This window comes from Prochlorococcus marinus str. MIT 0917, from assembly GCF_027359575.1.
In the GTDB taxonomy this organism is placed as follows: Bacteria; Cyanobacteriota; Cyanobacteriia; order PCC-6307; family Cyanobiaceae; genus Prochlorococcus_B; species Prochlorococcus_B marinus_D.
In genome coordinates this window covers 288,358-346,028 of record NZ_CP114784.1, presented here as the reverse complement: position 1 = coordinate 346,028, position 57,671 = coordinate 288,358, and the positions used below count along the sequence as shown (strand labels likewise).

Here is a 57,671-nt window from a genome sequence, read left to right as displayed (position 1 = left end):
TAGTGACGTGTGATCTTCAGAGGTTGTTCTTACAAAACGATCATAACTAATATTTAATTTATCCCATAAATACTTATACTTTCCTGTGATTTCATCGCAATGTAGTTGGGGTTGAAGGTTTTTACTTTCTGCGGTTCGCTCTATTTTTTGACCATGCTCGTCAACACCAGTAAGAAAAAGTACTGTATTTCCACTTAGTCTTTGAAATCGAGCTAATGCATCACAAGCGATTGTTGTATATGAACTACCTAGATGAGGCTTGTCATTAACATAATATAGCGGTGTTGTAATTGTGTATTTCATTTTCATAATATATTCTAAATATTATATTGTATTTTTAAAACTCTTGCACGCTTATGATGAACGCTTATTTTGATAATGAAATTAATTCAAAATATATTATATCATCATTATTATAGACTATATTTTGAACGTTAAAGCTCTCGCCGATATTTAAGTTCTTTTTTGATTTTAGATTACATATAGTAGAAAAGTGATATTCTATAAAGTATAAATTACAAATATTTTTATATTTGTTTATCCAATTTAGTAAAATCACATTATATTCCTTAATCGAATTTTTTTTGAACCATTGAATTAGCCAATGTTTTTGATCATCTCTATATCTCATAATATTTTCTCTTCCTTGATTATTAATCTGGATAGTCATTTGTTCAACATCATCTTTAGATATAAGTTCTTTATTATTTAGATATCTATTTAGTTGGTAGTTAACCAACAAGTCAGCATATCTTCTTATCGGTGATGTGCAATGTAGATAAGATGTCAATCCTAAACTCTTGTGAGGTAAAGGTTTTATAGAATAATATGACTTACCCATCGTTCTCTTAAGTAGAAAATTGTATAAAACATTATTATCAGAATATTGAATAATATCTTTAGAAACTTTATCTATACTTTGTTGGACTCTATATGGAACAGGAATTTTATTGACCTTAGTAAAATTTGAAATTACATTTCCATACAAGATCATTGCTTCACTTATTAATTGCCTCGATAACGTTGGATCTATTATCTTGATTGTGGGATTGTTATCTTTTACAATAATCTTTCCATATGACTCTAATATTTCCATAGCACCTGAATTCTTTCTCCAACATTTTCTTCTTTGTAAAATTTCAGAGATGATACTTAAATCTTCTTCTTCTTTGGGCGCATAATCTATTAGTTCATCAGCTTCTGTATAATTTAACCTAAAGTTAACTTTAATAATACTCTGGACTATCTCTGTAGAAGCAACACTACCATCTTCATTAAAAATAACACCTAAACTTACTGATTCTCTCTTTTCATTATTACTTAGACTAAACACATCATTTATCAAAATTTCAGGAAGCATATAATAAGTATTAGTTGATAAATAAACCGTTGAATTAAGCTTCCTTGCTTTTTTATCAATTGCTGATTGATATTCAAAATATGAAGTAGGAGAAGCAATGTGTATCCATAGCTTATACTGATAAGATATTTTTTCTAATGAAATAGCATCATCTATTTCAAACGTTTGATAATCATCTATAGAATACGTTTTCAGATGTGTAAGGTCTTCCGCCGGACTATCTATATTATTTGTTTGTTTAAATGTAGATATTATATCTTTAATTTCATTATCTATTTCTTTATTGCACATTCTATTATTAATAGAATATTCACTATATAAATTTATCCTTCTGGATTAACAAATGGCAGTAAGGCAATAATTCTTGCTCTTTTAACTGCTGTGGTTAAATCTCTTTGTTGCTTAGCTGTTAATCCAGTAAGTCTTCTAGGTAAAATTTTCCCTCTATCTGTAATAAATTTCTTTAATAATTCAACGTCCTTATAATCAATAGGATCCCCGGGCTTTATAGGAGAGAGCTTTTGCTTGAATACTGAATTAGTCATTTTTAAAAAGTGTATAAAAGGAAATGATTATTTAATTTCTCTATGAATAGTCATCTTATTTAATTCAGGGCAGAATTTTTTAAGTTCAAGTCTCTCAGTAGTGTTTCTACGATTTTTTTCTGTAGTGTATCTAGATACTCCTGCAGAACGCTTTTCTGAGCTAGGAACAGATCTAGACTCCGTACATTCTAAAGTGACCACTATTCTGGTACCTTTTTTAGCCATATGAACTTAGCTCAACTTTTGTGAGTCTAGGGAACAAAGTACAATCTTACTAGGCTAAGCACCCTTTTTTATAAATTCATTTGAGAACCAATGTTTAACTCTTGTATGGGCAAATCATGAAGGTATCAGTTTCTTGGCTAAAAGATCTTGTCGAATTTAACAATGATATTGATGAATTGGCTGAAAAGCTTTCAATGACAGGATTTGAAGTTGAATCATTAGAAGACTTATCAGACCAAGCAAAGAATGTTGTTATTGGTTTTGTTGAGAAAATCACTCCGCATCCAAACGCCGAAAAGCTCAAAGTTTGTTCAGTAGATGTTGGTTTACCCAAAAAGCTAAGTATTGTTTGTGGTGCACCAAACGTAAAAGCCGGATATCACGTCCTTGTGGCGAAGGTTGGAGCCTATTTATCATCAAAATCATTAAAAATCAAATTATCTAATTTACGAGGCGTAGAAAGTGCAGGAATGATATGTTCATTGGATGAATTAGGGATTGAAAGTAGTAATGAAGGTATAGAAATTCTTGAAGAAAGTGAAACAAATATCCCTCCAATTGGTTCAAATGCTGTCGAATATCTTGGCTTGAATGACACCATAATTGAATTAGCTATTACTGCTAATAGACCTGATGGTATGTCTATGGCTGGTATAGCACGAGAAATATCAACCATAACAAATTCAAAATTAACATTACCAACTTTAAATTTCAATAAAGACTTTGAAAAATTTCAGCCACAAATAAGAGAAAAAGAAACGATAGGATCAGACTTTATTTATTCACTTACGTATATAGATAATATAGATAATACTGGAAAGATAAATAAATCTATATCTAATAAATTAAATTCATTAAGACAAAATTGTATAAACCCTGTTGTAGACATAACAAATTTTTTAATGCTTGAGCAAGGCCAGCCACTACATGCCTTTGATGCAGATCTATTAGATAATATAGTTGGTAGAATAGTTATGCCAAATGATTTTGGTATTAGAAATGGTAGAGAAGGCGAATCATTTATTGCACTCGATAAAAAAGAATATAAATTAAATGAAAATATAAAGGTAATTACATGCGGCAATTATCCAATTGCAATAGCTGGGGTTATCGGAGGAAACAACAGCTCTGTAAGTGCTAAAACCACAAGAGTTTGGTTGGAAGCGGCTGTATTTACTCCTACATCAGTTAGAAATAGTAGTAGAGAAATAGGGCTAAGAACCGAAGCAAGTAGTAGATACGAAAAGGGTATATCACCTAATATGACAACTGCGGTTTCACTAAGAGCTAGTGATATTATTTCCTTTGAATTAGGTGGTAATATTAAATCGAATCATGTCAATAATGAATTTAATAGAAAAGATATTAATGTCAATCTTAGAATAGACAAAATAAACAAGGTTCTAGGTAAATTAAGTTGCATAGGTAATAATAAATTAGATAAAAAATCTAATACATTCCGTTATCTTAATAAGGATGAAATTGAACCTCTTTTAACAAAACTTGGCTGCGTACTGTCATCAACTGCTAGTGGTTGGGATGTACAAATTCCACCTTACAGATCATCTGATTTAACTAGAGAAATCGATTTAATAGAAGAGATAGCAAGACTAATTGGATATGATAATTTTGATTCAAATATGCCCGATCCTCTTGAGCCAGGAGTACTAACACCTGCAAATTTGGTTGATAGACGTTTACGAAATTCCCTGATCCATAATGGTTTTCAAGAAGTAGTTACTTCATCACTTGTTGGTCCTGATAACACTGATGGAAATGCTGTGATAATAAAGAATCCATTACTATCAGAGACTAGTAGATTAAGAACAAATGTTTGGGATGAACATCTTAAAATTCTTCAGAGAAATATATCATTTGGAGCTGAAGGGTGTTGGATCTTTGAAATAGCAAAGACATACAAAAAAGATAAAGAAAGCTTTGTTGAAACAAATTTATTAGCAGGAGCTTTGACTGGTAATAAACGTTTTAGTAAGTGGGGCACAGCATCAAGACAAATATATTTAGATTATTTTGAAGCAAGAGGAAAACTTAAGCAATCCCTTGAAATTCTCGGAATTGAAACTATTGATAAGCAACATAGCGAAAAAGATTTCATGCATCCGGGTCGTACTTCTGAATTATTTGTTGAAGGAAAAAGTATCGGCTTCTTCGGACAAATACACCCTTCACTCTCCGAGAAGTTTGATCTAATTAAAGAAACTTACTTATTTAACCTTGATTTTGATTCATTGATCAAGGCCGCGACAAGGAAAACCAATTGGACAAGAATTTACAAGGATTATCCCACTGTTCCTTTCATGGAAAGGGATATTGCGCTTATTCATTCAAGAAAATATAGTTCCTTAGAAATAATAAATCTAATAAAGAAAACTGGTAGACCACTTTTAGAGAAAGTGGAATTGATAGACCGTTACGAGGGATCTTCTATTCCCGAGGATTCGGTTAGCCAGGCATTTAGAATAAAATATAGAGATCCTAAGAAAACCCTAGTTGAAGAAGATATAAATCCAATACACGAAAAAATAAGAACCGCTCTTAAAGAAAAAATAAACGCGGACCTCAGAAGTTAGTCTTTCAAGTCTTTTATGCGACTCAGGATAGGTCCCAGAATAAGACTAATATTGGACTGAATAGATAATAATTATTCCTGAAAGTATAAAAAAAGTTCACCGTATATCGTTGGGCGATCAGATTGATTAATTTGCTTTGAATAACTCTCGAATAAATACATTTAAACATTACCTCGTGAACAATTAGAAAATACATCGAGAAAGAATCCTATTAGTCCTAAAAAAGAATCACTACAAGACTAATAATTAGTCTCATACTAGATTTCCGAGAAAGATTGCAATGCTAATTTTGGAATAAGTTTCTAATTAATTCAAATCCTTGGCATCTCATGCTGCATAGCCGTGCATAACTGTCTATAAAGCAGTTATGCAAGCGAGAAAAGCCTTTAATAGCAGTAGAATAGAGTACACAAGCAGTCAATGGACAGAGAATGGACATAATTAGACCCTGGCTGGACCAAATCTAAGAATCTCTGCAAACTGTTTAAGCAAAAGTCCGATTTTTATGCATTTTAAAATGCAATTGATGACTCCTTATACATTTTATATATTGATTTTTATCAAAAAATAATAACTTGAATTCCCCGGTATATCTTCAAACCAATTATGGATTAATTGGTGAAAATATATTCAACACAAATCTGATCTATCAGATCTCATTAAAGTCTATATTTTAGACTCATTCCAAGACCAAAATAAGACTTGCGAGAGTCTAATGTTTGTATAAATCCTTGAGTAATTGATAAGCCTCATTTAGTTTTCTCATGGTTTCGTTTGATCCTCCAGCGTCAGGGTGATTGGAAAGAGCTTGTTCTTTATAGGCATCTCTAATAAAAGAAAGGGTTAAAGATGATCCAGCCTTTGTTGGCAAACCCAATAACTTCAGAGCACCATGAACAGTCATCGTAGACTCAAGGGTTTGGAATGAAGTTACATTATGACTACGTTTGAATTTATTAACGAATCTGCGAATGAGCGTAGGGATTCTACTTCTTAGGTTTTTAGCTGAAAAGGGATCTTCGAGCGCTCCTGCCAAAATAATCACATCATCAAAAGTTACCGAATCAATTTTCCAATCACTGCAATATGAATTAAGCATTTTACAGGCAGCATTCCAAGTAAAAGGAATATTTTCTGTACCATCGACATTTGGCCAGATATCTCTAGCAAGCCATATCATTGAAGCCTCAATGACACTTTCAGTCGGTTTTTGACCATAAAGATAGATCCAATGTTTTTCTGCAGCATCTTTCGCTTTTAAAAGATCATCAATATTAATAGTGGTTATTGAGGTATCTTCCATATTTTTAAAAGTTTTATCTTTACTCAAACTTCTCTTTAGGTTTGTAGTTTGTTTTCTAATAAACCCTGGTAATTCAATGCCTGCAGAGACAGTATCTTGTTTATTACTTTGAACATCTTTAGCTTTGACATCATTGATAACTACATTTTTTATTTCAATATTCTTATTTCCACCTATCACAAGTGCTTTTTCTTCCTGGTTACTAATATCTGTTCCATTATGAGCAGATGAAGAATCATGATTTCTATTATGATTAATATCTAGTTGTTTATTTTCAAATATATCATCATCTAAATCATTAGATAAAATAACCTCTAATAATCTCTCGAAAACTAGTCCTCTAGCCCTAAATCCCCACTCTTTACGAAGTCGATCGACACCATCAACTAGATCAATTGGTAAATCAATTGATATTCTCTTAACTTCCTTGCCTTCCCCTTCTGCCACAAGACCCTTATATCTAGTCTCATATTAATAGCCTTTTTATCTTCAAGACACTTTTAGCTTTGAATTTATATAATTAATCTCTAATTGAGAAATATATTAAAAATTTCATTATATTATCTAAAAATTAAATTATGGCCGCGTCGATCAATATTATTATGTATTATTTTTCTAATGAATAAAAAGGTAATCAGAAATGAACTTCTGCGGCTCATCAAGAAACTGGAGTGAAAGAAAAAAATTTTTTCAAGCAAAGAAATTAAATTTTTTAATTTCTGTTAAAGAATCTTATGAAAGAAAACTTGCTGCTATCACAGCATCAATATCAAAACTTGAAGAACAAATGAACTCAACAACTCCTAGTGTCGAAGGCTAAATTAACTTTAATCTACTTCTTAAATTACATCCTTTAATATTCTTTCTGGACCAAATTTAATAAGAGTATCGACATCAGATCTTTTTGTTCCAAGAAAATAACCAGCGAACCCAAGAGCATTTATACTGAATCCATTGGATCTATCAGTTTTACGTGTAATCAGTGCAATCCATTCTGGTGTTATAAGTAAATTATAAGGTTTTAAAGGTTTATTGATTAAATCAATATCACCTATTTTCATCTCTTTAGCCATAGACTTATATGAGCTAAATAAATCATTCGAGTATAAGTCTTTATTTATATTCCTTGGTCTAATTGATATACAGTGAGAAATTTCTGAATTGGTATCAATGGTATTATTTAATAAAGAGCAAAACCATTCATATCTAGGACAAATATTCTCATTAAAATGTCTTGGTAATAATTGAAAATGTCGATGAGGCTGACTAGCACCAGCTTCTTTACTACTATTAAAAAACCATAAACCAGTAGTATCATTATCAACATTTAGGATAGCTTCAAAGTCATCTTCATTTAGCCAGCCATTTTGTGGTTTCCAGCAATTAGTAATTAATAAAATATGCCCTATCTGTACTGGATATTTATTTAATATTAGTGTATGTTTATCATTTATTGGCAGTATATGTAATCTAGTATCCCAAGGAATAAATGGATTTCGTTTAGGTCCATATTCTATTAAATACTTAGGTATGGGACTTTTGAGAAAACGAAGCTCAAAATCAAAACATTTTTCACTATATTTATATTTTATAGTATTCAGAGGAATTACAGCTCCGCAGTTAACAGCTTTTTTACTAATCTCCAGAGCTTTTGACCATATAAATTCGCTCTTCACCTAAAATAGACCTTTGATAAATCATGTTTATACATTATATAATTAATAATCTATAAATTTAAAATTTAAATAAAAGCTTATCAACCAACGGCAAATCAATCATTAAAAAAGCTGAAATAATCAATCATCAATCTAGAAATCATTAAATTTAAACGTAACAAGCCAACCAGCGAATGAACGATCATTGGCATGCTCACCCTTGGTTCGAAGCATTAGGGGCGATTTTCGGGCTTTTAGAGAGCACATGATTCCTCATAAGTCCCGTTGTTTATTGCTTAAAAATTGCTTGAAAATAAATTTATCCAATTAAAAATCAAAAGGTGAAATTCATGAATTATTTTTTTTAAATCAGTAATTAGCTGTAATCCACTGCACTGCAACCGTTTTCGGATAACAGAAGAAAATTGAAATTTATCAATTTGCAAAATAGTTTCAGATTATTGGCAAATAAGGTTGACGAAAGCAGGGGGGAAAGAGGTAAAACCTCATTCAGTAATGTGTCCTCAATGGATTGGGACTTTTCTGAAGACGAAGCTTTTTTAGCTCTATGCGATGCGTTTCGCGAGAGCGGTGAAACATCTGCCATGGAATTTTTGGCAACGGGCGAGGGTGCTTTTCACTTTCAGGAATTAACTCAAAATGCTGCCGGAGAGGGCATTGATTTAAGTGACTCAGAATCAATGGCTGAGTTTCAGATGGAAGTATTAGAAACTATTGATGAAATTAATAACTAATTTTTAAATTAATTTAGAAATTGGGGACAATATTCAAATTCCAAAGTATTTAGCTACTGGATGTAAGGCAACAATAGCTGTTGTACTTTGTTCAGGATGAAGTTGCTCACTTTCATCCATAGAGATGTTAATTTTCTTAGCATCAAGCCATAACAATTGTTTTCTAGAATCTGATACTTCAGGACAAGCAGGATAGCCGAAAGAATAACGGCATCCTCGATATTTAACATCTAAAATATCCTTTATATTGCCTGGCTCATAAGATTCAAATCCACATTCAATCCTAATAACGGAATGAATATATTCAGCAAGTGCTTCTGCAAGTTGCACGGTCAAACCATGAAAAAATAGATAGTCAGAGTATGAATCTTGACTAAATAATTGGTGAGAATATTCACTAGCTCTTTCTCCCATTGTTACAGCCTGCATTGGCAAATAATCTGAAGGCTGTTTGTTATTTAAATCATTATAAAAATCTGCTATACAATATCTTTTCCCAGATCTTTGCCTAGGTAATAAAAAATCACCTAAAAGACTTTGGTGATCTTTATCATATACTTTTAAATTATTACCAACTCTTCCACAAGGAAAATATCCATACACTAATGATGGATTAATCAGCTTTTCATTGATTATTTTATTCATCCAGTAATCTAACTTCGGTTCTGCCTTCTGAAGTAAAAAATCCTTATAATCAGAAGCAGACATCTGTTTTGAACGTTTCATTTGCCATTGGCCTGCAAATAAAGCATTACGATCTAAGAATTTATAAACCATAGTTATGTCTATGTCTTTTTCTAATAAAAACTTTGGGCCTATAAAAGGCGGTTTAATAGGTTCTATTTGAGATATATCTTTTGATCTTGAGTTGTCTTCAATAGGCTTATCCTTGATTTTGTTGGTACTAATTTTATCTTCAGTATTGGTATTTTTATAATTACCAATAGTGATGCCCTCAGGAGCACCTTCTTTAAAGCCTGATAGATTATCCCAGTTATTTAATTCCTTTGCTTTCATATATGAATCCATAAATTTCAAATCTGTAAAAGCATCTTTACCATAAATAACTTTCCCTCTATAAACACTTGCACAATCTTGATTAACAAATTTTGGAGTCAGTGCTGCACCACCAAGAATAATAGGAACAGAAATGTCTTCTTCATTTAATGCTTTAAGATTATCCTTCATAAATGCTGTTGATTTAACTAGAAGTCCACTCATAGCAATGCAATCGGCGTTATGCTCTTTCTGAGCATTGATTATTGAATTGACTTCTTGCTTGATTCCTAAATTAATAACTTCATACCCGTTATTTGATAAAATTATATCGACCAGATTTTTGCCAATATCGTGAACATCACCCTTAACTGTTGCGATAATAAATTTTCCTTTTGATTGGTTAACCTCAGATTTATCCATATATTGCTCTAAATATGAAACTGCGAATTTCATTGTTTCTGCAGATTGGAGAACAAAGGGTAATTGCATTTGACCCGACCCAAATAATTCACCAACAACTTTCATGCCATCTAATAAATATTCATTAATTATTACTAAAGGTTTATATTTCTTTAATGCGAAATCAAGATTTGAGTGTAAATTAGTTTTTTCACCATCAATAATATGATTCTTTAATTTTTCTTCTATTGGTAATTTAATATCATCATTATTAGTACTTTTATTTAAAAGTGTCTTTGAATCATCGAAATAACTAGTTAAAGTTGTTAAAGGATCATATGTGCATACTTTATTTTCAAATATTCTTCTATCATAAATAAGATCCATGCAAATTTTTATCTCTTCTTCACTTATTTTGTTTAGAGGTAAAATCTTGGAAGGAGAAACAATTGCAGAATCAAGACCGGCCTTAATTGCTTCATTAAGAAAGATAGAATTAAGAACAATTCTTGCACTAGAAGATAATCCAAAACTAACATTTGAAATTCCAAGGATTAAATGAACTTCTGGATGTTTATCTTTTATTAACTTAATTGCTTTTATAGTTTCTAAACCATTCTTTCTATCTTCTTCTAATCCTGTTGAGATAGGTAATGCTAACGGATCATAAAAAAGTTCATAAGATTTTAATCCAGAATCAGTCGCATCCTTATAGGCTCTTGTTGCTATTTCTGCTTTTTTATCAGCAGATCTAGCCATTCCATCTTCGTCAATTGTACCAATTACGACCGCTGAACCGTATCGTTTAGCAAGATCAATTACTTTATAGAATCTATCTAGTCCATCCTCATAATTAGTAGAATTTAAAATACATTTTCCGCCAGCATGTTTTAGCCCACTCTCCATTTTTTCATAATCTGTTGAATCAAGCATTAAAGGCAAATTAATATTATTAACAAGTCTTTTGACTAACATAGACATATCTTCGACCCCATTTCTTCCAACAAAATCTACATTTACATCTAAAACATGAGCATTTTCCTTTAGTTGAGATTTTGCAATTCCAACAAGTCCGTCCCAATCCTCATCGTTTAGGAGTTCTCTTACTTTTTTAGATCCACTTGCATTTAATCTCTCACCTACGATCAAGAAAGAGTTATCTTGCACATATGGAATAGACTCATATATTGATGATGCAGCTGGAATTATAGATCTTTCTTTTGAAAGAGTATCCAATCTTTGTTCAGAAGATAAAAGCTCTTTAGATAAATCTGAAAGTTGCTTAATATGTTCCGGTCTGGTTCCACAACAACCTCCAATAAGTTGAACTCCTAAATCATTAATAAAATGACTAAGTTGGAACTTAAGTTCCATTGGAGTTAATCGATAATGAGCCTTGCCTCCTACATTCTCTGGAAGTCCTGCATTTGGTATACAACTTATATGAAATGGTGAATGTTGCGATAAATATTTAATATGATCTTTCATTTCTTCCGGGCCAGTTGCACAATTAAGGCCCAAAATATCAATATTAAATGGCTCCAGTATTGTTGTAATAGAAGAAATATCACTACCAATAAGCATCTGGCCGGTGGTTTCCATGGTTACCGACACCATTAATGGAATTCTCTTTCCAGAACCAATAGCTTCATTTACGCTTTGCAGAGCAGCCTTGATTTGAAGGACATCTTGGCATGTTTCAATAATAAAAAGATCAATTCCACCTTCAATTAGTGCTTTGGCTTGCTCAAGATAAGAATTTTTTAGCTCATCAAAACTGATATGGCCTAGGGTTGGTAGCTTGGTTGTTGGTCCAATAGATCCAGCTACAAATCGTGGTTTTTCCTCTGATTGATATTTATCTGCAACATTCCTTGCTATTTGTGCTGCTTTTAAATTGATCTCATAAGCTTTATTACCAATTCCATATTCATCTAGAACAATTGAAGTAGCACCAAATGTATTTGTTTCGATTACATCACAACCTGCATTTAAAAATGATTCATGTACTTTTTCGACGCTGGAGACCGATGTCAATACAAGGTTTTCATTACAACCTTCTAAAGAAGCTCCGCCATAGTCATCTGCATTAAGTTGTTGATCTTGCAGAGACGTGCCGGTAGCGCCATCAAAGACTAATATCGGTCTCTTTTCAGAGTTGAGATAGCCTAAAAAATCAGTCATAAATTATATATTTAACTTATAAAAATGAAAATCATTAATTTAAATAAGTTATATAATCTTATTTTAATCTATATGTACACGTTTAACCCAATTTTCATATTCAGGAACTAAACCTTCTGTAATTTTAGTCAACTTCGTTCTTAATGAATTCATTATTGGCATATCTTTGCTCATTGATGTAGATTCAATCATTTTTATAGGAGTAATTTTTGCCGCCGTACCTGTAAGGAATACTTCATCGGATATAAACAATTCTGTTTTATCTACTGGTCTTTCAATAACATTTAAACCATCTTTTTTTGCAAGTTCTATAACACTTGAACGAGTTATACCTTCAAGAATATCTTGATCAACACCAGGTGTAATTAATTCACCATTACGTACTATAAAGATGTTCATACCACTGGCTTCACTGATTTTTCCTTGACTATTTAATAAGAGTGCTTCATCAAATCCACTTTTTACTGCTTCAGTTTTGGCTAAGGAGCTAGTGATATAAGCTCCACTAATTTTACCTCTTAATGGAAGTGAGTTGTCTTGCTGACGAGTCCAGCTACTAACGCGACAAGTAACCCCATCAGGTGATAGATAATCACCTAGTTCTATTCCATAAATAAAGAAATTAGTTTCTATATTATGTAACCTTGGTGCAATTCCTAAGTCACTAGTATATACAAATGGTCTGATGTATACAGGTTGAGTCGGTTTGTTTTTAACAAGAAATGTTTCAAGAGACTTTAATACAAAATCCTCATCTAATTCAGTCATCAAAAATCTAGCACTTTGACATAATCTTTTTGCGTGTTTGTCTGCTCTAAATAATAAAAATGATTTACTATTATTTGGATCAGGAATAGCCCGCATTCCTCCAAAAGCTGCAGTTCCATAATGAAGTGCATGAGTAGCTATAGATAGCTTCGCCTCATTAAAAGGGATACATTGCCCTTCAAACCAAGCGAATGGAAGAAAATTATGCATTATTAGTTCCAGCTAAGATGAAAACAATCAGCATTTCAGTTTTTACTGCTCTTATTACACATAATAAATGAATGCATAGAATTTCCACCCTTCCAGGGAATGAACCTCAAGAAGAAAATACATTTATCGAACAGCCGTCAGCTCCAGTTATCTTCCTAACTAGCGCTACATCTGATATAACCTGTTTATCTACAGTATTAAAGCTCCGTGACAATAATAAGTGGAAAAATAAAATAAGAGCATTACCTATAGCTTATTTATCTTCAAATGCATCAATTGATCATTATATAACTAATACATGTAATACAGCTGAAATTATTCTTGTTAGGTTTTTAGGGTCAAGATCATACTGGTCTTATGGATTTGAACAATTAGGTTTATGGCAATTAGAGAAACCAAATAGACATCTTATAGTAGTCTCTGGAATTGAAAGTACAGCAAATGATGTTCGAGAAATTAGTAGCTTAAATCAAGAGAAAGTTAATTTAATACAAACACTTTTAAATCAAGGAGGTATAAAAAACTATAATTATATGCTTCAAACCTTAGAGAAATTAATTGATGTTGAAGAAATTAATTTAAATTCAGATTTAATTGAATATCATGATGAGTTAATAAAATGGAAATGGAAAAATAATGATAATCCATCTATTGCCGTATTTCTCTATAAATCACTTTTACAATCTGGCAATACAGAGTTAGCTGATAAAATAAATGATATATCTAATAAATACAACTTAAATGCAAAAATAATATGGATTACAAGTTTTAAATCTAAAAATATAGAGAATCAAATAATAAGTTTATTAGAAAAAGAGAACATAAAAGCAATAATAACTACAACCTCATTTTCATCAGTTGAATATAAACATGAAGATGTGAAAAAAAACTTGTGGGATAGATTAGATATACCTGTATATCAACTACTAATATCTAGCTCATCTATAACTGAGTGGAAAGAATCTACAGTAGGTCTTAACCCGATTGACTTATCAATTCAAGTTGTATTACCAGAAGTGGATGGTCGAATATGTACAATTCCAGTTGCATTTAAAAACCTTACTTATACAGATAATGAATTATCAATTGCTGTATATAAAACAGAGCCCTATGAAAAACATATTGAATGGTGCATAAAATATATCAAAAATCTAACTTATCTACAACAAACGAATAATTCAAAAAAAAAGATAGCTCTCGTGATAGCAAACTACCCAGTAAAAGACTCAAGAATTGCGAATGGAGTTGGATTAGATACACCCGAAAGCCTATTAAATATTTTGAACTGGCTTAAAGACGAGGGATATAATCTAGGAAATGAAGATATTCCTGATAATAGTAAAGAATTAATTAACCTTATATTAAGTCATAGGACCAATTCTGAAGAGACAATCTCAAATGAACCTCAATCATATTTAAATATTCAAGATTATTTAATTTATTGGAAAGAACTCGAATCTAAAGTTAAAGAAAAGATATCAAATCGATGGGGAGACCCACTTGATTCTTTTCAATTAGAAAAGTCTGGATTTCCTATTAATGGAATAAACTTTGGAAACATAACAATTTTAATTCAGTCAAATAGGGGTTATGAGAGCGATAATTTATCTGATTTACACTCGCCCGACTTACCTCCTACACATAAATATATTGCACAATATTGTTGGCTATATAATACATTTAAAGCGAATGCAATTGTACATCTGGGTAAACATGGAAGTTTGGAATGGTTACCAGGAAAAGGGGTTGGCTTAAGTCATAATTGTTTCCCATTTATTCTTTGTCCTCCTATTCCAAATATATATCCATTTATTGTAAATGATCCTGGCGAAGGCTCCCAAGCAAAAAGAAGAACACATGCAATCATTATAGACCATTTAACCCCACCACTATCTCATGCCGGTAGTTTTAATGACCTACTAATAATTGAAAATTTAATTGATGAATATTATGAATCTAAATTAATTAACGATAATAGAAATGAATTATTAGAAAAAAAGATACTAGATCTTTTAATTAAAAATTCATGGCCAGGCATTGAATCAAGTAAATTAAAAGCAGAAAAAGATAAATTAATTATACAAGATCTAATAGATAATGCAGAGAGTTATTTATGTGAAATTAAGAATTCTCAGATAAGAACTGGTCTTCATGTTTTTGGAGTTAATCAGAGTATAGACAAATTATTAGAATTAACACTCACAATTTCTAATGTACCTACAGGAAAAATTCTCGGTCTTACACAAGGTTTAGCAGAAGATTTAGGTTTTACGTTAGACCCTTGGAGTGACGAAGAGAGTAAAAACTTAAACCAAGTTGACATTGATTTATTTAAAGACTATACAGATATTAATGCAAGGAAAGTTGGTAAAGTAGTTGACTGGTTGAATGACATTGGGAAATATATAATAGAGTTTCATTGTTTTAAAATACTTAATTACAAGAATAAATCAAAAAAGAAGATAAAACTTGAAAGTAAAATTTTAAATTACCTAGATCATGAAAAACCTAATATTTTTATAAATCATTTACTAAATAATATTTTACCCAAACTATTAAATAGTTCAGCTAACGAAAAAATAAATTTTCTCGAGGCTTTAGACGGTAAAAGAATTTCTAGCGGTCCTTCTGGGGCTCCTACAAGAGGGAAATTAGAAGTTTTACCCACAGGCAAGAATTTCTTTTCGGTTGATATAAGAGCAATACCAACTGAAACAGCTTGGGACTTAGGGAAAAGAAGTGCTGAACAAATAATGGAACTTTACCTACAAGAAAATGGTGAACACCTTTCACACCTTGCTATTTCAATTTGGGGTACTTCAACAATGAGAAATGGTGGAGAAGATATTTGTCAGCTTTTTGCTCTCATGGGTTTAAGGCCAATATGGGACGGTACTTTAAGAAGAGTAGTTGACGTTGAGGTCATTCCCCTAAGTGTATTGAACAGACCAAGAGTAGACGTAACATTGAGAATTTCTGGTTTATTCAGGGATGCATTTCCACAGATAATTGAATTGATTCGAAGAGGTCAAAATCTTATTGGAAATTTAAAAGAATCCTCTTCTAATAATCCACTTGCTGAGTCATATAGAAATGGAAATACAAAATCAAGAATATATGGATCTGCCCCAGGATCATACGGAGCAGGATTACAAGAAATAATCAATAGTGGATCTTGGGAGAATCAATCAGAACTCGCTGATGCTTTTATCGAATGGAGTAAATGGAGATATGAAGGTTCAAGTGAAATCATAAAAGACAAAGATGGATTAGAAAGTAATTTATCAAAGGTAAAAGTAGTACTTCATAGTCAGGACAATAGAGAACATGACATACTTGATTCAGATGATTACTATCAATTTCAGGGTGGATTAATTTCCGCGATTAAAAAAACTACTGGAACAGATCCACAAGCCTATTTTGCAGATAATTCAAGGTATCAACGGCCAAGAATTCATAAACTCTCAAAAGAAATTGATAAAGTCGTTCGTAGCAGATTATTAAACCCTAAATGGATAGAGGGGATTAAAGAACATGGATATAAAGGAGCTTTTGAAATGTCAGCTAGCCTTGACTATTTATTCTCTTATGATGCAACTACAAACTTAGTTCCTAATTGGTGTTATCAATCTATAGTGAATAATTGGTTAATGAATAATAATACGAAAAATTTTATTAGTGAAAACAATCCTTGGGCTTTAAGAGATATCGCTGAAAGATTACTAGAAGCATCTAACAGAAAACTTTGGACAAATGCAACTATTGAAGAAATATCATCTATAAAAAAATTACTATCAGATATAGATAGTAAAATTGAAAACTATACTTCTAATAATAATTTATAAATTATTTAACGCCTAAGAAGAGATAGTCCGTGGCTATCGGTACCACAAGTTGATAATAATGAATAAGAGTTTACGCAATCAAAAATTTTATCGCATACAAATTCTGATGGGATCCAATTATGTGCTCTTTCATAGTTATACCAAGTTTCAACAGCATCAAAACCAAGTTTTGATGCTTCATTAATCAAGAGATCAAATGGAAGTTTATATCTAGCGGGATGAGCTAAAACGGCAATTCCATTAGCTTTATGAATCGAATCTACTACTGTCGAAGCTAATAATTCATTACCAATAGCAGCCTTATGATCAACATAAGGTAATAAGTATTTTGAATTATGATCAAATCCAAGACCTAAAACATGAACTAAACACCCCTTTAATAGACAAGTAATTTCTATACCAGTCCAAAGTTTAGGAAGATTTGATCTCTGCTTATATATAGAGTCGCTAATTTTGCTTAATTCAATATATGCATTAACTGAATGATGATCTGTAATTGCATAATGATCAATATTTAATTCAATTGCTTGGTAATAAATTTGTTTAGCAGTCAAACTTCCATCGCTAAATGTTGAATGCATGTGAAAGTTGATAGAATTTGGACAACTATTCTTAGTAATTGATTTAATTATGTTAATTAATTCAGTAGAATCAATATCAGACATACTAACTAAGTCAATTGTTTCCTATTTCTTCTCCATTTAGCATAAAACTGTATACTTGCAGCCATAAAGAGAATTAAGCCAAATATCAACCAACTTGCTGCACTAGTTGGAAACTGGTTTTTAAATACAACAAGCATGACAACAACTACTAATAATAGTGTCGGCAACTCATTCAAAGCACGGAGTTGCTGTCCACTATAATTATATTGATTATTAGTTAATTCGTTCATGATTTTATAGCAATAAAAATGATAAATAAGTAAAAAAGCGACAAACAATAATTTAATCTGCATCCATGTTTGTGTAAGATATACAGGCTGCATATATAATAATCCAGATGCCATAATGACAGCTAATACCATGCCAGGAGTTGTTATAATATTAGCTAGTCTTTTTTCCATTAATGTATATTGCTTATTAAATATATCCCTTATTTCTTCTTTCTCATTCTGGACTTCTACATGATATATAAATAATCTGACTAGGTAAAATAAGCCTGCAAACCAAACAACTACACCGATAATATGAAATGATTTAAACCATAAATATGTCTCTGGTGAAAAAATCATATTCTATAAAATGTTTCGTACATTCATATCACTCTATACATTACTATAATAAAGATTAACTGTCCCATTGTCGTTAATAATTTATCAATAGATTATTTATTTTCATTTGGGTGAAAATAATTTCGAATAACACCAGCAGTAGATGATCCTAAGCCTGGCGCTGATGAAAGTTCGGAAAGAGATGCCATTTGAATAGCCTCTATTGATCTAAAATGCTCCAATAATAATTTGATTCTTTGTGGTCCCAATCCGGGTATCTCATTTAATTGAGAGCGTTTCATACGTTGACTTCTTTTTTGTCTGTGAAAGGTAATTGCAAACCTATGAGCTTCATCTCTAAGTCTTCTTAACAAAAGCATTCCAGGTTGATTAGGGTCAGTGTCTAATGATTGTTTAACATTTGGAATAAATATCTCTTCTTTCTTTTTGGCTAAAGATATGAGATTTATATTTTGATCTAGATTCAACTCTTCTAAAGCCTCTAATACCGAACTTAATTGCCCTTTACCTCCATCTATTACAACTAAATCAGGCCAATCATTCATATTATCCTTGTCTAAAACACTAGATTGATTACTTGATAGTTTATTCATATCACCCCCATCATCTTTATAACGAGCCCATCTTTTAAATCTCCTAGTAATAACTTCAGCCATTGATTCGAAATCGTCACTATGTCCTAGTTTTATATTTGAACTTTTAATTTTATATTTTCTGTAATGTTGCCTAGCCGCAATACCATCAATAAATACTACCTGAGAAGCGACAGCATCACTACCTTGAATATGACTAATATCATAACATTCTATTCTTTTTGGAATTTTTACTAACTCAAGTATATTGGTTAAATCGTCAAGCTCAACTAAATTTTTATCATGAGATTGTCTAATTCTTTGCAACTCCATATTTGCATTCTTTTCTACTAATTTTATAATTTCCGCCTTCTTAGATCTTTTTGGGATTGTTATATTAACTTTTTGCTTTTTTAAGTCACTTAGCCAATCCGATATTATATCTGTATTTTGTAATTGATTTTGAACTAATATTTCTGATGGTATTTCAATCGGATCTACATTTGAGTAATGATTTTCTACAACTTTTTGAAGTATTTGAGAGGTACTGAGATTATTATTATCTGAGAAATATCCAAGTCTTCCAATTAATTTTCCTGATCGCATTTGAAAAATTTGAATAGAGGATATATTCTCTTCGGATGCCAATGCGATTATATCTCTGCATACAGATGAATCAGGAATAATCATCTTTTGAGATTCATACAATCTATCAATACCTTTTAGCTGATCTCTGACAGATCCAGCTTCTTCAAACTTCAATGACTCTGAAAAAGAATGCATCTGTTTTTCTAATAATAGTCTCAATTCTTCAGTTCTACCTTGAAATATCATTTCAACTCGTTTTAGTGTATTTTTATAATCTTCTGAACTTATTTCTTCTTGACACACGCCTGGACATCTTCCAATTGAATAGTTAAGACACGTTCTATCTTTATAAAGCGGTATTCTTCTTTGTCTAAGAGGAAACAATTTTTTTATACTAAATAGGGTCTGTCTAAGTAAATAAACATCAACGTATGGACCATAATATTTATCATTTTTCTGTCTTTCCCGTCTTTTCCTAGTTAAAAAGATTCTTGGATATTTATCACCCCAGGTTATACAAATATAGGGATATTTCTTATCATCTTTTAATAGAATATTAAAATAGGGTTGATTAGATTTTATTAAATTTGATTCTAGAGTTAAGGCTTCACTTTCGGTATCAGTAACTATCAACTCAATATCTACAACTTGCCTAACCATTAAAGAGATTCTTGGACTCAATTCATCACTGGCTCGGAAATAACTTCTAACTCTATTTCTTAACTTTTTTGACTTACCAACATATAACAATCTATCCTCACGATCTTTCATCAAATAACAACCAGGATCGTTTGGTATATCCTTCAAAAAACTCGATAGTCTTAACTTGTCCTTAATTAACGGCGTTAATTCCACCGATCATGTCTCGTTAAATTAGCCGCCATAGTTCCAACCTGTACTCGCTAAATTTAAGGCAGATCCATCTTTATTCAATACTGCACTCTTTACTTCAGCGACAAAGACTGTATGGTCGCCGTGTTCTACGCCCGAAATAACTTCACATTCAACTCCACCTATTACATCTTCGATTAAGGGCATACCAAACTCTCCATAAGTAAATTTACAAGCTTCAAATCGTCCACCTAATCCTTTTTGTGGCTTAAAGAATACAGCTGCTAGATCCTTTTGATCTTCTCTCAACACATTTAGAGAAAACATCTTAGTTCTTTGAATAATTCCATGACTAGATCCATCAGCGCGAACAGCCATTACAACTAAAGGAGGCGTAAATGAACCTTGTGTTACCCAGCTAGCAGTAAAACCATTTATTTCATCTCCTTCTCTTACTGCACATATAAATAATCCATGAGGGATTTTGCGCAAAAGAACTTTTTTGGCATCCTGATTAAGAGTCATGCGCTTTGATACGTTTATAGATATGAGATTCTATGAAAGAAATGGACATTTTTAAAGTTAAAAAACCATGAAGGCTCTTTATCCCGGTAGTTTCGATCCATTAACGTTTGGACACCTTGATCTAATTCAAAGAGGAAGTGATTTATTTGGAGAAGTTCTCATTGCAGTATTAGAAAATCCATCAAAAAAGGCAACTTTCTCGTGCGATAGAAGAATTGAGCAGATCAAAAATGCTACCAAAGATATACCAGGTTGTAGAACAATAGCTTTTAAAGGTCTAACTGTGGATTGTGCTCGTACACATAATGCTGATCTTATTTTAAGAGGCTTAAGAGCTATGAGTGATTTTGAATATGAACTACAGGTTGCTCATACAAATAGGTCTTTAAATAATCAATACGAAACAATTTTTCTCGCGACAGAAACACATCATAGCTTTTTAAGTAGTTCTGTAGTTAAAGAAGTCGCAAGATTTGGTGGTGAGATTCGTCATATGGTTCCTGAGTTTATAGCCAAAGATCTTATAGCACTAAATAATAATTAATTACAATAATTATTATTATCTACTATTGATAATATTTTCATTATATGTTTAGTCGAATTATCCATATTGTTAACTATAATACTAAAAACTTTGCCCTCTCCTAATATAATACCAGAAACTGATCTAACATTCTTAAGCCTTCCGGATTTAGCCAAAATTCTACCCTTAAGGTTTACTGGTGCATTTACATTAGCTAACGATCCCCTAACACCTAATATTGAAAATGATGAGAAGTAATAGTCAGAAAATCTATTAAGTTTCATTCTTCTCAAAAACTGTGACAAACCATAGGTAGTAACTCTATTCTTTCTTGATAAACCACTAGCATCTGCAAAAATAAAATTGTCAGATTTAAAGTTTTGATCTTTTATCCAATTCATGTATTTTAGATTAGGAAAATCATGTGACCAATCATTTAATGAATGTCTGAAAATAACTTCAGCAGTAAAATTGTGGCTCTCAGAATTAACAAGATTTAGTAAAATATATAAAGGGGCTGAATTGATAACTTTATTTGTCGAAATATACTCAATAGGATAGTTTTCATTCACGGATTTTACATAATATTTTTTAGATAAATTCTTTTTTCGTAGAGCAGTGTCTAACTCATAAATAAAATTGTCAATCGGATTATTTAAAGAATCAACACTTGCATTACTAGCTAATGAATACTTAGTAATAGGAGCCCCATATTCTTCTTTTCTATCGGCATAAGGCCAGCTAGGAGGCCACCAATTTTTTGTATTGCTACTTTTAATTATAATTGGCAATTGTAAATTAGGCTTATAATTAGTATTATTAAGATCATCAATTAACTCTTCTAAATGACTTTTATCAAAATCTGGATCACCAGATGCATCAATGTATAAGCTTCCATCACTTAGCTCTTTTAAAGATGTATTAAGAGTATAATAAGGTCCTAAGGTGTCTAAAGAGAAAGCGCTAGAAAGAATCTTCTGATTAGAGGCAGGGATTCTAGGTATTTCACCATTAATATCTACAATAAAATCCCCAGAATCATCTAAAATACTAACGCTAATATTAGAATTAAAGTTATAAGTATAATCCTCCAATCTATCTTGCAAAGGCTCACATATATTAAACTTTTCAAGACTTATAGTATTTATATCAAGCCTTTGTCTTATGTAAGAATATAATGAAAATAAAGTTCCATTAACTATATTTATTGATAATAGAAATAAGCCAATATATATATATAACTTTTTTTTCATACAGTTATAAGTTTAGGATTATTGTTTCATCATCAGGACGTTTATCAAATGAGTTAACAAAAGAATATCCGTTAGAATTTAATTTAAAAAGCTCCCAGTTATTGGGAAATTTTTTTAATAAGGCTCCCATGGATAATGGTTGAACAAAATAAAGTACTTGCCATTTTTCAGCAAACCTTTTTCTCATTTCCCTACCGACACTTCCGATTCCTACTATTGGATCTTCCAGCTTGCCATTAATCATAATTACGGATGATTTAGCATGGGAACATACTTGCTCAAACATCTCAATATCGTATGGTTGAGGGGAACAAACTAACAATAATGAATTCAACGAGTCTGTAGAGTTAATAAACTCCTTAAATGTAAAAATCTTATTAGCCAATTCAGGGTTATCTCTTTTAGCAAGAGCCGCTCCACCAGCATCGGCCCACAATAAAATATTATCGAACTTAATTTCAGATAGTTTATTAGATAAACGAAAAATTATTGGATTGATTCTTAATCCTTCAAATTTAAGGTTGATAGAAAGAAAAGATTGTTCAGAATTACTTAAAAAATAACTTTGAATTGATTCATATACATTTGATTCTGCTTCTCTAAGATCTGACGGTAGCTTATTATTCATTTGATGATCATTGTTTTTTAAATTCTAAAGATTGCAATGATTCATTTATTATATTTGAAACTGAGTTAATATCATCAATTGAAATCCATGGACCAATAGTTATTCTTAATCCAGATTCTAGAAGTGGTTTATCAACATTAATTGCTACCAGTATGGGATTAGGTCCTTGACTAGATGATGAGCAAGCACTACCACTACTTGTATAAACGCCATGTTGTGACAATAATCGAACAATTTCTCTACCTTTAATTGGAATCATTGATTTTGTATGACAAAGAAATGAAAGATTATTCGGGAGCCTTTCTTTATGAGGACCAATAAAAGTAAGTTGTTTATTCTTAACTAGATTTTTTTTTAAAAGTGAAGTCATTTTGGAAACATTATTCACAGGAAATAAAGTTTGATTAGCATTAAATTCTACATATTCATTTAGCAGATCAATTGCTGTCGAAAAACCTGCAATAAGGGGAACTGATTCAGTACCAGATCTTATAGAGCCGTTCTTAAATCCATATGAAGGATTATTCAGTAATAAATCTCGAATGTCCCTTCGCAACATTAATAATCCAATACCTTTAGGGCCTTGAAGTTTATGAGCAGATGCACTAACCATATCAACATTTAATTTACTCCAATCAATAAGACCGCTAGGGAGGACCTGTGTAGCGTCAGTATGAAAAATTATATTGCGTTTTTTACATTCCATACCTATGAGATTAATGGGCTGAATAGCCCCAATCTCACTTTGACCCCAGATTATCGAAACCAATCTTGTTGGAGGAGATAACATCTCCTCCAACAAATCTAGATCAATAATTCCATAACGATCTACAGGCCAGTATTTCACATCCCATCCATCATTAAGCAATTGATTGGCTATTATGTTAATAGAAGGGTGTTCAACGCTACTTATAATAAGTCTTCCTTTATCAAGAGTATTAGATACAACTTTAAGTGCAAGATAATTCGACTCAGTTGCTCCAGAAGTGAAAAAGATTTCATCGGAAGAAGCTTTTAATTTGTTAGCTATTGATAATCTAGATCTTTCCAAAATCTCTCTTGCAATAACTCCAACTTTATGGATACTAGATGGATTCCCCCAGCATTCAGATTGAATATCCTTTTGTTTATTAATAACATCTATATGTGGCGGAGTAGTCGCTGATGCATCAAGATAAATATTATTCATATTGAAGAGTAACTAAATATCTATCTCTCCACTAAATACTTTTAATGCAGGCCCCTGCATTAAAACTGGACCTGCTTGATTCGGCCATTCAATTTCTAATTTGCCACCTGGTAAATAAATATTAGCGTTGTTTAAAGTTTTACCTAGCTTAGATGTAATGACCAGACAAGCGCAAGCTCCTGTACCACAAGCTAGCGTTGGCCCACAACCCCTTTCCCATACTTTAACTTTAATATTTGATTTATCAATTAATTCTACAAAGTGAACATTGGTGTTATTGGGAAATGTATTGTGTTTTTCAAGGTATCTTCCCCACTCTTCAAATGGTATGTTATCAATTTTATCCACAAATAAGATCATATGAGGATTTCCCATACTAGCAGCATAAACATTTAAGATTTGTTCATTTATTGTAATCTTTCCATTAGGAACTGTTAAATTATTCATTAACAATTTTGTAGGTATATCTTCAGGAGAAAGGATAGGTTCTCCCATATTAACTTTAATATTTTCATTATCAGAGATAGATGTAAGAATAAGACCAGCCTTGGTTTCAATTCGAATCTCAGACTTATCCTTAATTTCATTATTATCGTTTAAAAAAGCAACCAAGCATCTTATACCGTTGCCACACATTTCTGGTTCAGAACCATCAGAATTAAATATCCTCATTCTCGCAAAACATTTATTATTGGATTCTAATATAAGAATAATTCCATCAGCTCCGATACCAAAATTTCTATTACATAGATGTTCAATAAAATTATCTTTATTTTCTGTAAATAAATTATCTAATTTATTACCACGAGCATCAAAGATAATGAAATCATTACCAAGACCTTGATATTTTGAGAAATTATTTTTCATAATTTTAAGTTTGTTTAACTATGTTCATAGAAAATAAAGCGTTCTTGGTAGTAATTTCAGAACTATTCGCGTATTGGGCATCAATTTATGAGAACATTATCTGATTGGTAAATCAACTACTGAAGGAGATGTTCCTTGAATAATACTACTTCAGAGATAATTGACCAGCGTTATAAGCCTCGTGATATTGAAGCTTATTGGCAAAAAGAGTGGGTTAATCAAGGGCTCTATAGAACAAATACCGAGGTAAACAAAGACAATACTTTTTATGCCTTATCAATGTTCCCATACCCTTCCGGTTCATTACATATGGGGCACGTGAGGAATTATGTCATTACAGATGTATTGGCAAGATATAAAAGGATGCAAGGTTATAACGTCCTTCATCCAATGGGATGGGATGCCTTCGGTTTACCGGCTGAAAATGCAGCAATAGAGAGAGAGACAAGTCCATCTACCTGGACAGATAAAAATATTTTACAAATGAAAGATCAATTAGATCGACTTGGATTATCAATAGATTGGTCTAAAGAAGTTACTACTTGCAAAGAAGATTATTATAAATGGACTCAATATATATTTAATCAATTACATAAAAATAACCTTGCCTATCAAAAAAAAGCAACAGTAAATTGGGATCCAATTGATCAAACTGTTCTTGCAAATGAACAAGTAGATGCTGAAGGTAAATCTTGGAGATCTGGAGCTAAAGTTGAGAAAAAGGATTTAAACCAGTGGTTTTTAAGTATTACAAGTTTTGCCGAAGATCTAAATAAGGATTTAGTTAAGCTTAAAGACTGGCCAGAAAGAGTCAGGGTTATGCAAAAAAATTGGATTGGCAAGTCAATCGGAGCAGAAATAACTTTTGATATTAAAAATCACAATCAAAAATTAACAGCTTTCACTACAAGAATCGATACAATCTATGGAGTAAGTTATCTTGTATTAGCATCAAATCATCCACTAATTGATCAATTAATAAATGATAAAGATATCGATCAACTAATAGAGTTTAGGAATACACAAGAAAAGTTAAGTGATCAAGAACGTAATTCAGATAGTAGAAAAAAACTTGGAATGTATTTAGGAGTAAATGCAATTAACCCAGCAAATAGCAAAGAGATTCCTGTTTGGATTGGCGACTATGTGATTATGGAATATGGAACTGGAGTTGTCATGGGTGTTCCCGCTCATGATAGTAGAGATTATAAGTTTGCTAAATCATATGATTTACCCATTAATCATGTCATAAGACCCAATAATTATGAAGATGATAGTTATTTAGACTCTGTGTATGTTGATAAAGGAGTAATGATCAATTCTGATATATTCAATGGAATTGAGTCTGATATTGCAAAAACAAAAATACTTCAATTAGGATCCAATGCTAATTGGGCAAAACCAAAAACCACATATAAGTTAAGGGATTGGCTTATATCTAGACAAAGATATTGGGGTTGCCCAATTCCGATTATTAATTGTAAGAAGTGTGGTCAAGTAAGAGTCCCAGACAAGGATCTTCCTGTTTTGCTACCTGTTGATATTAAATTAACTGGTAAAGGCAAATCACCTTTAACGACAAAAACCGAATGGATAAATACCTGTTGTCCTAAATGTGGACTTGAAGCAAAAAGAGAAACTGACACAATGGACACATTTATGTGTTCATCTTGGTATTTTTTAAGATATATAAACCCTGGAAATGAGGAACATCCATTTATAAAAAGTGAGATAGATAAATGGCTACCTGTTAAACAATACGTTGGTGGTATTGAGCATGCAATCCTTCATTTACTTTATTCAAGATTTTTAACCAAAGCATTAAAAAGCTGTGGATTATTAAATATTGATGAACCCTTTAAGAAACTATTAACTCAGGGAATGGTTCAAGCTATTACTTTTAAAAATCCAAATAATAATAAATATTTTTCAAAAGATCAAATAAAAGATATTGATAATCCTAAAGATCCAATTACTGGAGAAAATATTGAAATTATCTATGAAAAGATGTCGAAGTCTAAATATAATGGTGTAGACCCATCATTAGTCATAGATAAATATGGTGCAGACACAGCTAGAATGTTTATTCTTTTTAAAGCTCCTCCTGAAAAAGATTTAGAATGGGATGACTCAGATGTTGAAGGGCAATATCGATTTATACAGAGACTCTGGAAATTTGTTATTAATACCGTAGAACTAACAAAGACTAATTCAAGATTAAATATAGAAAAAGATAAGTCTAAGGACGATGAAGCCTTACGTCTAATTAATATTGCTATCAAGGAAATTACTGATGATCTAGACCATCTTCAATTTAATACAGCAATATCTGAACTGATGAAAGCCGTGAATGGCCTAAGTTCAATAGTTAATTACTGTAGTAATGAAACTCTAAATAATGTTATTTCAATTTTAGTCAAAATAACTTCTCCATTTTCTCCTCATATTGCAGAAGAGCTGTGGAAGAGAATCGGGAATACTCAAAGTATTCATCTTCAATCATGGCCTAAATTTGACGCAGCTGCAATAGAACAAGCTACTTTCAAACTGATGATTCAAATTAATGGAAAAGTTAGAGGATCAATCGCGGCTAGTAAAAATCTATCTAAAGAGGAATTAGAGAATATAGCTATTAAAAGTGAAGCAGCTCTAAAATGGATAGAGGGGAAAGAACCAAAACGAATAATTGTTGTTCCAAATAAATTAGTTAATATAGTTATTTAGAAATCAAGTTTTCGAGATAATTAGTTTATCTGGATTTGATTGATTACCATTCATTGAATAAAGATCAGAATTTTCTGAAAGTTTTCTCATGATTAAATAAATAGATTCCGTTGAATCAGTAGACAATGAATTATTAATTTCATTTAATGTTCTTTCTTTACCATCATCCAATAGTGCCTCAATGTCTTTTTGAAGATTAATTATATTTGTTGCCGCTTTCTTCCCCGCTTCAACTCCAGGTTGATTGTAAGCATTCACATTAATTAATTCAGCATAAAAGCTTACTGCTCGCTCAAATAATGCAATTAATGCACCAAGACTAGATTCATCAAATGATTTAAATGTAATAGTCAAGTTCTGTCTACCACCTTCAGATAATGCAGAGCGAGTTCCTTGCAAAAATCCAGACAAATAGTCTCCTGGTCGCTTATTTTTTACTTCAACTATCTCCGCTGGATCATGAAGAATCTCAATGAAATTGACAAAGAAATTATCAACACCATCTCTTAATTGCTGCACATATGCATGCTGATCGGTAGATCCTTTATTACCATAGACTGCGATACCTTGATTAACTTGATTTCCTTCTCTATCTAACTTCTTACCTAATGATTCCATCACAAGTTGTTGAAGATATCTACTGAAAACTTCTAATCTGTCTCTATAGGGAAGTACAACCATATCTCTTAATCCTTTTCCCATCCCTGATTTGAACCAAGCCAAGGATAAAAGTGCTGCTGGATTATTTTTAATGTCTTTCACTCTTGTTAATGCATCCATTTGAGATGCACCATCTAAAAACTTATTAATATCAGCGCCAATTAGTACAGCAGGTAATAATCCAACAGCACCAGTAATACTTGTCCTTCCACCAACCCAATCAGGTAAATCAAAAATATGTAACCAATTTTCATTAGCTGCTAAGACATCTAACTTACTCCCTTTTGATGTAATTGCTATCGCTCGAGATGACCAATTCTGGTTGTTATCTTGGACAAACTTCATAGCTTGCTCCATCCCTATCAAAGGTTCTGGAGTGCCACCTGATTTACTAACAACTACAAACAAAGTTGATTCAATATTAGGAAGAATGGAATTTAATTTATGTGAAATCCCTTCGGGGTCTACATTGTCTAGAAAATGAAGATTCAATCCGATTGACTCTCTCTTAAATGACTCTTTAATAAGTAAGGGACCTAAACCACTACCACCTATACCTATCCAAAAAACATCTGTATATTTTTTTCCAACGCTGTTAGTTATTTCTCCGTTTAATATTGATTCCCCAAATTTTGATATGTCTTGTATTTCTTTGGTGATAGATTCTGCAATTTCTTGAGTTGGAGCAATTTTCGGATTTCGAAGCCAGTAATGCCCAACTTGTCTATCTTCATCAATATTGGCAATCGATCCATTCTCTAGACTTTCTAAAGAATCAAAAGCTTTGGAATAGATTTCCTTAAATTTTTCAAAATCGCTCTTGTCGACATCCATTCTGCTTATATCTAGCCAGAAACCTAATGAATCATCGCTAAATAAAAGATTGCAGTATCTTAACCATTTATCGTAGTTATTCATCTGGAAGATGTCAGTTATTGCCATTATTGATAAAAGAATACTCCTTAATGAGATCTGTTTGCAGGTATTCTCAAATGAGAACCGTAAAACAAATTGATTTAATTTATATTAGTCAAGAATGGTTTTCAAATGGCGAATGTTTAGTAATTGACAAATAGGAATGTAAATATGCTTGATAGTCATTTTTATCTACTTTTGGGATAACTAAATGTTTAATTAACTTTCATTACTATTAAATATGTCTTTATAATTAGATATTGTAATTTCTTCTAAAGGTCATATATTTAGTTGTAAATATCATTATTTGATGAACCAAGATAAAAAAAAATATATGGAGAACAATTTATCTTATGATTTAAACGAACATAGCCTAATCAGCCCTTTAGATTCAGAAAGCCCTTTATATGAACCAAAAATAAGATTAGGTGTCCTTGCTTCTGGCAATGGCTCGAATTTTGAGTACATTATTAAATCAATTCAAAATAAAAAACTTAATGCAGAAATTTCTATCTTAATTGTCAATAATCCTAATTGCTTAGCAATAAAAAAGGCTATCAAATACAAAATACCTTATGTAATTATTAATCATAGAGATTATGATACTAGATTAGAACACGACAGGAAGGTATCAAAAAAACTAGAGGACTTATCAGTAGAACTAGTTGTTATGGCTGGATGGATGAGAATTGTTGGAGAAGAATTAATTAATAGGTTTACAAACCGACTAATTAATATACATCCATCACTATTACCTTCTTTTAAAGGCGTTGATGCAATACAGCAGGCAATAGATAAGAGTGTTACTATAACTGGATGTACGGTTCACTATGTACAAAAGGAAGTTGATTCTGGCTCAATAATTATTCAAGCTGCAGTCCCTATTCAAGAAAAAGATAGTAAAGAGACATTAAAACAAAAAATTCAAAAAATGGAACATATAATATTACCTTTGGCGATAGCAAAAGTAGCAAAGAATATAAGAACTAACTTCAAGGGTAATAAGTAATCTTAGGTAGACCAATACCTGATTCAAGTCCGTGCAAAATATTTAAATTTTGTATGGCCTGTCCTGCTTGACCTTTTAGAAGATTATCAATGACACTCATTAGTACTATTCTTCCATTACGTTTATCAACTTCAACTGAAATCATAACTTTATTAGTATTTTTAACCCATTTAGTAGCTGGATAAATACCCACAGGCAAAATATCAATAAATGGGTGATTTTTATAAAAAGCTTCAATTACAATTTTACAATCTTCTGCTGTTAATCCAGGATCTCTTAAACGCGCATAAACTGTCGATAAAATACCTCTAACCATAGGAACCAAATGGGGCGTAAATTGCAAATTAATTTCATGACCAGCAAAGTGACTAGCGATACTTTCTATCTCTGCAGTATGTCTATGCCCAATGACTCCATATGGCTTAATTGATTCAGAACATTCAGAGAGTAAGAGTTGTTCGCTTGGATTTCTACCTCCACCGGATGTGCCAGATTTTGCATCAATAATAATGCCTTCACTTTCAATTAATCCTTGTTTTAAGAATGGAATAAGTACACTAAGAGATGAGGTTGGGTAACAACCTGGACAAGCAATTAATCTAGACTTTGAAATTTCACCACTAAATACCTCTGAAAAGCCATAAATAGCCTCTTCACATAATTCGTAGTCAAATCTTTGATATTTTTCAGCTTCTTTGGAATAGACTTCTTTCCATTTATCTAATGATTTAAATCTATAATCAGCTGATAAATCAATTACTTTAATACCTTTTTCTAATAATAAAGGGGTTAATTGTGATGATATGCCGTTTGGTAAGCTCAATATCGCATAATCAGAATCTTGAGCGATTTCATCAATATTTCCTTTAGTAATCTCTTTATCCCCAACAAGTTTCATAAAAGGATTTATTTCATTCCAGCTCTTACCTACTGATCGATCCCCATTTAAAGTTGAAATCTCAAAGTTTGGATGCTCATTAATCAACTTAACGAGTTGAAGACCTCCATATCCAGATGCTCCATAAATTGCGATCCTCCCAGCTTTCGATGTACTAATTGCCATAACATCAAGGTTATTTCGTAGAATGATGAGATATTCATTTGAGAATAAGTAGCAAAGAACCATTTCACCACAAACACGAGGAATAAGTTGAAATCAGAAGATTGTTATGAAATTGAATTTGATGATATAGCGGATGCTCTGGCTGCTATTAGAAACGGTGAATGTGTTGTTGTAGTTGATGATGAAAAGAGAGAAAACGAAGGTGATTTAATCTGTGCTGCTCAATTTGCGACTCCTCAGCAAATAAATTTTATGGCAACTGAAGCTAGAGGTTTGATTTGTCTAGCAATGCAAGGGGAAAGATTAGACCAGTTAGATCTACCTTTAATGGTCGATAGAAATACCGATTCCAACCAAACAGCCTTCACTGTAAGCATCGATGCAGGTCCTGAATTTGGAGTATCAACTGGAATATCAGCTGAAGATAGAGCTAAAACAATTCAAGTTGCTCTTAATAATCAAACAAAACCAATAGATTTACGAAGACCAGGGCATATTTTTCCCTTAAGAGCAAAAATTGGTGGGGTTTTAAAAAGAGCTGGTCATACGGAAGCAGCAGTAGATTTATCTTTGTTAGCTGGCCTATCTCCTGCAGGCGTTATTTGTGAAATCCAAAACCTGGATGGCTCAATGGCAAGACTTCCGGAATTGAAAAAATATTCGAAGGAAAGAAAATTAAAGTTGATAAGTATTGCAGATTTAATTCATTACAGACTTGAAAATGAACGCTTTGTCTACAGACAAGCAATTGCAAAGTTGCCTAGCCTATTTGGAGATTTTAAGGCAATAGGATATAAGAACGAATTGGATGGATCTGAACACGTAGCAATAATAAAAGGTGATCCAGAAAATTTAAAAGAGCCAGTATTGGTGCGAATGCATTCAGAGTGTCTAACTGGAGATGCATTTGGATCATTAAGGTGCGATTGCAGACCACAATTAGAGGCGGCCTTATCAAGAATATCTGAAGAAGGAGAAGGAGTTGTTGTATATCTAAGGCAGGAAGGTAGAGGAATAGGTTTAGTTAACAAATTAAAAGCCTACAATTTGCAAGACGGAGGATTAGATACTGTTGAGGCTAATGAGAAGTTGGGCTTTCCTGCAGACCTAAGAAATTATGGAGTAGGAGCACAAATATTGACAGATTTAGGAATTAACAGACTTAAGTTACTAACCAATAATCCAAGAAAAATAGCAGGACTTGGAGGCTACGGACTTCAGGTTGAATCACGTGTTCCTCTGGTCATATGCCCTGGAGACCACAATGCAGCTTACCTGGAGGTAAAAAGAGAAAAACTTGGACACTTATTTGATAATAATATAAAGGCAAATTTAAGCAATGAAAGACAAAATATTGTTGTATATTGGGATGGCAAAGTTTTCGATAATGACTTAAAACATTTTGTAGATAAAGCAGCTAAGTGGTCAGAAAATCATTTTTTAAATATTTCTATTCAACACTCTCCAAGGTTGATAGCCCTATGTAAAAATCCATTGTTTATTTGGAATATTAGGCATAGAGATATTAAAACACATTTAGAAGGTAACTTGATCGATAAAAGGTTACTTGAATCACTACTAAAAGAACTAAGTAATTGGAAAAATACAAAAAGGATTGGAATAATTAAAACCGATAATTATGAAAAACTTTTACATCCTTCTTCAAATTTATTAATCGAAGAGAAAAAAATTAGCGAACTTTCAAGTTTTGAAAAATCGCCATTATTTGATTGGGCTTATAAAGATAAAACCAGCACTATCGAATGGAATTAATTATAAAAATATTATTAAATAACAATTTTGTTAGACAATACTTACTCTATTAATTTTAGTACCATTAGTAATAGATAGAAGAATTTCCATGTCATTAGTTTTGCCAAAAACCGTATGTACTCCATCCAAATGAGGTTGTGGAGCATGAACTAGAAAGAATTGACTACCACCAGTATCTTTTCCTGCGTGTGCCATGGAAAGAGAACCAGCCTCATGCTTGTTTGGATTAATTTCACAGTTAATGGAGTACCCAGGACCTCCAGTTCCAGGCATACCTCTTGATCCTTCTCTAGTATTTGGACAACCGCCTTGTGCCATAAAACCATTAATAACTCTGTGGAAAGACAGTCCATCATAAAAGCCCTCTTTAGCAAGCTTCAAAAAGTTTTCTACTGTTTTGGGTGCATCATTATCAAACAGGTCAATAGTCAATTGGCCTTTATCTGTGTCCATCAACACTTTTGACATAGTTCTAATTAATTTTTTATATAGTAACTGTTTTTAAATTTTCATGCAGAAACTATATTATGAATATAAAAAGTTTAATTAACTATAATTCAATCACTTTTAGCCGAAATTAGTGCTGTTCTTAAATTTCCCTTTGAATTATTAAGTAATTGCCTAGCTTTAAAAACATCCATCCCAGTCAAAGCTATTAATAAAGATAATTTTACAGATCCATTTGTTTTCTTTAAAAGTTGAACAGCAGTTTCTTTCTCGACTGAACCAATATCTAATAATATACCAATTGCCCTATCAAATAATTTATCGTTGCTTATGGATAAATCAATCATTCTATTACCATAAACCTTTCCTAATTTAATCATCACAGATGTAGAAATTATATTTAAGACCATCTTTGTAGCTGTTCCAGCTTTTAATCTTGTGGAGCCCGCAAGAATCTCTGGTCCTGTAATCAGCCTAATATCTATATCATTATTTAAGGCTGAATCACTTTCTGGAACTGATGAAATAGAAATAGTTAGTGCATTTATACTTTTAGAATAGTCTAATGCCCCAATAACATATGGAGTTCTACCACTAGATGTTATACCTATCAAGACGTCTCTATTTGAAAAACATCTACTTTTAAGATCAGCTATAGAAATCTCGGATACATCCTCTAGAGATTCAGAACTTCTTGTTAATGAAGGTATACCTCCAGCGATTATCCCTTGAACCAAATCTGGATTGGTACAAAAAGTTGGGGGGCATTCTGATGCATCAAGTACACCTAATCTTCCTGAAGTACCAGTACCAATATAAAACAATCTACCATTTGATTTAAGTCTTACTGTAATTTCATCAATAGCCTTAACTATCTCTGGAATGGAATTCTCGACAGCCTTTTGAGGTTCTTTATCAGCTTCAGAAAAAATTTTGACTATTTCATTAGTCGATTTAATATCTAATTCATTCGATTTTAAATTTATCTGCTCAGTTAATATCCGATAATTATTATTTATAGAACCATTATTTAAATTACTCATAAAAGATTTTCTAAACGTTTTTTTATATCTTCAAGTTGATCATTAGTGGAAGAAGCTGGTTCAATTAAATTATCTTGATTTTTCCAATTTCCTACTTCTAAATTTGAGAGAGGTGGTGAAATCAAAAGGCGTTCTTCATCGGTACTTGGAATAAAACCTTTTTCGACATATCGAGCTTCATATCCTGATTCGATACAAAAAGCTTCAATATCTCTCCTCGTCAACTCCTCAACAGACGGAGTTGGGAAGTCTTGAGCTTCTAAAAGACCACAATATCTATCAGCATCGTCCCTATCTTCGAACATAAGGATTACTGTTGTGCCCTTAAGCTCGAGGGAATGTATACCTTCACTTTCTGTCCCCGCTTCATACAAAAGGACATGAACCAACATAGGAATTTAATAATCTATTAAATTATAAATCGATTAAGTGAATAAACAATATGTTCCTAATAATTTTCCATAGAAAGTTCATTTAGACGTTGATATAATGCAATTTCCGAATCAGTTAGATTATCAGGTAACACAATAACTATTTCTACAATTTGATCACCTCGATATTCCTCGTATGCCAATCCACGGCCTCTAAGTCTTAATAACCTACCAGTTGATGAATTAGGAGGTACTTGCAATGTTACCGAACCATTTAGAGTGGGTATATCAACAGCGCATCCTAATAAAGCGTCATGTGGAAATAATTCAAGACGATACAAAACTCTTAAGCCATCAATTCTTAAGCCATCTTCTGTTTGTACTTTTAATTGAACAAAATGATCTCGACAACCAATTGCTGCACCTTCTATTCTTAATCTCCATCCATCACCGGCAAAGGGCGGAGTTAATACTTCGACAAGAGTACCGTCTTGCAACTGAATTTCAACAGTAGAACCATTAAGAGCTTGATCTGGTGAGATTTCTATAATGGATTCTTGGTCTTCATAAATTAAAGTTGGTGGTGGATTTGGTTCGCTAGTTGTAGGAATATAATCGTTAAAATCAGTATCTTCAAAGTTTTCAAATTGATCTTGAGGAATTTCAGAATATTGATCATCAATATCATCAATTTCTTGTTTTAAATTGGTTCTTATACCTAATACAACATCTAAATACTCCTCATAAGTTGGGAATCTATTATCAAAGATATCCTTATGTTTTATATTTTTTTTCTCCCATTCACTCCTCTTTTTTGGATCGCTAAGAATGGCGTAAGCCTCATTAATTAATTTAAATCTCTCCTCAGCGTTAATATCATTTTTATTTAAATCAGGGTGCCACTTTCTTGCTTCTTTTCTAAATGCGGATTTAAGTTCATTTGAATCACATCCAGGAGAGACTCCTAATAGAGACCAATAATTAGGATCAACGGTAGTAGTCATTATCCCAAGGATCTATATCCCTTCTCCCATAATTTCTTTCACCATTTCTATTTTGCCCTCTTTGTGAATAATCCCAAGGGTCATCATCCCAGTAATCATCAGAAAATAGTTCGTCCTTTAAAGATCCAAAAGTATTTTTTATCCCTTGTATGGGATTAGATTCTATTTTTCGTTCTGCTGATAAGCGACGATTCAAACCAAATAGTGCTTCTTGGAGAGAGCCAACTGCATATTCAAGTTCTTGCAAATCATTATCTTGAAGTAAATCTTCAACATCTCTCATCGCAATTTCTACAGATCTTTGTTGCCTTTCTGCGCCATATGGGCCCAACTCAAGCGATGCATCTCTTAGCCGCCTCTCAGCCTGTGCAACAAGTGTTAAAGCATTATTTTTTTGATCAATAGAAGCACGTTTTTTTCTATCTTCAGATGCTTTAATTTTAGACTCTTCAATCAATTTATTAACTTCATTTTGATTCAAGTTTGAACCACCAGTAACACTTACAGACTGTTTCCTCCCGGTAGTTCTATCAGTTGCACTGACCTCTAATAAACCATTGGCATCAATATCAAAAGCAACCTGAACTTGAGGGACACCCCTTGGTGCAGGAGGAATTCCAGATAATCTGAATTTGCCCAATGATTTGTTGTCTGAGGCCATCTGCCTCTCTCCTTGCCATATATGTATTTCTACTGATGATTGATTGGAAGCCGATGTACTAAAAACATCCGATTGCCTTACAGGTATAGAGGTGTTTCTAGGAATTAAAACTTTCATTAAACCTCCAACAGTTTCAAGTCCTAGAGAAAGAGGGGTGACATCATTTAATAAAAGATCTCTCAACTCTCCTGAGAGAATACCGCCTTGAATTGCTGCACCAATAGCTACTACTTCATCAGGATTAACAGATTGACAAGGGGGATTTGGAACTAAAGTTTTAACTAATTGTTTTACCATTGGCATACGAGTACTACCACCTACAAGAACAACCTCATCAATTTCCTCAGGGTTCCAACCGGAATCATCAATAACAGTATTAACAGGATCAAATAATCTATCTAAAAGATCATTGCAAAGACTTTCGTACATTTTTCTACTAAGAGTTGTCTCTATGTGTAATGGACCATCTTTGCCTGTAGAAATAAAAGGAAGAGATATGGGTGTGGACTGAACCCCAGAAAGTTCTTGTTTAGCTTTCTCAGCCGCTTCAGAAAGCCTTTGAAGTGATTGCCTGTCTCTTCTTAGGTCTATTTGATTTTTTTTTAAAAAATCTTCAGCCAGCCAATCAACAATTTTTTGATCAAAATCATTGCCTCCCAATTGTGTGTCTCCTGAAGTTGCTTTCACATCAAAAACACCATTAGAGATTGACATTAAAGAAACATCAAATGTTCCACCACCTAAATCAAAGACCAATACTTTGCGAGAAGAACTTTTATCAAAGCCATAAGCAAGAGCAGCTGAAGTGGGCTCATTAAGAATTCTTTCTACAGAAATACCAGCCAAAATCGCAGCATCACGAGTAGCCTGTCTTTGCGAATCGTTAAAATAAGCCGGAACCGTTATCACCGCAGAATCAACATCTTCTCCTAAATAGGTTTCTGCATCATCAATTAGCTTCCTAATAATATTTCCAACCAATTCTTCAGGGGCATATTCTCTTTTTGTTACTGGAGAGGTAATACGAACATTTCCCTGATCATTTGAGCGAACACTATAAGGAACAGAAAGGCTCGTATCTTCAAGCTCATCCCATGCTCTACCAACAAATCTTTTTAAATTTGAAAATGTATTTTTTGGATTAAGAACTAATTGTCTTCTAGCTAATTGCCCAACCAATAATTCAGATTCCTTAGTAAAGCCAACTACTGATGGAGTAGTTCTAGCTCCTTCAGCACTAGAAATAACAACAGGCCTACCAGCCTCCAACACCGCTACAACGGAATTTGTCGTTCCCAAGTCAATGCCAACTATTCTCCCCATGGCAATACTTATTTAAGCCCCACAGTAACTAGCATTTAAGGGTATTCAATACTTATTATGTACCCTTCAACACTTAAAGCCAATCATTAACCCTACCTTAGTGAAAAATTTGAGATTAGAGATAGATTCATAAAGTAAATGCTTTAGCGCGTGAAAAAAGCAAGTACATCAAAATTTTCACTGAGGACAAGACCAACTTCAGAGAAGTTGGTGGATATAGGTTTTAAAAATATTGTTGTTGTTATGGCTTCAATGGTAGCCATAGTGCTTTTTTCCATATTTGCAGTCGTTTACTATGAATCTACTGAATCAATTTCAAGATATGGACTGAGGTTTCTTTTTAGCTCTGCATGGAATCCAGTTAAAGATGAGTACGGTGCATTCACAGCTATTTATGGAACCCTTTTTACATCGATTGCTTCATTATTAATTGCCATTCCATTGGGCGTCGGCACTGCAATATTTATAACTGAAAATATAATTCCCGAATATATAAGAAATGTAATTGGAATAATGGTTGAGCTTTTAGCCGCTATTCCATCAGTAGTGTTAGGTCTATGGGCTGTATTTATTATGGAACCTTTTATTAGACCATTTTTGAACATAATCTACGAACTATTTGGATTTATACCATTTTTTGGCACCCAACCTTTAGGCGCTGGAATGATGCCAGCAATATTAATACTTGTGGTAATGATATTACCTATAATTACATCAATTTCAAAAGATTCTCTAAATCAAGTTCCATCAAAACTTAGGCAAGCTGCATATGGAATTGGAGCGTCAAGATGGACTACTATTTTTAAAGTTATTATTCCAGCCGCAATTTCTGGGATAACAGGAGGAGTTTTACTTGCTCTAGGAAGAGCTATGGGTGAGACAATGGCAGTAACAATGATTATTGGCAATTCCAATAACTTTAGTTGGTCAATATTTGCTCCTTCATATACAATTTCATCCATGCTTGCTAATCAATTTGGTGAAGCAGATGGCAGCCAAGTCTCTTCTCTAATGTATGCAGCATTAATCCTAATGATATTAACCTTATTGGTTAATGTGTTTGCTCAGTGGATTGTAAAAAGATTAAGCTTAAAATATTAATAAATGAATTACTCTTCACAAAAATCACTAACTTTTAATCCCTCTCTAACTAGAAATATTGGGAACAAAGTCTTAACTGTAGCTTCTGCTCTTTTTGCCATCATTTCTGTACTTCCTTTAATATTAGTTATAAGCTATGTATTAATTAAAGGTGGAAGTTATATAAACTTAGATACCTTAATACTTGAACCCGAGCCACCCGGAGATGATCTTCTCTCAGCTGGAGGAATAGGACCAGCAATTACTGGAACTTTTATAATGTCAATTATTGCTTCAATAATATCAATACCTGTTGGAGTAGGAGGTGGAATATATCTTGCCGAATATTCAAAATCAGGAAAGTTTGCTAAATTTATAAGGTTTGGATCAAATGTACTTGCTGGGGTTCCTTCTATAATTGCTGGCGTATTTATATACGCCATTATTGTCTCAACCAAAATACTATTTGGATCAATGTTCAGCGGTATCGCAGGCGGAATTTCACTTTCAATTTTAATGGTTCCAACAATAATTAAAACTACTGATGAAGCACTTAAATTAGTTCCAAATGACATGAGAAGAGCTGCATTTGGAGTTGGCGCATCAAAATTCACAATGATAACAAATATCACATTACCAGCTGCATTTAGTTCAATTTCTACAGGCATATTATTAGCACTCGCCAGGGCAGCAGGAGAAACAGCTCCATTAATATTTACAGCTCTTTTCTCCCGTTACTACATTACAAGTTTTGATGATCTTTTCTATGAAATGGGTTCATTGTCAGTTTTAATTTACAATTTCGCTCTTGAACCATATGAAGCCCAAAATCAACTAGCATGGGCAGCATCATTCATATTAGTTGTTGTACTTTTAAGTCTTAATATCCTTTCAAGATGGATAGGCAAACTTGGTGATTTTTCAAAAAATAAAGTATAATTATGATCAAAACTAAGAATAAAATAAGATAATGAATAAAAAAAATATAAAATCCAAATATTCAGTCTCACTAGATAATGTGTCAATTACATATGGCAATTCAGTTGCAGTTAAAAATGTGTTTTGTGATATTGAAATGAATCAAGTTACATCTTTTATTGGTCCATCAGGATGTGGTAAATCAACCGTCATTAGAGCAATCAATCGAATGAACGATTTAATAGAAGGTTGCAAGTTATCAGGCAGTGTTATTTTTGAAGGGATAGATATATATGCAGAGGATATAGATCCAGTTGAAGTTAGGAGAAGAATTGGAATGGTTTTTCAACAACCCAATCCTTTTCCTAAAAGTATTTACGAAAATATTGCCTTTGGTGCAAGAGTTAATGGATATAAAGGCAATATGGATCAATTAGTAGAAGAATCTCTTACAAAGGCAGCTGTTTGGGATGAGTGCAAGGACAAATTAAGCGAAAGTGGTTATTCATTATCTGGCGGTCAACAACAAAGATTATGCATAGCAAGGACAATTGCTATTGAACCTGATGTGATCTTAATGGATGAGCCATGCTCAGCACTTGATCCATTATCTACATTAAAAATAGAAGAGACAATCCATGAATTAAAGAAGAATTTTACAATCATTATTGTTACGCACAATATGCAACAAGCCAAAAGAGTCAGTGATTACACAGCTTTTTTCAATACAGAGAAAAAAGATAAAGATTTAGGTGGAAAAATTGGATTTTTAGTTGAGTTTGATAAAACAAAAAACATGTTCAATTCACCAAAGCAAAAATCAACTCAAGACTATATCTCTGGAAAATTTGGATAACAACTAAAGCTTTTTTATTAAAAGTTACCTTGCGAGACGGAGAGAGAGGGATTCGAACCCTCGATAGGGTTGCCCCTATACAGCATTTCCAGTGCTGCGCCTTCAACCACTCGGCCACCTCTCCTTGAAATCAGCAATGAAATGTCCTTCAAATGCTGAATTTAAATATATACCACAAGAGAGGTCTTGTTAAAAATTTAACTATCGAATTTACTTATTAAATACTTTTATACCAAACAAGTTCCTAGTAATCATTAATTTATTAAAGAGAATAAATTGATTTAAAGATAAATAGAATCTTCCAATAGTAGACGATTAATATAAATAAAAATAATAGCCATGGTTATACCGTCTTGTAAAACAGCAGCTTTGAATGCAGGTCTAGGTAAAGATGAAATTAATAAATTATTAGAAATTGCGAAGCAGGCCGCAGAAAAAGGCGGAGCATCGCTAATGAATAATTATGGCAGGATTAAAACAATAAAGTGTAAGGGAGCTGCTGGAGATCTTGTTACTAATGCAGATATAGAATGTGAAAAGATAATAATAGATTATTTAGAAAAAGAGACACCAAACATTTCTATTCTTGCAGAAGAAAGTGGACATAAGTTAAAAGATGGAGAATTAAAATGGTGTATAGACCCTCTTGATGGAACAACAAACTATGCCCATGGATATCCATTTTTTGCAACTTCAATAGGTTTGATTTGGAATATCAATCCGATTTTGGGAGCAATATCAGTACCTTCTTTAAATGAAATTTATTATGCCTCTCCAGAGCATGGATCATTTTGTAATGGCGAAAAAATAAATGTCACGGACACAAATTCCTTATCTGATTCACTCTTAGTTACTGGTTTCGCATATGACAGACGAGAAGTATTAGATAATAATTATTCAGAATTTTGCTGGCTAACACATCGCACACATGGCGTCAGAAGAGGAGGAGCAGCCGCTTTAGATCTAGCATTTGTAGCCTCAGGCAAAGTGGATGGTTTTTGGGAACGCGGACTTGCAAAATGGGACATGGCAGCAGGAGTACCACTGGTTGAAATGGCAGGAGGAATAGTTTCCAATTATCCATCCGGAGATTTTGATCTGAACACCGGCAGAATTCTTGCGTGTAATCAAGCGATACATAATGAGCTCATAAAAGAACTTGAGAAAATTAGACCATTAACCCCTAACTCTTATGGTGGAAAATAGTCCTAATTTATGTGATCCTTAAGTAATAAAAAGATTAAAATAATGACACTGCAACCTGCCTCGGGTGCGCGCGACTTAAATCCTCAACAAGTAAGAAAGAACCATCTCATTGCATCAAAACTTTCATCTTTATATCAACTTTGGGGGTATGAGCGAATATCACCGCCACATATTGAACGTCTAGACACACTTATGGCAGCTGGTGGAATTTCGAACAATGAAATACTAAAAATCGTTTCTGATGAACCGCTTGGATTAAGACCTGAAATAACAGCGTCAATTGTACGTGCTGCTTCAACTAGGTTTAATGAATATGAAAGGCCACTTCGATTCTGGTCGACAGGTACTTCATTTAAATGCAATCAAAGCATTGATGGTGGTATTGATATCGAGGAGTCATTCCAAAGCGGAGTAGAATTGATAGGAACTAAGGCTATTAATGCAGAGATAGAACTTCTATCTCTACTGATTGAATCATTAAAAATAATTGAAATTGATCAGCAACATAAAATGACATTGCTAATTGGTAATACATATCTATTGGAACTTATTTTAAGCTCATTTGATTCCTCCAGAACAGACCAAATAAAAAATATTCTCTGCGATCTTGATTACATAGCATTGACTAAATTAGATGTAAAAGATGAACAAAGAATATTTATAAAAAAAATCATGAATATGAGAGGATCACCAGATGAAATATTAACCGATCTAAAAAATATCTATGGATCAAATTCATACATCGATAACCTAAAAGAATTATTTACAATTATTGAACCATTAGCTAAAGAGAAGGGGATAGAAGTGCAACTAGACCCTACATTAGGGACTAAATATAAATTATATAGTGGTTTAACCTTTTCACTTGTTTCATCATCCCCAAGTGCTCCGGTTATTATTGCTAAAGGTGGTAGATATGATGATTTGGTAAAGAAATTTAGTTCTAGTGATCATAATTGCTTCGGAATTGGATTTAGTATTAGCATTGATAAAATCAGGGAATTAGTATCCTCAAATAAGGAAGTTAAAGATAATAATGAAAAAGTATTAATCGCATACAAGCAAAGTGAAAGTTTATATAAAGCATTAAAACAACAAAAGGAGTGGCACAACAAGGGGATAATTTCTGTAATTTCACATGAACCTCTAAAGACAAATGACGCAACAAATCAACTTTTGAAATCCAATAGATGCACAAAAATCGAATGGATAGATTGATATAAATTAACCATATACTTTTAATAATTGTCAGGGATCGAAAACTATTGAGCTGTAAACAATAATACTTTTGCTTTTAACGCCTAAACAAAAATTTGTATCGCTATGATAATAAAAATTTTAATAAGTCATGCCTGTTAAAGAAGAAGGAACTATTCTTATTCACACAGAAAATATATTTCCAATAATAAAAAAAGCCGTCTACTCAGATCATGAAATATTCATTAGAGAGCTTATAAGTAACTCCGTAGATGCAATCAAGAAAAGGAAAATGGCCTCCTTTGCAGGAGATTGTGTCTCGGCTGAAGATGAAAAAATAAAAATCTCAATTGACAGAGAACATAAGAAATTGACAATTAGTGACAATGGAATAGGAATGACTAGTGATGAAATTAAGAAATATATTAATCAAGTAGCTTTCTCAAGTGCAGAAGAATTTCTTGAAAAATACAAACAACCTGATGATGGATTTATAGGTCATTTTGGACTCGGTTTTTATTCAAGTTTTATGGTTGCAGATGAAGTTGAAATAATAACAAAATCAGCAAAGAATGATACACAAGCTATTAAATGGAAATGTAATGGTTCTCCTCAATATTCACTTGATGAGTCAGATAAAGAAGATATAGGAACAGATATAATTTTACATTTAATGGAAGAAGAAATTGAATACATTGAACCAAGCAGGATTAAAACGTTAATAAAAAAATATTGCGATTTCATGCCTATTGAAATCTCGCTTGAAGATGAAGTTATCAACAAAATGAATCCACCATGGAGAGAAAGCAAACAAAATCTAAAAGACGAAGATTATATTGAACTCTATAAATATCTCTATCCATTTCAGGGCGAACCTCTTTTATGGGTTCACCTAAATACTGACTATCCATATAACTTGCAAGGTATATTATATTTTCCAAAATTAAGTGGAAGAGCCGATTGGGAAAGTGGCGAAATCAAACTATTCTGCAATCAGGTATTTGTTAGTGACTCAATTAAAGAAATTGTTCCTAGATACTTATTACCCTTGAGAGGAGTAATAGATTCACCAGATATTCCCTTAAATGTAAGTAGAAGCGCATTACAATCAGATAGAAGAGTTAAATCTATCGGTAAATTTATTGCAAAGAAATTAGCCGATAAGCTTAAAACATTAAAGGAAGATGAAACCCAATTTTATGCTGAAATTTGGGACTCCATATCACCCTTTATAAAAATAGGAGCTATGGAAGATGAAAAATTTGCTGAACAAGTAAAAGAGATAATTTTATATTCAACAACAAAAAATACTTCAGAAGATAATGAAGAAACAAGTGAACTAATAAAATCTGGCTCAAAGACCTTTACCACCCTTGATGGGTATAAAAATAGGCTAACTGATGGTAACAAAAAGGTCTTATATTCAACTGATGAAGTCTCTCAATCAACAGCTCTCAATATGTGGACTTCGTATGGCAAAGAAGTTTTAAAACTTGATACTGTTATTGATACCCAATTTATTCCTTGGTTAGAGGAAAAAAATAAAGAAATAAATTTTGTCAGAGTTGACTCCGAACTTGATGAAAGTATTAAAGATGATTCTCCTGAAATCGCAGATAAAGATGGAAACACAAAGTCAGAAACACTTAAAAAGATCATTAGTTCAGCTCTAAACAATGAAAAAGTGACCGTACAAGTGCAAAGTCTTAAAGGTGAAAATTCTCCACCTTCATTAATATTATTACCAGAACAAATGAGAAGAATTAATGATATAACAGCTTTAATGGAACAGAAACTTCCTGGTCTCCCTGAATATCATAATTTAATCGTCAATTCAAACCATCCACTTATTAAAGGATTACTAAAGTTAAATTCCAACGCAATAGTTATTGAAGGATCTAGCAAATCAGACGAAGGCCAGTTAGCCAGTGACATCGCTATCCATCTTTATGAGATGGCAAAACTTTCAATTGGTGGTCTCGAGAATAAAGATATCGCGGCTTTTCAAGCTAGGAATGCTGAGGTGTTAGGGAAATTAATGCAAAAATTCGTTTAATCTCAACCCCATTTGATAGAATAAAATAAAGATTAAGTTTGAAAATGTCTAGAGTATGCCAACTTACAGGCACAAGAGCAAACAATGGAATGTCAGTAAGCCATTCCCATATTAGAACCAAAAAATTGCAGCAAGCAAATTTGCAGCAACGAAGATTATGGTGGGAAGAAGAAAACAAATGGATCAATATAAGAGTAACGACAAGAGCACTAAAATCTATTCAGAAGAAGGGATTAGGAAAATATGCCAAATCATTAGGGCTAGATTTAAACAAACTTTAAATTTGATTTATTAATCAAATGAAAAGAAGACAATTTATAAATTCTTTTTTTTTAATTTCTAGTATTTTATTTTTTAAACCTTCAAGATTATTTGCAAGTATAAATTCTGTTAGGCTTGGTCAAAAAGCACCTGATTTTTTAATAAATGGTTTCAACAAAAACCATCCGAATAAAAAAGAATGGTCACTAGATGATTTTTCAGGTCAATGGTTAATTTTATATTTTTATCCTAAAGATTTCTCAAGTGGATGTACATTACAAGCCAAAGCATTTCAAGAAAATCTGTCTAAGTTTAAAAAACTAAATTCCTCCGTAGTTGGAATCTCTGCGGACAATGAAGAAGAACATGAATCATTTTGTACATCGGCGAAGCTTGGATACACCCTACTTTCAGATACGACAGGAGAAATAAGTAAAAAATATGATTCTTGGTTGGATCCCTATTCAAAAAGAAATACATTCTTGATCAATCCAAAGGGTATAGTTGTATATAAATGGATAGGAGTAAGACCAATAGGACATGCTCAAGAAATTTTAGAACAGCTTATTAAACAAAAGAAAATATATGCATGAACTCTCCTTAGGAACATGGTTTATCCACATTGCAACTCTATTTGAGTGGGGGATAGCAATAATAATAATTGACTATATTTCATCAATATCCAATAACAAGGCTCTGGGTTATTTTGCATTGGCAATGTTGCCAAATCTAGCTAGTGCTATGGCAGCAATTACATGGCATGTATTTGATAATAGTATTGAATTAAAAGGATTAGTTGTACTACAGGCAGCTCTTACAACTGTAGGAAATATATGTCTTGCATTAGCTGCTTGGAACTTGTTTAGATCTGAGTCATCACAACCAAACCAATGAATATTTCAATTCTTAGTCTTGATTCAATCGCACGAATTGATCCTAGTCCATTCTTTATCCTTTCTCTAATGCCTTATCTAGTATTCCTACGTTACGCTGGCAAAACAAAAGCTATACCGAAAATATCATTTATAGGTTTTAAGTTGACTCTCTTATTTGTATTCATGACAATAGTTTTTGCAATAATCGCACAAATTTATTTTGAGGATGAATTAACAAATGTAGATGTACTGCACGGACTAGCAGAATCGTTTTTAACGATTAGCGATGCATTTGTTGTTTACGGTTTTGTTTTGATGCTTCAGTCAATCAAAAGTAAAATGGAAGTAAAAAACTCTTAAGAGGTGAGTAACATTTGACGCAAAAGCATTCTTTATGGTCGATAATATAAATATTCAATAGAGATAAAAGATGTTCACAACATTACTAGCTGCTGCTGATCCTGTCACATTTCAGTGGTCCCCAAAATGTGCCGTTGTGATGATCATTTGCAATTTGCTTGCTTATGCCATAGCAAGGTCAAATATTGAAAAGCCAAACGAAGGTTTCCCTATGCCTAATGCACAGTTTTATGGCGGACTAAGCCATGGCTCTTTTGTAGCTGCAAACTGCTTGGGTCATGTATTGGGAATAGGTTCGATTTTGGGTCTTGCAGCGAGAGGCGTTTTATAAATTAATCTACTAAATTAAAATTAAAAAAAGGATTATTTTTTTAATAATCCTTTTTTTTTGCTTATCGAAAATTATTTAAAATTAAATTTATTTATAATTTGATCAGCCATCATTTCCGGAGTCAAGCCAAGTGATTCTTTACTTTGCTGAGGGGTTGCATGATCTACTAGTTTATCTGGTATTCCAATTCTTAATGTAGGCACAAAAATATCATTGTCATTAAATGATTCAACGACTGCTGATCCAAAACCGCCCAATAATGTTCCTTCTTCCATTGTTACGACTTTACCAATTCTTTTTGCAGCGTTATGAATAGTCTCCTCATCCAAGGGTCTGACAAAGCGAGCATTAATAACGGTGCAATTTACTCCAGACTCTTTTAGTATTGCAGCAGTTTTAACAGCTGGGCAAACCATAGAACCATAGCCAATGATTAATAAATTATCGCCCTCTTCTATTATCTCAGCCTTACCAATTTCTAAAGACTCCCAGCCTTCTTCCATCAATGCTGTTCCTTCTCCAGAGCCTCTAGGTATTCTTAGAGCTGAAGGACCATTGTGATTAATACATGTAACTAACATTTGCTGCAGTTCAGACTCATCTTTAGGAGCCATAACAGTAAAATTAGGAACGCATCTTAAATAACTGATGTCATATTGCCCTTGATGAGTTGGACCATCAGCACCAACAATTCCAGCTCTATCTAATACGAAAGTTACAGGTAAATTCTGTATTCCAATGTCATGAATTAACTGATCATATGCTCGTTGTAAAAAAGTACTGTAAATAGCTACAACTGGTTTGATGCCTTCACAAGCCATTCCTCCTGCAAGTGTTACAGCATGTTGTTCTGCTATTCCAACATCTACATATTGATCAGGAATAGCTTTCTGTAAAAGATTTAAAGCTGTACCTTCAGCCATTGCAGCAGTAATACCAACAATCTTATTGTCTTGCTCGCAAAGCTTTACTAAAGTTTGACCAAAAACCTTACTAAAACTTGGAGGTTTAGGAGTTTTTGAAGGAATAGATTTTCCTGTCGTCAAATCAAAAGAAGACTGAGCATGGTAACCAACCTGATCAGCCTCAGCATATGGATAACCTTTTCCCTTTGTAGTAGCGACATGGACCATTACTGGGCCACCAACTTTATGAGCAGCATTAAAAGTCCTAATCAATTCAGAAATATCATGCCCATCAACAGGCCCCATGTAGGTAAAACCCAATTCCTCAAAAACGGCACCAACACTAGGAACTGCTAAACGTCTAACGCTGCCGGTAAGAGATTTAAATTCCTCTTGGATAGCATCTCCCATGAAAGGAAGATTTTTAACACTTTCTTGAACACTATCTGATATAAATTGAACAGGGGGGCTGTGACGCATTCGATTTAAATACGTCGACAATGCTCCAACAGGAGGAGAAATAGACATATCATTATCATTTAAAACGACCAAAAGAGGGGTTTTTGGAAGATGCCCGGCATGATTAATAGCCTCTAAAGCCATTCCACCAGTTAGAGCACCATCTCCAATTACTGCAACACATTTATAGTCTTCTCCTTTTCGGTCTCTAGCAATCGCCATCCCAAGAGCAGCAGAGATTGAAGTGCTGGCATGACCAGCTCCAAAATGATCAAATTTACTTTCTGATCTTTTTAGATAACCAGCTACGCCTTTTTGCTGTCTAAGTGAATCAAATCGGTCATATCTTCCCGTTAGCAACTTGTGCGGATATGCTTGATGTCCAACATCCCATATAACTTTGTCGACATCTAGATCTAAAGTCTGATAGAGAGCAATTGTTAACTCAACAACACCAAGACCTGGCCCTAAGTGCCCACCACTAGTAGAAACTACTTGAAGATGCCTTTCTCTAATTTGGCAAGCGACATCTTCCAATTCACTAATGGCTAAGCCATGAAGCTCATTCGGATGACTTAACTGGCTCAGACGCATATAACTCTGAGATTGAATCTCTCCAATCTACGAGGTCTACCGTACATTTTGAGAAAACTTGCACAAGAACAAATGGAATGTAGAAAATACATAAACCCAAAATCGGTGAAAAACTAGATATGGAGGACTATTTACAGAAAATACTAAGAGCTCGTGTTTATGACGTTGCTAAAGAAACCCCGCTAGAAAGGGCCAAAAACTTAAGCAAAAAATTAAAAAATGACATCTGGCTTAAGAGAGAAGACCTTCAACCTGTCTTTTCATTCAAGTTAAGAGGTGCATTTAATCGCATGTCTCAGCTAAGTAAGGAAGAGCTTAATAAAGGAGTAATTGCATCAAGCGCTGGTAACCATGCGCAAGGAGTTGCTTTAAGTGCATCATTTCTAAAATGCAGGGCAGTGATTGTGATGCCACTGACAACTCCCATAATGAAAGTAAGAGCAGTTGAATCACACAAGGCAGAAGTTATTCTTTTCGGTGAAACTTATGACGAGTGCTACGAAAAAGCGCTAGAAATATCTAAAAAAGATAATCTAACTTTCATACATCCGTTTGATGATCCTGAAGTAATAGCGGGACAAGGAACAATAGGTCTAGAAATACTTAGACAGAGTCATAAACCACCTGATGCGATTTACATCGCTGTGGGAGGAGGGGGACTTATTGCTGGAGTAAGTGCATACGTAAAAGCAATTTGGCCAGATATAAAAATCATTGGTGTTGAACCTGAAGATGCCTGCGCAATGACACTTTCTATTAAAGCCAACAAACCTGTTTCGCTCGAAAATGTTGGCCTTTTTGCAGACGGTGTTGCGGTAAGAAAGGTGGGAGAAAAGACTTTCTCTATATGCAAAAAATATGTTGATGAAATGGTCACAGTAAATACTGACGAAATTTGTGCAGCTATAAAAGATGTTTTCGAGGACACACGGTCAATTCTTGAACCAGCAGGTGCACTATCTATTGCTGGTTTAAAAAAGCATGTTGCAAATAGTCAGATAAGAAACAACATCCTCATTGCAATTGCTTGTGGAGCCAATATGAATTTTGAACGACTTAGATTTGTAGCAGAAAGGGCCGAATTAGGTGAAGAAAAAGAAGCTATGATTGCGGTCGGAATTCCTGAGAAAGCAGGCAGTTTAAAACTTTTATGTGAAACTCTTGGATCACGAAGCTTAACTGAATTTAGTTACAGAATGTCAGAGGGTAAAACAGCTCAGATTTTTATGGGTGTAGAAGTTTCTGATATTAATGATAGGGAATTATTAATAGCTGAGATCAAAACGAAGGGTTTTGATTGTCATGATTTAAGTAACGATGAATTATCAAAAGTTCATCTCAGGCACATGGTTGGTGGCAGGTTACCAAGATCAATAAATCAAATAGATAAAGGCGAATACAGAGAATTATTATATAGATTTGAATTTCCTGAGAGGCCTGGAGCCTTAATGAGATTTGTTAACTCAATGAGACCAGAGTGGACAATAAGCATTTTCCATTATCGAAACCATGGCGCTGATACAGGAAGAATAGTAATAGGGGTGCTGGTTAATGATTCTGATATTCCTGCTTGGAACGAATTTGTTCAAAAAGTAGGTTACAAAAACTGGAAAGAGACAGATAATCCAGCATATAAATTATTTTTAGGTGCACACTTTAATTAGACGCGTTAATTTTGGCTATATAAAGAAAACAGTTTCGAGAAGCAAACTAATGAATGAGATTAGAGAAATATCATTACCAGCGAAGATTGAGGCAATCCTTTATCTCAAAGGAAGGTCAACATCATCAAAAGAGATGGCTGAATTACTGGACAAAGATATTACTGAAGTAGAAAAGGCTCTATGGGAGCTTAAGGCTGGATATGCTCAACGCGACACTGCTCTAGAAATCATTGAAAATAAAAACTTTTACAGCTTGGAACTTAGGCAAGGACTTGGTGAATTAGTTCAGGATCTACTGCCAGCAGATTTATCGATTGCCACCTTAAGAACTCTTGCAACGGTAGCACTAAAGAAGAAAATTCTTCAATCAGAATTGGTCGATCTAAGAGGTTCTGGGGCCTACGATCACATCAAGGAACTTGTAGAAAAAAACTTTATTGAAAGAAGACGTCAAAAAGATGGACGTTCGTTTTGGTTAACTCTTTCTGAAAAATTTCATCAAACTTTTACGGTATTACCTGAACCTGATCAAGCAGAAGACAATAAAGCAGCATAAAATAAGTTAGAGAAATTAAAACAAAAATGGTTATCGCTCAAATCACTCAAGTTCTTTTTACCACAATTACTCTTTATAACTATTTACTCATAATCAGAATATTGCTTACTTGGTTTCCCAACCTGGATACAAGCAACCCAATTCTAACAAGCTTATTTTCAATAACAGATCCATACTTAAATGTATTCAGAGGTGTAATACCTCCTATTGGTGGTTTAGATCTTTCACCAATTCTTGCTTTTATAAGTCTTAGTCTAATTAAGCAGTTAGTCGTAGGCTTAGGATCTTTGGCCCTCCAATATTCTGGTACTTTTTAGTAACAAAAAATCTATTTACCGATTATCTCCACTTCCACTTATTTTCCCTCTAGCTTTTCGGTCACTTAGTTTCTGCAAATTTGAACTAGCAATCTCATCTAAATCATATCCAAGTTCGCTAGAAAGTTGTGATATGTACCAAAGGACATCACCTAATTCAAATTTAATTGCATCCTTACTATCTTTATCAAATACACCCTTTTTATCTCTTAGAATTTTCTTTACTTTGTCAGCGACCTCCCCTGCTTCACCAACAAGACCTAGTGTTGGATAAATAGCATTACATCCAACTTCAGGATAAAGAGCTGTCTTACGAGATTCTCTTTGATAATCATTTAATTCCATGTTTATTTACTTGAAAAAGCAAAGTTGACAAATAAAACACAACCAAGTGTTAGTTTTTTGTTATCACAAGTCACTTTAATGACATTACTCGACCTAGCTAGAAGGACCAAAATCGTAGCCACAATAGGCCCCGCAACTGAGAGTGCGAGTCAAATAACTAAGTTAGTAGAAGCTGGTGCAACTACCTTTCGTCTAAATTTTAGTCACGGAGACCATGATGAACATGCTCAAAGAATAAAAACAATTAGACAAGTTTCAGATGATCTAGGTATTCACATTGGAATCCTTCAAGATCTACAGGGACCAAAAATCAGACTAGGTAGATTTAAACAAGGTCCTGTTAATGTTAAAAATGGTGATAGATTTATTCTTACCTCAAAAAATATCGAATGTAATCAGGATCAGGCAAATGTTACTTATGACAAATTAGCTGAAGAAGTAACTGTTGGGAATCGGATTCTTTTGGACGATGGAAGGGTAGAGATGAAAGTTGAAGATGTTGATTTAAAAGAACAAAGATTGATTTGTTCAATAACTGTTGGTGGAGTTCTTTCTAATAATAAAGGTGTAAATTTCCCTGATGTTCAACTATCAATTAGAGCACTAACAGAAAAAGACAAAGAAGATTTAGCATTTGGTTTAACACAAGGTGTTGATTGGGTAGCTCTAAGTTTTGTAAGGAATCCTTCAGATTTAATAGAAATAAAAGATTTAATTAGAAACCAAGGTTATGACACTCCAGTAGTTGCAAAAATCGAAAAATTTGAAGCCATTGATCAAATAGACGCTGTTTTGCAACTATGCGATGGAGTCATGGTGGCTAGGGGTGATCTCGGTGTAGAGATGCCAGCGGAAGAAGTTCCATTATTACAAAAACAACTCATCAAAAAAGCGAACAGCCTTGGTATACCGATTATTACTGCCACGCAAATGCTCGATTCAATGGCCTCAAGCCCAAGGCCAACAAGAGCAGAGGTGAGCGATGTGGCAAATGCGATTCTTGATGGAACTGATGCTGTAATGCTCTCAAATGAAACTGCAGTAGGAGATTATCCAATTGAAGCTGTAGCAACTATGGCTACTATTGCGAAAAGAATCGAAAGAGATTATCCACAGAAAGCATTAGAAAGTCATTTACCAAGCACAATCCCAAATGCAATAAGCGCAGCTGTAAGCAGTATTGCTAGACAGATTAACGCAGCAGCAATAATACCTTTAACAAAAAGTGGAGCTACTGCAAAAAACGTAAGTAAATTTAGACCTGCTACTCCAGTGCTCGCAGTCACTAATGAAAAAAGTGTTGCATGTACACTACAACTTGTCTGGGGAGTAACCCCACTTTTAATAGAAAATCAGACAACCACGTCAAAAACATTTGATGATGCTATGAATATGGCAAAGAAAATGAATATCCTTAAGCGCGGAGATCTTGTAGTTGAAACAGCAGGAACATTATCAGGAGTAAGTGGCTCAACAGACTTAGTAAAGGTTGGGATAGTTAGTTCAGGTGATGATACTGAATCTGTATTTATTTAAATAGATATGAAAAGGAAACTTCCGCTTGCCGAAACCTCGGTAATGGCAATAAAGAATCTTAAATCAAATAAGTTTAGAAGCCTATTAACAATGCTTGGGATAGTTATTGGTAATGCTTCTGTCATAACATTGGTAGGAGTTGGAAGAGGAGCACAAAATCTTGCGGAAAACCAATTAAGCAATCTAGGTGCAAATGTCTTATTTGTAGTGCCAGGCAACAATGACACAAGAAGACGGGGTGTAGCTTTTCCAAAAAACCTCGTTCTTAAAGATGCAATAGCAATAGAACAACAAGTCCCGACTGTTAAAAGAGTAGCCCCACAAATCTCATCGAATGAAGTCATTCAAACGGGTTCCAAAAGTACAAGCAGTTCTATTTCAGGAGTTACAAGTGATTTTTTAATTGTTAGAAGCTTTGAAATTGCTAAAGGTCGTTTTATCAATGATCAAGATACTAAAGGAGCTAAAAATGTAGTAGTTATTGGACCAGATCTTGAAGAGAAACTCTTTAATGAAAGGGAAGGTTTGGGAGAGAGGATAAGAATCAAAGACCAGTCATTTGAAATTGTGGGAGTAATGAAGCCTAAGGGGGCTGTATTTGGAAATAATCAAGATGAGAACGCATACATTCCTCTAACCACTATGGTCAACAGAATCACTGGTAAAGACCCAACATATGGAATTAGCCTTAGTTTCATAAGTGTGGAAGCAATAAACGAAAAATCAACAACAGCTGCAAAGTTTCAAGTAACGAACTTATTAAGACAAAGACATAAAATAATTAGGGATGACGACTTTGCTGTTAGATCTCAAAAAGATGCTTTACAAATAGTATCTACGATTACAGGTGGTTTAACATTAATGCTAGCGGCAATAGGTGGAATCTCATTACTAGTTGGTGGAATAGGTATTATGAATATAATGCTAGTATCTGTTAGTGAAAGGACAGAAGAAATAGGACTTAGAAAAGCTCTTGGTGCAAGAAGACTTGATATTTCTACTCAATTCATAATTGAATCATTAATTCTCTCTACCATGGGTGGAATAGCCGGGACCGGATTAGGACTTACAACAGTAAAGATTGTAGCTTTATTAACACCTTTACCTGCAACAATTGGATATGTAACGGTATTAATAACGGTTATGATTTCAGGAACAATAGGTTTAACATTTGGTGTTTTACCTGCCAAAAGAGCAGCCAAGCTAGATCCAATTACTGCATTAAGAAGTTTATAAATATCATTGTTTATATACTAATATTCGATTTAAAATTGAAATTAATAAATATATTTTTTAAATAATTCCACAAAACTGATGAAACCTTCCAACGGAATGGGCTTTACACCATTACAATCGTATAAAAAGTTTTAAAATTTATGGATAAGAAATGGAAAGTTATAGCTCTCTGGGTGCTTCCAATAACAATAGTAGTATTGATCACTTGGCAAATTTTAGGATCATCAACCAATACCCAAGTCTCACAAAGAAGTAACTCCAATATATCTAGAAATGCACCAGTTGCTAAAATTAGCTATGGACGTTTTCTTGATTATGTAAAAGCAGGGAGAGTTACTTCCGTTGACATATATGAAGGAGGAAGAAATGCAATCGTTGAATCAGTAGATCCTGAAATTGATAATAGAGTACAACGTTTAAAAGTTGATCTTCCAGGATTAGCGCCTGAATTAGTTTCATCACTAAAAGATGAGGGAATAAGTTTTGATATTCATCCACCAAAAACTGCCCCAGCGGGAATTGGAATACTCGGCAATCTTCTATTTCCACTAATCCTGATCGGAGGTTTGATACTTCTTTCAAGGAGATCAAATTCAATGCCAGGTGGTCCAGGTCAAGCAATGCAATTTGGTAAAACAAAGGCAAGATTTGCCATGGAGGCAGAGACAGGTGTCAAATTCGATGATGTTGCTGGAGTAAACGAAGCAAAACAAGATTTAGAGGAGGTAGTTACTTTTTTAAAACAACCTGAAAGATTTACATCTGTTGGAGCTCAAATCCCAAGAGGTGTTTTATTAGTAGGACCTCCAGGAACTGGTAAAACCCTTTTAGCAAAGGCAATTGCTGGAGAAGCAGATGTACCTTTCTTTTCACTTTCTGGCTCAGAATTTGTAGAAATGTTTGTAGGTGTAGGAGCAAGTCGCGTCAGAGATTTATTTAAAAGAGCAAAAGAAAATAGTCCATGTTTAATTTTTATTGATGAAATTGATGCAGTAGGAAGACAGCGAGGCGCTGGTATAGGTGGAGGTAATGATGAAAGAGAACAAACACTTAACCAACTCCTGACCGAAATGGATGGATTTGAGGGAAATAGTGGAATTATTATAATTGCTGCGACAAATAGACCTGATGTTCTTGACTCAGCATTGATGAGGCCAGGTAGATTTGATAGACAAGTTACTGTAGATGCACCTGATATAACTGGTAGATTATCTATCCTCAAAGTTCACTCTAGAAATAAAAAACTAGAAAAGGATTTAACTTTAGAGAGTATTGCTAGAAGAACGCCTGGTTTTACAGGTGCTGACCTTGCAAATTTATTAAACGAAGCCGCTATTCTTACAGCCAGAAGAAGGAAGCATCAAATAGGTCTATCAGAAATTGATGACGCAGTTGATCGCATCATTGCGGGAATGGAAGGTCAACCTTTAGTTGATGGAAGAAGCAAGAGACTAATTGCTTATCATGAAGTTGGTCATGCTTTGGTGGGCTCGCTAGTAAAAGATCATGATCCAGTCCAGAAAGTTACAGTCATTCCTAGAGGGCAAGCAAAAGGTTTGACTTGGTTCTCTCCAGATGATGATCAGGCCTTAATAAGTAGGGCTCAATTGAAAGCAAGAATAATGGGCGCATTAGGGGGGAGAGCCGCTGAAGACATAATATTTGGAAGAGAAGAAGTTACAACTGGAGCAGGTGGCGATGTACAGCAGGTTGCTTCCATGGCACGACAAATGGTCACTAGATTTGGAATGAGCAGCCTTGGGCCGGTTTCATTAGAAGGAGATAGTCAAGAAGTTTTTGTAGGAAGAAGCCTTATGAATACGTCTGATATATCGGATGAAATTTCTAAACAAATTGATGAGCAGGTTAGAAAGATAGTCAAGCGTTGTTATCAAGAAACACTCGAATTAGTGGCTAAGAATAGAGTTGCTATGGACAAATTAGTAGAAATATTAATCGAAAAGGAAACTATGGATGGAAAAGAGTTCTGCAAGATATTGTCTGACTACACATCTATTCCCGAAAAAGACAGATTTACACCAGTACTACAAGATCCAAAATAAAAATTCAATTTAAATTGAATTTATTGGACGCTTATTAAACACATTGTCTATAATTCCATATTCGATTGCCTCAGTTGGAGACATATAAAAATCTCTATCTGTATCCTCTCTAATCCGTTCAATAGGTTGACCAGTTCTTTCAGATAATTCATTGTTTAATTTATCTTTTATAAACAATATTTCATCAGCTTGGATCCTTATATCACTAGCTTGACCTCTTGCACCTCCAAGTGGCTGATGAATCATTATTCTTGAATGGAGCAAACTGCTTCTCTTGCCTTTTGCTCCTGCACAAAGTAGAAAGGCACCCATACTTGCAGCAAGGCCAACACAAACGGTATGAATATCAGGCTTTACATGTTGCATTGTGTCAAAAATACCAAGGCCGTCATAAACAGAACCACCTGGAGAATTTATATAAAGAAAGATATCTTTATCTGGATCGTCAGCTTCTAGGAAAAGGAGTTGAGCAACAATCCTATTGGCAGAATCACTAGTAACTGGTTCACCCAAAAAAACTATTCTTTCTCTTAAAAGCCTTGAATAAATATCAAAGGCTCTTTCTCCTCTTCCAGATTCTTCAATAACTATTGGAATCATTGAACGATAATAATGGTCGGTTTTCATGATCCTAGCTAAGTCGCGGGGTAAGCTAAGGTCTCTTAAGAATTATCTAGGTTTGGCATTGAGCGTTAGAGCAACAATTTCAGACAGCAAATCTGATTTCCATAAGGAATTTCCTTATGTCATACCACCAATTTATAGAAAACTAGCAGATGAACTGCTAGTAGAACTTCATTTACTGAGTCATCAG

At 33.4% G+C, this 57,671-nt stretch carries 51 protein-coding genes, 1 tRNA gene and 1 pseudogene (2 of these 53 only partly in view); 26 read left to right on the top strand and 27 right to left on the bottom strand.

What is annotated here, in order from left to right; all coding sequences use genetic code 11:
• The 4 genes in view from metG to rpmG are tightly spaced (at most 58 nt apart) and all read right to left on the bottom strand, a layout consistent with a single transcriptional unit that may run on beyond the window.
• Positions 1-309, bottom strand: the 5' end (the start) of a protein-coding gene (gene metG / locus O5637_RS01825) for a methionine--tRNA ligase (protein WP_420063721.1). 1,242 nt of this gene lie to the left of the window's left edge; 309 of the gene's 1,551 nt are visible here — the first part of the coding sequence; its start codon is at positions 307-309; its stop codon lies beyond the left edge, outside the window.
• Between the two features lie 58 nt (positions 310-367).
• A complete protein-coding gene (locus O5637_RS01820) occupies positions 368-1,651 on the bottom strand; it encodes a ribonuclease catalytic domain-containing protein (RefSeq protein WP_269605601.1) in 1,284 nt (427 codons plus the stop codon).
• A gap of 32 nt (positions 1,652-1,683) precedes the next feature.
• Positions 1,684-1,905, bottom strand: coding sequence for a 30S ribosomal protein S18 (gene rpsR / locus O5637_RS01815; protein WP_038652622.1), 222 nt, complete (start codon positions 1,903-1,905; stop codon positions 1,684-1,686).
• 27 nt (positions 1,906-1,932) lie between these two features.
• Positions 1,933-2,130: a 50S ribosomal protein L33 gene (gene rpmG / locus O5637_RS01810; protein WP_011823694.1), complete on the bottom strand. Its 198-nt coding sequence runs from the start codon at positions 2,128-2,130 to the stop codon at positions 1,933-1,935.
• A 116-nt stretch (positions 2,131-2,246) separates the two neighbouring features.
• Between rpmG and pheT the strand changes: the two genes are divergently transcribed.
• On the top strand, positions 2,247-4,721 hold the full coding sequence (gene pheT, locus O5637_RS01805) for a phenylalanine--tRNA ligase subunit beta (protein ID WP_269605596.1): 2,475 nt from the start codon (positions 2,247-2,249) through the stop codon (positions 4,719-4,721).
• Between the two features lie 712 nt (positions 4,722-5,433).
• Here pheT and O5637_RS01800 read toward each other — a convergent pair.
• The gene (locus tag O5637_RS01800) at positions 5,434-6,471 is read right to left on the bottom strand and encodes a molecular chaperone DnaJ (protein ID WP_269605595.1); all 1,038 of its coding nucleotides are present in this window, start codon (positions 6,469-6,471) and stop codon (positions 5,434-5,436) included.
• Positions 6,472-6,664: 193 nt separating this feature from the next.
• Here O5637_RS01800 and O5637_RS01795 point away from each other — a divergent pair, with 193 nt between their 5' ends.
• A complete protein-coding gene (locus O5637_RS01795) occupies positions 6,665-6,844 on the top strand; it encodes a hypothetical protein (RefSeq protein WP_269605593.1) in 180 nt (59 codons plus the stop codon).
• 19 nt (positions 6,845-6,863) lie between these two features.
• Here the strand turns inward: O5637_RS01795 and O5637_RS01790 are convergent, their stop codons facing one another.
• Positions 6,864-7,700, bottom strand: coding sequence for an ATP adenylyltransferase (locus O5637_RS01790; RefSeq protein ID WP_269605591.1), 837 nt, complete (start codon positions 7,698-7,700; stop codon positions 6,864-6,866).
• A 506-nt stretch (positions 7,701-8,206) separates the two neighbouring features.
• Here O5637_RS01790 and O5637_RS01785 point away from each other — a divergent pair.
• The gene (locus tag O5637_RS01785; RefSeq protein WP_269606877.1) at positions 8,207-8,434 is read left to right on the top strand and encodes a hypothetical protein; all 228 of its coding nucleotides are present in this window, start codon (positions 8,207-8,209) and stop codon (positions 8,432-8,434) included.
• A gap of 33 nt (positions 8,435-8,467) precedes the next feature.
• Here O5637_RS01785 and metH read toward each other — a convergent pair whose 3' ends face one another.
• Together metH and O5637_RS01775 are read right to left on the bottom strand one after the other, a co-directional pair.
• On the bottom strand, positions 8,468-12,016 hold the full coding sequence (metH, locus tag O5637_RS01780) for a methionine synthase (protein ID WP_269605589.1): 3,549 nt from the start codon (positions 12,014-12,016) through the stop codon (positions 8,468-8,470).
• Positions 12,017-12,079: 63 nt separating this feature from the next.
• Entirely contained in the window at positions 12,080-12,994 is a 915-nt protein-coding gene (locus tag O5637_RS01775; protein WP_269605587.1) for a branched-chain amino acid transaminase, read from the bottom strand.
• 71 nt (positions 12,995-13,065) lie between these two features.
• On the opposite strand from O5637_RS01775, the gene cobN reads away from it, so the two are divergent.
• Positions 13,066-16,839, top strand: a complete 3,774-nt coding sequence (cobN, locus tag O5637_RS01770) for a cobaltochelatase subunit CobN (RefSeq protein WP_269605585.1) — start codon at positions 13,066-13,068, stop codon at positions 16,837-16,839.
• Between the two features lie 5 nt (positions 16,840-16,844).
• Here the strand turns inward: cobN and O5637_RS01765 are convergent, their stop codons facing one another.
• The 4 genes from O5637_RS01765 to O5637_RS01750 form a co-directional block, all read right to left on the bottom strand.
• Positions 16,845-17,504 carry a PHP domain-containing protein gene (locus tag O5637_RS01765; protein ID WP_269605584.1) on the bottom strand — a complete coding sequence of 220 codons (660 nt, stop codon included), beginning with the start codon at positions 17,502-17,504 and terminating at the stop codon, positions 16,845-16,847.
• 5 nt (positions 17,505-17,509) lie between these two features.
• Positions 17,510-18,073 (bottom strand): protoporphyrinogen oxidase HemJ, encoded by a 564-nt coding sequence (gene hemJ / locus O5637_RS01760; RefSeq protein WP_269605582.1) that lies wholly within the window; start codon positions 18,071-18,073, stop codon positions 17,510-17,512.
• Positions 18,074-18,165: 92 nt separating this feature from the next.
• Entirely contained in the window at positions 18,166-20,088 is a 1,923-nt protein-coding gene (gene uvrC / locus O5637_RS01755) for an excinuclease ABC subunit UvrC (protein ID WP_269605580.1), read from the bottom strand.
• An 18-nt stretch (positions 20,089-20,106) separates the two neighbouring features.
• Positions 20,107-20,589, bottom strand: coding sequence for a flavin reductase family protein (locus O5637_RS01750; protein WP_269605578.1), 483 nt, complete (start codon positions 20,587-20,589; stop codon positions 20,107-20,109).
• Positions 20,590-20,656: 67 nt separating this feature from the next.
• On the opposite strand from O5637_RS01750, the gene coaD reads away from it, so the two are divergent.
• Positions 20,657-21,133, top strand: coding sequence for a pantetheine-phosphate adenylyltransferase (gene coaD / locus O5637_RS01745; protein WP_269605576.1), 477 nt, complete (start codon positions 20,657-20,659; stop codon positions 21,131-21,133).
• Here coaD and O5637_RS01740 read toward each other — a convergent pair.
• From O5637_RS01740 to dapF, 4 genes are read right to left on the bottom strand one after another with little or no spacing between them, the layout of a single operon-like run.
• Positions 21,130-22,365 (bottom strand): D-alanyl-D-alanine carboxypeptidase, encoded by a 1,236-nt coding sequence (locus O5637_RS01740; RefSeq protein ID WP_269605574.1) that lies wholly within the window; start codon positions 22,363-22,365, stop codon positions 21,130-21,132. The genes coaD and O5637_RS01740 overlap by 4 nt on opposite strands.
• A 4-nt stretch (positions 22,366-22,369) precedes the next feature.
• Complete coding sequence (locus O5637_RS01735; protein WP_269605572.1) at positions 22,370-22,993, bottom strand: DUF1995 family protein; 624 nt, start codon at positions 22,991-22,993, stop codon at positions 22,370-22,372.
• 7 nt (positions 22,994-23,000) lie between these two features.
• Positions 23,001-24,182 (bottom strand): cysteine desulfurase family protein, encoded by a 1,182-nt coding sequence (locus O5637_RS01730; protein ID WP_269605571.1) that lies wholly within the window; start codon positions 24,180-24,182, stop codon positions 23,001-23,003.
• Positions 24,183-24,194: 12 nt separating this feature from the next.
• Positions 24,195-25,049, bottom strand: coding sequence for a diaminopimelate epimerase (gene dapF / locus O5637_RS01725; RefSeq protein WP_269605569.1), 855 nt, complete (start codon positions 25,047-25,049; stop codon positions 24,195-24,197).
• Positions 25,050-25,184: 135 nt separating this feature from the next.
• Here dapF and leuS point away from each other — a divergent pair, with 135 nt between their 5' ends.
• Positions 25,185-27,773 (top strand): leucine--tRNA ligase, encoded by a 2,589-nt coding sequence (gene leuS / locus O5637_RS01720; protein WP_269605567.1) that lies wholly within the window; start codon positions 25,185-25,187, stop codon positions 27,771-27,773.
• 3 nt (positions 27,774-27,776) lie between these two features.
• Here the strand turns inward: leuS and O5637_RS01715 are convergent, their stop codons facing one another.
• On the bottom strand, positions 27,777-29,375 hold the full coding sequence (locus tag O5637_RS01715) for a glucose-6-phosphate isomerase (protein WP_420063720.1): 1,599 nt from the start codon (positions 29,373-29,375) through the stop codon (positions 27,777-27,779).
• 283 nt (positions 29,376-29,658) lie between these two features.
• On the opposite strand from O5637_RS01715, the gene purN reads away from it, so the two are divergent.
• A complete protein-coding gene (gene purN, locus O5637_RS01710) occupies positions 29,659-30,357 on the top strand; it encodes a phosphoribosylglycinamide formyltransferase (RefSeq protein WP_269605563.1) in 699 nt (232 codons plus the stop codon).
• Here the strand turns inward: purN and argC are convergent.
• Positions 30,341-31,420 carry an N-acetyl-gamma-glutamyl-phosphate reductase gene (argC, locus tag O5637_RS01705; protein ID WP_269605561.1) on the bottom strand — a complete coding sequence of 360 codons (1,080 nt, stop codon included), beginning with the start codon at positions 31,418-31,420 and terminating at the stop codon, positions 30,341-30,343. The two genes, purN and argC, sit on opposite strands and share 17 nt — an antisense overlap.
• An 87-nt stretch (positions 31,421-31,507) precedes the next feature.
• On the opposite strand from argC, the gene ribBA reads away from it, so the two are divergent.
• Complete coding sequence (ribBA, locus tag O5637_RS01700; RefSeq protein WP_269605560.1) at positions 31,508-33,193, top strand: bifunctional 3,4-dihydroxy-2-butanone-4-phosphate synthase/GTP cyclohydrolase II; 1,686 nt, start codon at positions 31,508-31,510, stop codon at positions 33,191-33,193.
• A 30-nt stretch (positions 33,194-33,223) separates the two neighbouring features.
• On the opposite strand, the gene O5637_RS01695 is transcribed toward ribBA, so the two are convergent.
• The 5 genes from O5637_RS01695 to dnaK all read right to left on the bottom strand — a co-directional run bounded on the left by O5637_RS01695 (position 33,224) and on the right by dnaK (position 38,042).
• Positions 33,224-33,661, bottom strand: a complete 438-nt coding sequence (locus tag O5637_RS01695; protein WP_269605558.1) for a peptidylprolyl isomerase — start codon at positions 33,659-33,661, stop codon at positions 33,224-33,226.
• Positions 33,662-33,750: 89 nt separating this feature from the next.
• Positions 33,751-34,683 (bottom strand): N-acetylmuramic acid 6-phosphate etherase, encoded by a 933-nt coding sequence (murQ, locus tag O5637_RS01690; RefSeq protein WP_269605556.1) that lies wholly within the window; start codon positions 34,681-34,683, stop codon positions 33,751-33,753.
• A complete protein-coding gene (locus O5637_RS01685) occupies positions 34,680-35,075 on the bottom strand; it encodes a DUF3110 domain-containing protein (RefSeq protein WP_269605554.1) in 396 nt (131 codons plus the stop codon). Before O5637_RS01685 ends, murQ begins: the two co-directional genes overlap by 4 nt.
• 56 nt (positions 35,076-35,131) lie before the next feature.
• On the bottom strand, positions 35,132-36,058 hold the full coding sequence (locus O5637_RS01680; protein ID WP_269605553.1) for a DnaJ domain-containing protein: 927 nt from the start codon (positions 36,056-36,058) through the stop codon (positions 35,132-35,134).
• A complete protein-coding gene (dnaK, locus tag O5637_RS01675; RefSeq protein ID WP_269605551.1) occupies positions 36,042-38,042 on the bottom strand; it encodes a molecular chaperone DnaK in 2,001 nt (666 codons plus the stop codon). Before dnaK ends, O5637_RS01680 begins: the two co-directional genes overlap by 17 nt.
• A gap of 150 nt (positions 38,043-38,192) precedes the next feature.
• Here dnaK and pstC point away from each other — a divergent pair, with 150 nt between their 5' ends.
• The 3 genes from pstC to pstB are packed head-to-tail and all read left to right on the top strand — an operon-like array spanning position 38,193 to position 40,896.
• Positions 38,193-39,143, top strand: a complete 951-nt coding sequence (gene pstC / locus O5637_RS01670) for a phosphate ABC transporter permease subunit PstC (protein WP_269605549.1) — start codon at positions 38,193-38,195, stop codon at positions 39,141-39,143.
• A 3-nt stretch (positions 39,144-39,146) separates the two neighbouring features.
• The gene (gene pstA, locus O5637_RS01665; RefSeq protein WP_269605548.1) at positions 39,147-40,061 is read left to right on the top strand and encodes a phosphate ABC transporter permease PstA; all 915 of its coding nucleotides are present in this window, start codon (positions 39,147-39,149) and stop codon (positions 40,059-40,061) included.
• A gap of 31 nt (positions 40,062-40,092) precedes the next feature.
• On the top strand, positions 40,093-40,896 hold the full coding sequence (gene pstB / locus O5637_RS01660; RefSeq protein ID WP_269605546.1) for a phosphate ABC transporter ATP-binding protein PstB: 804 nt from the start codon (positions 40,093-40,095) through the stop codon (positions 40,894-40,896).
• Positions 40,897-40,933: 37 nt separating this feature from the next.
• Here pstB and O5637_RS01655 read toward each other — a convergent pair.
• Positions 40,934-41,020 (bottom strand) — tRNA-Ser (locus O5637_RS01655).
• 215 nt (positions 41,021-41,235) lie between these two features.
• Between O5637_RS01655 and O5637_RS01650 the strand changes: the two genes are divergently transcribed.
• The 8 genes from O5637_RS01650 to psaK all read left to right on the top strand — a co-directional run bounded on the left by O5637_RS01650 (position 41,236) and on the right by psaK (position 47,182).
• Positions 41,236-42,102 (top strand): inositol monophosphatase family protein, encoded by an 867-nt coding sequence (locus tag O5637_RS01650; RefSeq protein ID WP_269605544.1) that lies wholly within the window; start codon positions 41,236-41,238, stop codon positions 42,100-42,102.
• 42 nt (positions 42,103-42,144) lie between these two features.
• Positions 42,145-43,320: an ATP phosphoribosyltransferase regulatory subunit gene (locus tag O5637_RS01645; RefSeq protein ID WP_269605542.1), complete on the top strand. Its 1,176-nt coding sequence runs from the start codon at positions 42,145-42,147 to the stop codon at positions 43,318-43,320.
• A 130-nt stretch (positions 43,321-43,450) separates the two neighbouring features.
• Positions 43,451-45,355, top strand: a complete 1,905-nt coding sequence (htpG, locus tag O5637_RS01640; protein ID WP_269605541.1) for a molecular chaperone HtpG — start codon at positions 43,451-43,453, stop codon at positions 45,353-45,355.
• Between the two features lie 44 nt (positions 45,356-45,399).
• Positions 45,400-45,636 carry a 50S ribosomal protein L28 gene (rpmB, locus tag O5637_RS01635; protein WP_269605539.1) on the top strand — a complete coding sequence of 79 codons (237 nt, stop codon included), beginning with the start codon at positions 45,400-45,402 and terminating at the stop codon, positions 45,634-45,636.
• Positions 45,637-45,654: 18 nt separating this feature from the next.
• Entirely contained in the window at positions 45,655-46,209 is a 555-nt protein-coding gene (locus O5637_RS01630; RefSeq protein ID WP_269605537.1) for a peroxiredoxin, read from the top strand.
• Positions 46,202-46,510 (top strand): DUF2499 domain-containing protein, encoded by a 309-nt coding sequence (locus O5637_RS01625; protein WP_269605536.1) that lies wholly within the window; start codon positions 46,202-46,204, stop codon positions 46,508-46,510. The genes O5637_RS01630 and O5637_RS01625 overlap by 8 nt, the downstream gene beginning before the upstream one ends.
• A complete protein-coding gene (locus O5637_RS01620; protein ID WP_269605534.1) occupies positions 46,507-46,851 on the top strand; it encodes a DUF3593 domain-containing protein in 345 nt (114 codons plus the stop codon). The genes O5637_RS01625 and O5637_RS01620 overlap by 4 nt, the downstream gene beginning before the upstream one ends.
• 70 nt (positions 46,852-46,921) lie before the next feature.
• The gene (psaK, locus tag O5637_RS01615; protein WP_269605532.1) at positions 46,922-47,182 is read left to right on the top strand and encodes a photosystem I reaction center subunit PsaK; all 261 of its coding nucleotides are present in this window, start codon (positions 46,922-46,924) and stop codon (positions 47,180-47,182) included.
• Between the two features lie 71 nt (positions 47,183-47,253).
• Here the strand turns inward: psaK and dxs are convergent, their stop codons facing one another.
• A complete protein-coding gene (gene dxs, locus O5637_RS01610; protein ID WP_269605530.1) occupies positions 47,254-49,140 on the bottom strand; it encodes a 1-deoxy-D-xylulose-5-phosphate synthase in 1,887 nt (628 codons plus the stop codon).
• 119 nt (positions 49,141-49,259) lie between these two features.
• On the opposite strand from dxs, the gene ilvA reads away from it, so the two are divergent.
• The 3 genes from ilvA to O5637_RS01595 are packed head-to-tail and all read left to right on the top strand — an operon-like array spanning position 49,260 to position 51,677.
• Positions 49,260-50,804, top strand: a complete 1,545-nt coding sequence (gene ilvA / locus O5637_RS01605; RefSeq protein ID WP_269605528.1) for a threonine ammonia-lyase, biosynthetic — start codon at positions 49,260-49,262, stop codon at positions 50,802-50,804.
• 49 nt (positions 50,805-50,853) lie between these two features.
• Positions 50,854-51,360 carry an SMC-Scp complex subunit ScpB gene (scpB, locus tag O5637_RS01600; protein WP_269605526.1) on the top strand — a complete coding sequence of 169 codons (507 nt, stop codon included), beginning with the start codon at positions 50,854-50,856 and terminating at the stop codon, positions 51,358-51,360.
• A gap of 26 nt (positions 51,361-51,386) precedes the next feature.
• Positions 51,387-51,677: a YggT family protein gene (locus tag O5637_RS01595; RefSeq protein WP_269605524.1), complete on the top strand. Its 291-nt coding sequence runs from the start codon at positions 51,387-51,389 to the stop codon at positions 51,675-51,677.
• Positions 51,678-51,692: 15 nt separating this feature from the next.
• Here the strand turns inward: O5637_RS01595 and O5637_RS01590 are convergent, their stop codons facing one another.
• On the bottom strand, positions 51,693-52,022 hold the full coding sequence (locus O5637_RS01590) for a nucleoside triphosphate pyrophosphohydrolase family protein (RefSeq protein ID WP_269605522.1): 330 nt from the start codon (positions 52,020-52,022) through the stop codon (positions 51,693-51,695).
• 78 nt (positions 52,023-52,100) lie between these two features.
• On the opposite strand from O5637_RS01590, the pseudogene pyk reads away from it, so the two are divergent.
• From pyk to ftsH, 3 genes and pseudogenes are all read left to right on the top strand, one after another.
• Positions 52,101-53,528, top strand: a pseudogene (gene pyk, locus O5637_RS01585) (pyruvate kinase); the annotation flags it as partial.
• 36 nt (positions 53,529-53,564) lie between these two features.
• Positions 53,565-54,794, top strand: a complete 1,230-nt coding sequence (locus O5637_RS01580) for an ABC transporter permease (RefSeq protein ID WP_269605518.1) — start codon at positions 53,565-53,567, stop codon at positions 54,792-54,794.
• A gap of 140 nt (positions 54,795-54,934) precedes the next feature.
• Positions 54,935-56,857 carry an ATP-dependent zinc metalloprotease FtsH gene (ftsH, locus tag O5637_RS01575; protein WP_269605516.1) on the top strand — a complete coding sequence of 641 codons (1,923 nt, stop codon included), beginning with the start codon at positions 54,935-54,937 and terminating at the stop codon, positions 56,855-56,857.
• Between the two features lie 9 nt (positions 56,858-56,866).
• Here the strand turns inward: ftsH and clpP are convergent, their stop codons facing one another.
• Positions 56,867-57,457 (bottom strand): ATP-dependent Clp endopeptidase proteolytic subunit ClpP, encoded by a 591-nt coding sequence (clpP, locus tag O5637_RS01570; RefSeq protein WP_269606875.1) that lies wholly within the window; start codon positions 57,455-57,457, stop codon positions 56,867-56,869.
• A gap of 85 nt (positions 57,458-57,542) precedes the next feature.
• Here clpP and psb29 point away from each other — a divergent pair, with 85 nt between their 5' ends.
• A protein-coding gene (psb29, locus tag O5637_RS01565; protein ID WP_269606873.1) for a photosystem II biogenesis protein Psp29 crosses the window boundary here: on the top strand, positions 57,543-57,671 show its start. The gene runs 471 nt beyond the window's last position; the window shows 129 of its 600 coding nt (coding positions 1-129); it begins with the start codon at positions 57,543-57,545; the stop codon falls past the right edge of the window.

Excerpts from the sequence above, each read along its gene's own strand:
- O5637_RS01680 (WP_269605553.1), bottom strand. The coding sequence starts at position 36,058 with ATGACTACTACCGTTGATCCTAATTATTGGTCTCTATTAGGAGTCTCT.
- O5637_RS01740 (WP_269605574.1), bottom strand. The coding sequence starts at position 22,365 with ATGAAAAAAAAGTTATATATATATATTGGCTTATTTCTATTATCAATA.
- murQ (WP_269605556.1), bottom strand. The coding sequence starts at position 34,683 with ATGAGTAATTTAAATAATGGTTCTATAAATAATAATTATCGGATATTA.
- rpmG (WP_011823694.1), bottom strand. The coding sequence starts at position 2,130 with ATGGCTAAAAAAGGTACCAGAATAGTGGTCACTTTAGAATGTACGGAG.
- psaK (WP_269605532.1), top strand. The coding sequence starts at position 46,922 with ATGTTCACAACATTACTAGCTGCTGCTGATCCTGTCACATTTCAGTGG.
- ilvA (WP_269605528.1), top strand. The coding sequence starts at position 49,260 with ATGGAGGACTATTTACAGAAAATACTAAGAGCTCGTGTTTATGACGTT.
- ftsH (WP_269605516.1), top strand. The coding sequence starts at position 54,935 with ATGGATAAGAAATGGAAAGTTATAGCTCTCTGGGTGCTTCCAATAACA.
- O5637_RS01620 (WP_269605534.1), top strand. The coding sequence starts at position 46,507 with ATGAATATTTCAATTCTTAGTCTTGATTCAATCGCACGAATTGATCCT.
- purN (WP_269605563.1), top strand. The coding sequence starts at position 29,659 with ATGAACCAAGATAAAAAAAAATATATGGAGAACAATTTATCTTATGAT.
- O5637_RS01650 (WP_269605544.1), top strand. The coding sequence starts at position 41,236 with ATGGTTATACCGTCTTGTAAAACAGCAGCTTTGAATGCAGGTCTAGGT.
- O5637_RS01750 (WP_269605578.1), bottom strand. The coding sequence starts at position 20,589 with ATGACTCTTAATCAGGATGCCAAAAAAGTTCTTTTGCGCAAAATCCCT.
- O5637_RS01820 (WP_269605601.1), bottom strand. The coding sequence starts at position 1,651 with ATGTGCAATAAAGAAATAGATAATGAAATTAAAGATATAATATCTACA.
- pheT (WP_269605596.1), top strand. The coding sequence starts at position 2,247 with ATGAAGGTATCAGTTTCTTGGCTAAAAGATCTTGTCGAATTTAACAAT.
- rpmB (WP_269605539.1), top strand. The coding sequence starts at position 45,400 with ATGTCTAGAGTATGCCAACTTACAGGCACAAGAGCAAACAATGGAATG.
- O5637_RS01580 (WP_269605518.1), top strand. The coding sequence starts at position 53,565 with ATGAAAAGGAAACTTCCGCTTGCCGAAACCTCGGTAATGGCAATAAAG.
- rpsR (WP_038652622.1), bottom strand. The coding sequence starts at position 1,905 with ATGACTAATTCAGTATTCAAGCAAAAGCTCTCTCCTATAAAGCCCGGG.
- O5637_RS01785 (WP_269606877.1), top strand. The coding sequence starts at position 8,207 with ATGGATTGGGACTTTTCTGAAGACGAAGCTTTTTTAGCTCTATGCGAT.
- O5637_RS01730 (WP_269605571.1), bottom strand. The coding sequence starts at position 24,182 with ATGAATAATATTTATCTTGATGCATCAGCGACTACTCCGCCACATATA.
- O5637_RS01795 (WP_269605593.1), top strand. The coding sequence starts at position 6,665 with ATGAACTTCTGCGGCTCATCAAGAAACTGGAGTGAAAGAAAAAAATTT.
- dapF (WP_269605569.1), bottom strand. The coding sequence starts at position 25,049 with ATGAAAAATAATTTCTCAAAATATCAAGGTCTTGGTAATGATTTCATT.
- pstA (WP_269605548.1), top strand. The coding sequence starts at position 39,147 with ATGAATTACTCTTCACAAAAATCACTAACTTTTAATCCCTCTCTAACT.
- O5637_RS01590 (WP_269605522.1), bottom strand. The coding sequence starts at position 52,022 with ATGGAATTAAATGATTATCAAAGAGAATCTCGTAAGACAGCTCTTTAT.
- O5637_RS01595 (WP_269605524.1), top strand. The coding sequence starts at position 51,387 with ATGGTTATCGCTCAAATCACTCAAGTTCTTTTTACCACAATTACTCTT.
- O5637_RS01715 (WP_420063720.1), bottom strand. The coding sequence starts at position 29,375 with ATGGCAATAACTGACATCTTCCAGATGAATAACTACGATAAATGGTTA.
- O5637_RS01645 (WP_269605542.1), top strand. The coding sequence starts at position 42,145 with ATGACACTGCAACCTGCCTCGGGTGCGCGCGACTTAAATCCTCAACAA.
- dnaK (WP_269605551.1), bottom strand. The coding sequence starts at position 38,042 with ATGGGGAGAATAGTTGGCATTGACTTGGGAACGACAAATTCCGTTGTA.
- O5637_RS01695 (WP_269605558.1), bottom strand. The coding sequence starts at position 33,661 with ATGTCAAAAGTGTTGATGGACACAGATAAAGGCCAATTGACTATTGAC.
- hemJ (WP_269605582.1), bottom strand. The coding sequence starts at position 18,073 with ATGATTTTTTCACCAGAGACATATTTATGGTTTAAATCATTTCATATT.
- argC (WP_269605561.1), bottom strand. The coding sequence starts at position 31,420 with ATGGCAATTAGTACATCGAAAGCTGGGAGGATCGCAATTTATGGAGCA.
- scpB (WP_269605526.1), top strand. The coding sequence starts at position 50,854 with ATGAATGAGATTAGAGAAATATCATTACCAGCGAAGATTGAGGCAATC.
- dxs (WP_269605530.1), bottom strand. The coding sequence starts at position 49,140 with ATGCGTCTGAGCCAGTTAAGTCATCCGAATGAGCTTCATGGCTTAGCC.
- O5637_RS01685 (WP_269605554.1), bottom strand. The coding sequence starts at position 35,075 with ATGTTGGTTCATGTCCTTTTGTATGAAGCGGGGACAGAAAGTGAAGGT.
- pstB (WP_269605546.1), top strand. The coding sequence starts at position 40,093 with ATGAATAAAAAAAATATAAAATCCAAATATTCAGTCTCACTAGATAAT.
- O5637_RS01735 (WP_269605572.1), bottom strand. The coding sequence starts at position 22,993 with ATGAATAATAAGCTACCGTCAGATCTTAGAGAAGCAGAATCAAATGTA.
- clpP (WP_269606875.1), bottom strand. The coding sequence starts at position 57,457 with ATGATTCCAATAGTTATTGAAGAATCTGGAAGAGGAGAAAGAGCCTTT.
- O5637_RS01630 (WP_269605537.1), top strand. The coding sequence starts at position 45,655 with ATGAAAAGAAGACAATTTATAAATTCTTTTTTTTTAATTTCTAGTATT.
- metH (WP_269605589.1), bottom strand. The coding sequence starts at position 12,016 with ATGACTGATTTTTTAGGCTATCTCAACTCTGAAAAGAGACCGATATTA.
- O5637_RS01625 (WP_269605536.1), top strand. The coding sequence starts at position 46,202 with ATGCATGAACTCTCCTTAGGAACATGGTTTATCCACATTGCAACTCTA.
- htpG (WP_269605541.1), top strand. The coding sequence starts at position 43,451 with ATGCCTGTTAAAGAAGAAGGAACTATTCTTATTCACACAGAAAATATA.
- O5637_RS01775 (WP_269605587.1), bottom strand. The coding sequence starts at position 12,994 with ATGCATAATTTTCTTCCATTCGCTTGGTTTGAAGGGCAATGTATCCCT.
- coaD (WP_269605576.1), top strand. The coding sequence starts at position 20,657 with ATGAAGGCTCTTTATCCCGGTAGTTTCGATCCATTAACGTTTGGACAC.
- O5637_RS01765 (WP_269605584.1), bottom strand. The coding sequence starts at position 17,504 with ATGTCTGATATTGATTCTACTGAATTAATTAACATAATTAAATCAATT.
- cobN (WP_269605585.1), top strand. The coding sequence starts at position 13,066 with ATGCATAGAATTTCCACCCTTCCAGGGAATGAACCTCAAGAAGAAAAT.